Origin of the sequence: Flavobacterium sp., assembly GCF_036759525.1 — a bacterium.
GTDB lineage: Bacteria > Bacteroidota > Bacteroidia > Flavobacteriales > Flavobacteriaceae > Flavobacterium.
This window is the reverse complement of the sequence record NZ_DAIOUN010000006.1, coordinates 1-57,671: the sequence shown is the minus strand read 5'-3', so window position 1 is coordinate 57,671 and position 57,671 is coordinate 1. Positions and strand designations below refer to the sequence as shown.

The following is a 57,671-nucleotide window of genomic DNA, read 5'->3' as shown; positions in this document are numbered from 1 at the left end:
ATCCTTCATTTACTTTGTGCGTGGTCATAATACCAAAAGAAGTATCTTTTCGCTTGTTGATTTCGGCTAAGCCAAAGTGTTTACAAGCCATTTGAAAAGAATGACAAATGAACAAAACATGTTTCTTCATTTCATTTTCTTGATTCCATTTCCATAAGGCATCAATCAATTCATAATATTTTTTATCCCAAACACCATCACCTTCTAAAGGATTTCCGGGACCGCCGGTTGAAATATAGATATCAAATTTTGTGATATCCGGAAATTCATTTTTCCCTCTAATATCAAAGATTTGAAACGAAACCATTTGATTAAAACGGTTGATGATATCGATGATACACCGCATTCCCTGGTTGGGTTCGCCATTGTACATGTCTAACACCGCTATTCTGATATGTGAATTCATAAGGTCACAATTAATTGATGCAAATATACCAATTTTGAATTAGTTGACTTCTAAGCTTTTATTAATCTTTATTCAATAGAAATTAACATTATTTATTGTATACTAATTTTATAAATTTTTGCAAAACTTATTTTGAAGCTTATCTCAAGATTTAAATGTATAAACATTTTTGATCGTCTGGACGGGAGATTCCTCTATGGACTTCGTCAAGATACGGAATGACAAAAATGCTTTTAAATTCCTTTAGTAAACTCACTCGTAATAAAATCAACCACTTTGGTTAAATCTTTCGTTTCTTCATATACGGCTAATTGTTTCGCAGCTCCGGTACCCTCTCTCAGGATATTGTGGACGTAATTGATTTCTTCTCGGCTTCCAAGTTCATCTACGACATCATCAATAAAATCAAGTAATTCTAAAATTAACTCTTTGGTTGGTACCTCTTTTTGTAAACCAAAATCTATCATATTTCCTTGTACACCATAACGAGCAGCACGGAATTTATTTTCTTTGATTAAAGCCAATCGATAAATATTGAAACTCGTATTGGCTTGTGTCAATTTATACAACTTGGCCACAATAGCTTGAATAATGGCCACAATACAAATCGTTTCATCAACCGTTAAACTCATGTCACAAATGCGGAATTCAATTGTATTGTAGAACGGATGCAAACGTAAATCCCACCAAATTTTCTTGGGATTATCGATACAATTTGTTTTCACTAATGTTTCCAAGAAATTGTCATACGATTGCACAGAATCAAAATATTCCGGTAAACCGGTGCGTGGAAACTTGTCAAATACTTTGGTTCTAAACGATTTATAGCCCGTATTTCTTCCTTCCCAAAAAGGAGAATTAGTTGAAAGCGAAAAAATATGGGGTAAGAAATAACACGCTTGGTTCATCAATTGCAGTCCGATTTCGCGACTTTCGATACCCACATGGCAATGCATCCCAAAAATCAAATTGGAACGAGCCGCATCTTGTAATTCATTCACAATATTATGGTAACGTGGGTCATCCGTAATAGGTTGATCTTGCCATTTAGAAAATGGATGCGTTCCGGCGGCACCTACTACTAATCCTTGTTTAGCAGCCAATTCCACAATCTTTTTTCGAAGAAAAGTGATTTCCTCTCGAGCCTCTTTAACATTTTTACAAATATTGGTTCCAACCTCTACCACTGATTGGTGCATTTCGGCTTTTACTTGCTCTTGTAAAATAATTTTGGCTCCATCCACGATTTTAGACATATGTGAGCGAAGGTCACGGGTTTCGGGGTCGATGATTAAATATTCCTCTTCTACACCTAATGTAAAAACAGGTAAAGGTTTCTTTATACTCATTACAACGCGGTTTGAAGGTGATTAAAATCGTTTGGCTACATTGACAGAATCTTTCATAAATGTGCCCCAAGTAAGATTCATCTGTCCATCTTTGTGTTTTTTAGCATATTCGATGGCCATTTTAGCTGCTTCTTCAACAACCCATTCAAAATTTTCTTTACCTACCGAAGTAATTTCAGCATCGGGAGCCGGATTTCCAAAGTCGATAGCATAGGGGATACCGTCACGCACCGCAAATTCAACTGTATTGAAATCATATCCTAATCCTTTGCAAAGTCGAATCGTGTAGTCTTTAATTGTGGCCAACAATTTTTTATCTGCTGGAGAGCCATCCACTACATAACGCAAATGATGCGGATTTCTGGGTTCATAAGGCATAATTCGAACCGACTTACCTCCTAAACAATACACTCTAAAATAGGATTCGAACACAATTTCTTCCTGTAAAAGCATTACTAATTGTCCGGTTTCTCTATGAATATCCCAAAACATATCTCTGTTTTCTAGACGATATACATTTTTCCAACCGCCACCGGCATAGGGCTTCATGTAAGCCGGAAACTTGACATAATCAAATATGGCTTCCCAGTCGAGTGGATATTTTAAGTTTCGAAAAGATTTACTGGTGGTATCAGTAGGATGTTCTGCAGAAGGTAAAATTACTGTATTGGGTAGCGGAACGCCTAATACATCTGCTAAACAGTTATTAAAAAATTTATCATCTGCACTCCACCAAAAAGGATTATTGATTACGGCAGTACCGGTTAGAGCGGCATTTTTTAAATAGGCTCTATAAAAAGGTACATCTTGAGAAATACGGTCTATAATTACAGCATATTCTGTGGCTTTATTTTGAACCACTTTATCAATGGATACGGCTTCTGCTAGGATTCCTTTTACATTTTTTGAGTTTACGCGGTCTATAAAAGCCTGTGGGAAGGTATCTTCCATTCCGAATAAGATTCCAATTTTTTTCATATGATTTTGTTTTAATGCTTTTAAAAATATTTAATTCTGGATAAATAATGGGGAAACATTTCACGCCAAACCGGCCAATCATGCTGTTTATCTTTTCTAACATCCAACCAATGTGGGATTTCTCTTTGGGCTAAAACTCTACTCAACTTCAAATTGGCATCGTAGCAAATATCCCAATTAGAAGTACCCAGAATAATATCCATATTCCATAATTCTCTATCGTTTAGGCCATGCAAAAAATCTTCCGGACTGTTGTAAAATACATGGTCGTCGTGATAACCATCCATAAAGCTCTTAATACTAAAAGCACCACTCATGGCAAACATATGACTTACATAACCCGGATGACGAAAAGCAAAATTGGCTGCGTGATAGCCTCCAAAGCTACATCCGGCTACAGCTACCTTTCCGGAATAAGTGTTGTTTTTGACTTTTTCAACTATCTCGTGACAAATCATTTTGTCGTACCAAACATGATTTTGAATGCGGTGGTAAGGATGAATATTTTTATTGTAAAAACTGTCTTTATCAATACTTTCAGGACAAAAAATTTGAATTAAACCTTGTTCTATATACCATCTGGCAGATTCTATCAAACCTTGATCTTTATTTTCATGAAAACTACCCATAGAAGTAGGAAATACAATTACCGGATAACCGGCATGTCCAAAAACCAACATTTGAACTTCTCTATTGAGATTTGGTGAATACCAATTGTAATAAGCTTCTTTCATACATCCTACTTTTTGAATTTCGATTGATATTGATTTATATATGAAAAGTCAATAACCTATTTAACAATAATACTGAATTTTAAGCATTAAAATTCATAAAAATCAAGCCATAGTAGATAATTATGATTAAATGTAAAAAGCGAAACTTTGAATAAAAAAAAATCAAAAAAGGAGGGTAATTTTCCTAACAATTTTTAAAATCATCAATTTTTCAAGAGTCAAAAACAAACTAAAAATTTGTTATTCCTTGAAAAACAACAAGAATAGCAATCAAAAAAGGGAAAAATCAGGAAGTATACAAATAAAAAGTTATCAAAAATGATCAAACAATTGAACTTGACTTTTTAAACGTTCTATAAGCATATTCATCATTCTTTTGTTTAAATTAGATGAATTGGTAATGTAAAGAGCGTATTCTTCCAAAGTAAAAAGCCCAATGACGATACCTTTTAATGAATTTCTAAACTTTATATCTTTTTGTATGGAGTTTTCAATAAACTGTAATTTTTTTTCTACAGAAAAACTGTAAAAATCAGATTTGTGTTTACTGATGTAATTTTTAAAGACTTCTATAAATAAGTCATTCTGAAGCTTTAATATAGGTCGTAATGTCAAATTTTGAAAACGCTCCTCAGACGAAGATTGTTCGGTTACTACACCTAAAGACGCTCCACGATTTTCGGTAATAAAATTATCTCTTGGTATCATTTTTTTTATTTTAAAGTTAAAAAAAAGCCTCTGTAGTTTTACAGAGGCTTTAATTTAGTTATTAAGGTTTGATTGTTAATTATTTTACTTTAAAAGTAACACGTCTAACTAATCGTCTGGCTCCAACTGAATCTTTGTCTACAGACGTATCTTCACCTGCAGAGATTACATTCAATCTGTTTTCTGCAATACCGGCTTTCATTAAAATGTTTTTAACATTGGTAGCACGGGTATTGGCTAATTTATCATTGTATGGCGTTTTACCAATTTCATCTGCATGTCCAATAATATCAACCGTTGCAGTTGGGTTGTTTCTTAAATAAGTTAAGATGAAATCAATACCTTCTGTTGAAACATTGGTAGGTTGAGTTTTATTAAAGTCAAAATACGTAGCTACATATCCATCATTAATAAATTGTTTAATGGTTTCTTTTTGAGATTCAATTAATGTCTCTTTAGAAGTATACGTATTATTTAAATATCGCTCTAATTCATCTGGAACACCATTTTTATTTAAATCAATCATTCTACCTTTGGTGTCAACTGCTACTCCGGCAATTGAATTAGGCTCTGCATCTAGGTAATCAGGAACACCATCTTGATCTGAATCATTCATGTTGTTTTCTATTTCACCAACACGTTTTTCTAATGCCTTGATCTCTTCTAATTGTTTATTTCTAATAACAGCCCAATCTCCATGAACTTTTTCAGAACCGAAAGAGTAGGATATACCTAAAGAAGTAGTATACATACTTCCGGCCAAATTGTTATTATCTGCAGAGTATTCCATTCCGTCCCAATTAAAGTGTTGACGAACATTTGATAAAATGGTCAAATCAAAATTGACTGCCAGATTTTTACTAACACGAAATTCGGGTGTTAATCCAAACATCAAACCACCATTCCATTCATCTCTTCCTTTTAAGGGTCCCATTTGGGGTATCATTTGAGCGACTTGAAATCCTCCATGAAACAAGAAACTAAATCTTCCTAATTTTTCTTGAATATCAAATAAACGAGCACCATTGATTACCCCTTGAATACCAAAACGTATTTGTTGCAATTCGAAATCTAAACTTTTATCACTTAAGTTTTCCAAACGATCATAAGCCAGATCTGCTTTTAAACCAAACTTTGGGCTAAACATATAACGGGCACCTCCACTAAAATGGTTGAGTGTTACCCCTCCAAAAAATTTACCGGGATGACTGGCAAAATAACCTTCAGAGTAAGGCTTAATCCCTTTGCTTTGGCCAAAATTAAATTCGAAAGACCATTTGTTATACACGTCATTAATTTCTGACTCTGTGTTGTCTTGAGCTATTGAAGCCCAAAAAGATAAAGTCAATAATAAGGAGAAAAAATTCTTCATTTTAAAATTGTATTTGGGTGTTTGTTTTAACAATTAGTGCAAATATAAACGAATTGTTTTAACATTACATTATATTTTACAGAAAATGAAATGTGTAGTATCTATTGATTTTTTAATACAACTTTTTGAAAACATCGCATTTTAAGCCCGAAAACCTTTTCGGTTAAGAATGTATTAAAAAACAATCCTTATAATTTAAAAAAAGTAATTTTACAATAAAATATCAACTTATGAGATTTCATACTAGAAAATGGGTAAAACCTGAAGATTTAAATCCAAATGGAACTTTATTTGGGGGGAGATTGTTAGCTTGGATTGATGAAGAAGTGGCTTTGTATACCATAATTCAATTGGAAAATACAAAAGTTGTTACCAAACACATGTCGGAAATCAATTTTAAAAGTTCTGCAAAACCGGGTGATATAGTGGAGATAGGTATTGATGTAGTTCGATTTGGAAAAACCTCATTAACATTAACTTGTGAAGTAAGAAACATAATGACTCGTGAAACCATAATAACAGTAGACACTATAACCATGGTTAATTTGGACCCCAACGGAAAACCACTAGCTCACGGAAAAACTCAAATTGAATTTATTTCGGACCGCCTTTCTAAGTAGTTTGCTCTGAAAAATATTTTTTATCTACATAAAAAGTCCCAAACGGTATCAATGATGCCACTAAAATGAGAAATGTTTTTGTATAACCCCACTTCCGGTTGAAACTTAAGTATAGAGCAAAAACAACATACAAAACAAACAAAAGTCCGTGAGCCATGCCTACTATTTTCACCATTAATGGTTGACCTAACAAGTGTTTTAGAGGCATCGCAACAAAAAGTAGCATTAGCAATGAAATGCCTTCCCAAAAAGCTGTTTTCTTGAAAATTGAATCCATGTTATAGCATTTGATAAATGGCAAATCCGTAAATAATAAATCTTAAAAATCGCAAAAGTGAAAAAAGAAGAAAGTTTTTAAAACTAAATTTAATCATACCCGCAGCCATAGCTGCAATAGCAAAAGGCAAGGGGAGAAGAGCTCCTACGGCAATCAATAATCCACCCCATTTTCGCATGTTTGCAATATGTTTGCTCATTTTTTCATACATAAAGTTATGAACCGCCGGTATTAAAAGCATGGCTTTTCCTAATAAGTAGGATACTACACCGCCTGTATAGGATAATAAAGCCAGCAAACTTAAATAGAGTAGAGGAAAATCAGTGTTTTTGGTCCAGGCTATAAAAATGTCGGGAGGTAGTAATCCCAAAATAGATTCAGAAATAAAGAATACCGAAAAAATTGTAAAATCGCTATATCTTTGAGTTAAAATAACCAATGCATCATTGATATTAATGACTTCATAATGTACATAAACTATAGCTCCAACAAACAAAACTGTGGGCAAGAATGCACTTTTTAAGCCATCCAGGATAAATTTATAAAATCCGGTGTAACTATAATATAAATGGAGTTGCTTCCATCTGTTTTTTTTGATTTTTTCGCGAGACATAGGTTAGTGTAGATTGGTGTTTTTTATTAAAACTTTAGATTGCGACTTGTCTTTATTGAAATATAAAAATAAAAATCCTAGAGTTCCTCCAATTAGAGAAGCAACTAAAATTCCAATTTTTGCTTGTTGAATATACTCAGGGTTTTTAAAAGCCAGATTCGCAATAAACAATGACATAGTAAAACCAATAGAAGCCAGTAGACCAACTCCCATAAGATGTTTGAAGTTCATTCCTTCAGGTAAATTGGCAATTTTTAGTTTAACCAATAGAGAAGATACTCCAACAATTCCAATAAATTTTCCCAAAAGTAAACCGGATATTACCCCAATAGCTACATAACTTGTTGTGGTAGATGCCGTATCTGAGCTTAAGGTTACACCAGCATTCGCTAAGGCAAAAATCGGCATAACTACATAGGTTACAAAAGGATGCATAGCGTGTTCCAAACGTTGTAAGGGTGTCATTGCTTGCTTGGTTAAGGTTCGCATATCTTCCAAAATGTGAAGTTGTTCCGGAGTAACTGTTGGAACATCATTAGGATCGGCATTTTTAAAATCGTGTAAATATTCTTTCATTTTGGCAACAAAACCAACCTCGTCAACTTTTACATTTGCTGGAATAGTAAAAGCCGCCAAAACTCCGGCTATAGTGGCGTGTACACCCGAAACCAAAAACGCCAACCAGAGTCCACCAACACCTAATATGCCGTAGTAAAAAGTATTTCGAATCCCTATAACATTGGATACAATAAGCAGTATTAAAAAAGCCGAACCTACAATCAAACTGGTAAAAGAGATGTCTGAAGTGTAAAAAAAGGCAATAACCAAAACCGCTCCAAGGTCATCTGCAATAGCTAGTGCTGTTAGAAAGACTTTTAGTGAAGTAGGTACTTTATCACCCAAAAGAAACAATACACCCAAAGCAAAAGCAATATCAGTTGCCATTGGAATTCCCCAGCCACTATGTGCATCTCCGGTTGGATTGAAAAATAAATAGATTACGGCAGGGAAAAGCATACCGCCAATTCCAGCTGCAACGGGTAGCAAAGCTTTTTTAGGATTGGATAATTCACCTCCAATAATTTCTCTTTTGAGTTCTAAACCTACTACAAAAAAGAATACCGCCATCAATCCATCGTTAATCCAATGATGTAAGGTTTTATCCAACATGAATTTATCATCAATTCCAAAAGCAATTTTGTGTTCCCAAATATGATGATAGGCATCTTTCCATGGAGAATTGGCTAAAATTAATGCAACAATAGCTGACAAAAACAATACAATACCACCGGTTGTAGACTTTCCAATAAATCGGTTTACCGGATTGATTACCCAACGGTCTATTGGCGTAATTTTAATTCTATACTTCATATTTTTATGGCTTTTATAAGGCCGTAAAATTAATAATATAGTTTGATTTGTGGTGAAAATATGTGAAATCAAATGTTTAATTTATGTTTAATTTAACCTTTGTAACGCTTTAGGTATTTAGAATTAATAAAAAAAATAGCAGATAGCGTTTTTAAGTGTGTATTTTTGCAAAATTCAATTTTGCAAAGCATGTCAAAAAAAGATATATTACTAGAATACGAAGAGAAAAAAAAACTCTATGGGTATCAGTTGGGTGATATTGATTCTATTTTTGAAAAAATTGAAAAGTCTCCAAGCAATTATCATTTATTGTATCAGCTACCAACAGGAGGGGGAAAGACGGTAATTTTTTCTGAAATCACCCGAAAATATCTTGAAAAATACAATAAAAAAGTGGTGGTTTTAACGCATCGAATTGAGTTATGTAAACAAACCTCAAAAATGCTCAAAGGATTTGATGTTAAAAATAAAATCATCAACAGTAACATTAAAGAATTGCCGGATCAGGATGAATATTCTTGTTTTGTGGCCATGGTTGAGACACTCAAAAACCGACTTAATGATGAAAAACTTCATATAGACAATGTAGGTTTACTTATTATTGATGAAGCTCATTTTAATTCGTTTCGCAAATTATTTCATGCCTTCAAAAATACTTTTTTCTTAGGTGTAACAGCCACACCACTGAGTTCAAATATAAAGCTTCCCATGAAAGAAAACTATCAGGAATTGCTAGTTGGAAGTTCTATTGCTACATTAATAGACAAAGGGTATCTTGCTAAAGCTAAAACAATTAGCTATGACGTAGGGTTGACAAGTTTAAAAGTGGGGATTAATGGAGATTATACCGTAAAATCATCAGACGAACTGTATTCGAATATGTTAATGCAAGAAAAATTAATTCAAGCTTACAGTACGCATTCTTTCGGAAAAAAGACATTAATCTTTAACAACGGTATTCAAACCTCACTCCATGTTTTAGATACATTTAAAGAAGCAGGTTATGAAAACATTAAACATTTAGACAATACCAATACGAACGAAGAACGAAAAGAAATCTTAAAATGGTTTAAGGAAACTCCTGATGCCATTCTAACTTCAGTAGGCATATTAACTACCGGATTTGATGAACCAACTGTTGAAACCGTTATCTTAAACCGAGCAACCAAATCCCTCACATTGTATTTCCAAATGATTGGTAGAGGTTCAAGAAAACTACCTCATAAAGAGGAGTTTACTATAATTGATCTCGGAAATAATGCCGCTCGTTTTGGTTTATGGACTGATAAAATTGATTGGCAACATATATTTAAATATCCGGATCAATACATTCATAATTTAAAAGGTGATGTTGAAATTGAAATGCATTTTTCGTATAAAATGCCTCCAGAAATCAGAGCCAAATTTAACCAAACTTTGGAAATTGATTTTGATGTTGAAAGTGAATACAAATTAGCATTATCAAAAAATTTAAGACCCAAAGTAGTTTTAGATAAATCTTTAGATCAACATGCTACAATGTGTGTAGAAAATTCAAATTCGTTATATGAAGCTAAAATTCTTTCTAAACTTTTAGTTGATGATATCGAAAGCCGAATTAGACATTATACCAATTGTTTAAGTAATACAACAAAAAATTACAGAGACTGGTTAATAGAAGATTACAAAACCAAACTTTTGATTGGTATTGGTAGAAAGTTCAGGGAATTATTGGATTAGAACACCATTTCTTGTTATTTAAAAACGAACTATAATTTATATTATGTAAAATAGAAAATTTCAGAATTTTGTTAATTACTCTACTCATTCGATTACTGAGAATTCTATTTACAAGTAAATCAGTCAATATATTTTAGAGAGTATTTATTTACTTAAAACAAATAATAAAAATAAAATATTCGAATTCACATTTGGGTTGATTTTTGTATATTTAATTCATAAATAGCTCATTTATGAAAAATTCAATTGCTGAAAGAATTGCAGATTTCTTAAAAAATTATCCGCCTTTTAATCATTTAACATTCAATGATTTAGTTAGTATTTCTCAAGAAATACATGTTGTTCATATTGAAAAAAACAAAGTTTTATTTAAAGTTGGTGATGCTACACACGCCTATTTTTATGTTGTACGTGAAGGTGCAATTGGACTTTCTGTAACATCAGATGCTGAAGAAGCTCTAATCGATAAATGTGATGAAGGTGATATTTTAGGATTACGTCCTTTCTTTGCCAAAGACAATTATTTAATGACTGCCAAAGCTCGTGAGGAAAGCTTATTGTATGCTATACCTATTGAGGTTTTCAAACCATTTGTGAGTCAAAATCAAGAAGTTTTACAGTTTTTATTGCAAAGTTTTGCTTCAAACACTCGAAATCCCTATGATAAAGAAAACAAAGGAAAATTAATTTCTGAAAATGTTATCTACAATGAACAAAATTCTGAAATACAGTATTATAAACCCATTTCGTACACCAAAAATCCTATTTCTGCTTCAAGTAAAGATACAATTGAGCAAATAGCTAAGGTAATGACACAAAATAAGATTGGAAGTATTATTATTCAAGAAAAAAAATTGCCTATTGGAATTATAACTGATAAAGATTTACGTTCTAAAATTGCCACAGGTTTGTTTCCTATCACTACAACAGCCCAGCAAATTATGTCATCTCCTGTAATAACTGTACCCGAAAACATATCAGTGGCCGAAACTCAAATAATGATGCTCAAACACAATATTGGTCATTTGTGTGTAACTGTAGACGGTACCCCCAATACCCTACTTACCGGTATCATTTCGGAACATGATGTGGTTGTAGCCCAAGCCAATAATCCCGGAGTTTTGCTTAAACAAACCCGAAGAGCACAACGTACTAAGGAATTAAAAAGCATACGTGATAAATTAACCGATTTAATTGAAAACTCTCTCGAAAAAGGAATACCTATCCAACATATAAGTAATTTAACCGGTGAAATTAATTTAGCTTTAACTCAAAGAGCTATCGAATTGGCTTTAGCAAAAATGGATTCACCTCCTCCTGCTAAATTTTGTTGGTTTTCCATTGGAAGTCAAGGAAGAAAAGAGCAACTTTTACTTACAGATCAAGATAATGCTTTAATTTTTGAAGATGTTCCGGAGCATGAATATCAAAATGTTAAGCAATATTTCATGGAATTGGCTGATAAAGTCACTAAAACATTGCATAAAATGGGCTACGAATATTGTCCTGCCGATATGATGGCCAGTAATCCTCAATGGTGTAAATCTGTAACCGATTGGGTAAAACAATACAACCATTGGATAAATACTCCCGGTGAGAAAGGAATTTTAATGTGTTCTATATTTTTTGATTACGATTTTGTGTATGGCGATGAAAACCTTCTAAATGCTATAACGCAAACCATTACTCAAAACACCACAAAAAATAGTGTTTTCCTTGCTTATTTAGGTTCAGATGCTTTAAAAAATCCACCTCCACTTGGGTTTTTCAGACAATTTTTAGTTGAAAATGATGGTGAGCATAAAGATACCTTTGATATTAAAAGTAGAGCTTTAATGCCTTTAATAGATGCAGCAAGATTAATTGCTCTAAGTTTACATGTGAAAGGAATTTCAAATACCTATGCCCGATTTAAAAAATTAGCTGAAATAGAACCTCAAAATGCCGAATTGTTTGAAAATTGTGCCGAAGCTTTTTTATTACTTCTTCGTTTTCGAACTGTTGAAGGATTAAAAAATAATTCAAGCGGTAGATATCTGAATTTAAATGAGTTATCTAAATCAGATAAAGTAAAACTTAAAAATGCTTTTGCCCCCATTCACGACATTCAAGATAGTATTAAAAATCGTTTTCAACTTACCTATTTTACCTAAATCAAATGTTGCATTGGTTCAAAAAAATTACAAAAGAAACTCCAAAATTTTGGGATATTTATCTCAGTTATTTTTCGGAAACACAAACCGATTTAAAATCGTCAAAGCGGTATGTGATTTTTGATTGTGAAACTACCGGATTAGATCCAAAGAAAGATGTAATTCTGTCTATTGGAGCCGTTGCTGTTCTCAATGATGCTATTATTGTTTCTGATTATTTTGAAGTATTTGTTCAACAAGAAACTTTTAATGTAAATACGGTGCCCATTCATGGTATCCTAAAAGAAGGAAAAGAAGAAAAAATAGTTGAAGCCGAAGCGGTTATTCAATTTTTACATTATATAAAAAATGCTACCCTTGTTGGACATAATGTACGTTTTGATATCGAAATGATTAATCAATCCTTGAAACGATTGAACTTGGGTAAACTCAAAAACGATAGCATGGATACTGACGCTATGTATCAAAAATTCAAAGGTTTACAGGAAGACCAGCACAGTAGTTTGGATGAATTGTGCTCTCTTTTTAAAATTCAAAAAAGTGATCGTCACACCGCTTCAGGTGATGCGTATATTACCGCTCTACTTTTTTTAAAGTTGAAAAAAAGATTGCAAATTCCCTAAAAAATTAAAAGAAAAGCCGCTCGAAAATAATTCAAGCGGCTTTTTTATTAAAAATCAATATATTAAAGTTTACCTTCCTTAATTTCTTCAACAACCTCCGGATTTAATAAAGTGGTTATATCTCCAAAGTTAGAATAATCTCCTTCCGCGATTTTTCTCAAAATACGACGCATGATTTTTCCACTACGGGTCTTTGGTAATCCGGAAACAAATTGAATCTTATCTAGTTTAGCAATGGGCCCAATTTGATCAGAAATTTGTTGATTGATTTCATTACGTAAGTTTTCTTTATCACGGGTTTCTCCGCTTTCTTTCAAAATAACAAAGCCGTATAACGCATTTCCTTTGATATCATGAGGGAAACCTACAATGGCACTCTCTGCCACAGCCGGATGCTCGTTGATAGAATCTTCAATAGGAGCCGTTCCTAAATTATGACCTGAAACAATGATTACATCATCTACTCTACCCGTAATTCGATAGTAACCTACTTCATCACGTAAAGCTCCATCTCCAGTGAAATATTTTCCTGGAAATGCTGAAAAATACGTTTCTTTATACCGTTGATGATCGCCCCAAATCGTTCGAGCCATCGATGGCCATGGGAATTTAATGCACAAACTACCGGTTACTTGATTACCTTCTATTTCATTTCGCAATTCATCCATCAAAACGGGTTGAATTCCCGGTAACGGTAACGATGCATAGGTAGGTTTAGTTGGCGTAACAAACGGAATGGGCGAAATCATAATTCCACCTGTTTCGGTTTGCCACCACGTATCTACTAATGGGCATCGCTTCCCTCCTACATGGTCATTATACCAGTGCCAAGCTTCTTCATTAATAGGTTCTCCAACAGAACCAATTACTTTTAACGATTTTAAAGGATACGATTGAACATAGTCAATACTTTCCTTTGCCAAAGCTCGTATGGCTGTTGGAGCGGTGTAAAATTGAGTAACTTTATGCTTTTCTATCACTTCCCAAAAACGACTAAAATCCGGATAAGAGGGAACTCCCTCAAAAATAACCGTTGTGGCTCCATTCAATAAAGGACCATATAAAATATAGGAATGCCCGGTTATCCAACCAATATCGGCTGTACACCAATACACATCATTTTCTTCATAGTTGAAAACATTTTTAAACGTATAAGCGGTATAAACCATATAACCGGCTGTAGTATGTAACATTCCTTTGGGTTTACCGGTTGAACCGGATGTATAAAGAATAAATAAAGGATCTTCTGCATCCATAATTTCGGCAACATTATTGGGAATGGCATCATCTAAAAGCGGTTGCAACCAAATGTCACGACCTTCTTTCATATTTACCTTTTCATGGGTTCTTTTTACTACCAAAACTTTTTCTACACAAGGCGATTTTTCTAAGGCTTCATCTATAATACCTTTTAAATCAATGGTTTTGTTACCACGATAACCACCGTCTGACGTAATGACCATTTTACATTCACTATCGTTTATTCTGGCAGAAACCGCCGATGCCGAAAAACCTGCAAAAACCACTGAATGAATGGCTCCTATTCGGGCACATGCCAAAACAGCAACTGCCAGTTCAGGAATCATGGGCAAATAAATACAAACCCTATCCCCTTTTTTAATGCCTTGATCACGTAATACATTCGCCATTTTGGCCACTCTGGCATATAAATCATTGTAAGTAATGTGTTGTGCTTCTTCATCCGGATTATTGGGTTCAAAAATAATAGCTGTTTTATCACCTCTTCGGGCTAAGTGACGGTCAATACAATTTTTTGTTATATTCACTTTGGCATCAACAAACCATTTGAATTGAGCTTCTTGCATATCAAACTCAAATACCTTATCCCATTTTTGATACCAAGTAAAATTTTCATCGGCAATTCGATCCCAAAATTTTCGGGGCTCTCGAACCGATTTTTTATACATTTTAAAATAATTCTCCAGGTCATGTATTTTGTAGTAACTCATGATATTTTTTTTTTATACTTATAATTATGTAAAAATAAAGATTTTAACGGTTTATAACAATGTATCTTTGCTAAAATAGTATAGTTTTATAAAGGACTTTACTATTTCTTAGTTAGTTGATAATTCTCTGTAACTTCTTGAATTTCTGAAATGATTGCTTCATCATCTATAGTTGACGGAATTTGAAAATCGGTTTTATCAACAATACTTCGCAATAATTTTCTTAAAATTTTACCGGAACGTGTTTTAGGTAATCGTTGTACAACCATAACATTTCGTAAACAAGCTACTGCACCAATTTTTTCACGAATCAAATGAACTATTTCATATTCCAATTGAAAATGTTCTATTGCATTTCCGGTTTTTACCACAACCATAGCTAGCGGAATTTGACCTCGGAGATCGTCATTCACACCAATCACAGCACATTCAGCCACAGCCGGATGTGAGGCTACAATTTCTTCCATTTCGGCAGTTGATAGACGATGACCTGCCACATTGATTACATCATCTACCCTTCCGGTAATGAAAATATATCCGTCTTCATCTTTAAATCCGCCATCACCTGAAAAATAATAACCTGGAAACTTTTGTAAATAACCTAAATGAAATCTTTGACTATCGTTCCATAAATCCAACATGGTTCCGGGTGGTAGGGGCAATTTAATAGCTACATATCCTTCTTCATTGGGATTCAATTCTTGTCCGTTTTCACCCAAAATTTGAATATTGTAACCGGTTACCGCTTTTCCGGCAGAGCCCGGTTTGATAGGAAGATACTCCACTCCCATCATATTGGCAATCATGGGCCAACCTGATTCCGTTTGCCACCAATGGTCAATTGCCGGTACCGGAATGTGCTCATTATACCATTCCAAAGTAGCTACATCACAACGCTCTCCGGCTAAAAATTGGGTGCGTAAACACGACAAATCGTACTGCTTGATAAATTCTCCATTGGGATCCTCTTTCTTGATAGCTCGAATAGCCGTAGGTGCCGTAAACATCACTTTGACCTGATGTTCTGAAATGACTCGCCAAAAAGTTGAAGCATCAGGCGTTTTAATTGGTTTTCCTTCAAATAAAACCGTTGTATTTCTATTGATAAGTGGACCATAAACAATATAACTATGTCCTACCACCCAACCCACATCGGAAGCGGCCCAAAAAACTTCACCAGGTTGAGCTCCGTAAATGTATTGCATTGAAAATTTAAGTGCGGTTGCATAACCGCCTGTATCTCTTACAATTCCTTTTGGTTTTCCGGTTGTTCCTGAGGTGTACAAAACATATAGCGGATGCGTCGATTCCACCGAAACACAATCAACTTCTTCTGAACCATACACCAACGCATCGTAATCTACATCGTATTTTTTGAAAGGGACCCTTGCCCCTAATTTTCGGTTTAAAACCACTACTTTTTTGGGTTTATGATGGGCTAATTCAATAGCTTCATCAACCAAAGGTTTATAGGCAATTAATCGATCTACTTCAATTCCTGATGAAGCGGTTAAAATGATTCTAGGTTTGCAATCATCAATACGAATAGCCAGTTCGTGTGGAGCAAATCCACCAAACACAACGGAATGAGTGACTCCAATTCGGGCACAAGCCAACATCGCAAAAGCCGCTTGCGGAATCATGGGCATATAAATAACCGCTGTTTCTCCTTTCTTGATTCCTAACGAGAGTAAACCACCGGCAAGCTTTGCCACTTCAGATTTCACATCGTTATACGTGTATTTTTTTACGGTTTGTGTAACTGGAGAATCGTATATAATGGCTACTTGTTCACCATATCCGTCTTCAATATGTTTGTCTAATGCCAAGTAACACGCATTTAATTCACCATCGGAATACCATAGCGGATAATTGTTTTTGTCTTTAGATAAAATGGTTTCGGGTTTTTTAAACCAATGTATAGATTCAGCTTGATCGCTCCAAAATTGTTCCGGATTGTCAAGACTTTTTTGATATAATGCAAAATATTTCATTTTTGTGTGTTGTTTCTAATTTTGTAATTCATTCTTCACTACTGACTAAAGACTAATCACCAGTAGCAAGTAGTTCATTCACTTGATCCACTAATTTTTTAATTGAAAAAGGTTTCGTCATATAGGCATTAGCTCCTAATTGCATCCCTTTTTCAATATCACTTTCTTTGTTTTTGGCAGAAAGAAAAATGACTTTACAATGGGTTAATTTTTCATTTTTTTTAATCGATTCAATAGTAGCATAACCATCAACATTGGGCATCATGATGTCGAGAATAATTACATCCGGTTGTTCTGTTTTTAAAATATCCAGAGCTTCCTGACCGTCTCGAGCAATAAATACTTCAAAATTTTGTTTTTTGAATGTATATTCCAACGACATGATAATGTTGGGTTCGTCATCTACTAATAAAATCTTTTTCATCTTTAATGTATTTTTTTGGGAAGTGTAAATGAAAAGGTTACGCCATTTTGAACATTTTCGGCCCAAATATTGCCTTTATGAGCTTCTATAATTTGTTTACAAATAGCTAAACCCAAACCACTTCCGATTGGTTTTTTAATATTTTGATTGCTGGATTGATAAAACTTGTCGAAAATAGATTCCAAATCGTCCGGATTTACTCCTCTTCCGTTATTAAAAACATTCACTTTTACATATTCATCTTCTTTCTCAGAAAGGGTTATGATTATAATTCCATCCTTTTCATCAGCAAATTTAATAGCATTGGAAACCAAGTTGGTAATCACTTGAATGATTCGTTCTTCATCAAAAGAAATAATAGTGGTATTCTGATTTTCATCAAATTCAACGTGTAATTTTTTATTGGTAATCAATTGTTGTAGCGGCGAAAGCGATTTTGAAATGGTCTGAATTATATTTCCTTGTGTAGGATATATTTTCTGTTTTCCGGTTTCAAATTTTTCCAAATCCAAAATTTTATCAATCAAACGATTCAATCGATCCGATTCGGTAATAATATTTTGAAGAAATTGCTTTTTCAAATCTTCCGGAATTTCATCATCGTCATGCAAAATTTCGCTTGCGGCACGAATGGCGGTAATTGGTGTTCTCAATTCATGGGTTACGGTATCCAAAAATTCATCTTTTTGTTTGTCTTTCAAAACCAAGTTCTCATTAGCTTTTTTCAGTTGAGAAGAAAGTTCTTTTAACTCATTAGATGTTTCCGTTAATTTTTTGTTTAAGGTAATATTTTCTTTTGATTCTTCTAAAATTTGAAGTACTTCTGGCAAACTGATTTTATCTTCTTTTGTCACTCCTTCAATAATTATTTTGGCCGAAGCGGTACCGATATGTCCGGTAAGTAAATTTTCGGCAAACTTGATTAAACGAGAATCAGCCATCAGATTATCCGGTTCAACCTGATATTTCATTTTGAAAAGCGATAATGCTCTTTTAGTTCGTTCTTCACCTAAAAATCGTTTTAAAACTTTTTCAATATCAGACACATAAGCAGTTCCTTTCCATACGAAGGCATTTTCGTGATTGGTAATGTATTTATCGATATCTACATACATTTCAGCATAATTTCGTTCGCGATAGTTTCCTTTAAAACTTACCGATAAAGCCATGTAAATCATCAAATTAAAAAACAAACTCCAAAATAAAGCATGTGGCACCGGATCTAAATAATCCAAACCGAATAATTGAAAAGGCTGTAAGGATTCAAATCCCCAAAATCCGTATTTAAAAAATAGGCTTTCCGGATTAAGTGAACTCAAGAAAAAAGGCAATAATAGTGTGTAAAAACAGATTAAAAAACCAACGAGTATTCCGGAGATAGCACCTATAAGAGAACCTCTTTTCCAGAATAAAGCTCCAAAAAAGGCAGGAGCCAATTGAGCCACAATTACAAAAGAAATCAAACCTACAGATACCAGAGAAAAATCCATGATAAAGAAGCGATAATACAAAAAAGATAGTATAATCAAGCTGAAAATACCAATTCGACGAATCGTCACAATTCGGCTTGTGTTACGTTCTGGATTGTCTTTTTGTAACGAACCTAAAAATCCGTACGGAATCAATAAATTGTTACTCAACATATTGGACAAACTTATGGAGGAAACCACAATCATAGAAATAGCAGCCGAAAATCCGCCTAAAAAAACCAAAACAGTCATAAAATCGTTTCCTCTGGATTGCGGAATCAGAAGGGAATACAAATCTGAATTCATAGTTTGCCCCTCAAAAAGAATATTTCCTCCCCATGCAATTGGGTAAACAAAAAGATTAAATAGTAACAAATAAAGCGGGAAAAGCCATATGGCTGTGTTTACATGTGATTCTCTATTGTTTTCAACAATACTCATGTGAAATTGTCGAGGTAATAAAAAAATGGCAAAAAAGGAAAGTACAATTAACATCATCCAATTTACAGCTCCTTCTAAACCTCCAATGGTGTTTCGTTCTTCAAAATGAGGAAGAGTAACAGCTTGGTTGTAAATATCTTCAAAACCATCAAAAACAAAAAAAGTAACATAAAGACCTAATAAAATAAAGAAAAAGAGTTTTAGTAAAGATTCAAAAGCGACCGCAGTAACCATCCCTTTTCTTTTTTCGGAAGCATCTACATAACGCGTTCCGTAATAGGAAGCAAATAAGGCTAAAATTAAAGCCACATAAGTAGAGGTATCCCAAAAAATATTAGAACTTTCTTGAGATTTTGAAACTACGTGAAAGGTTTCAGAAATAGCTTTTAGTTGCAAACCAATATACGGAATGATAGCCAAAAGTGCAATTACGGTAACCATGGCTCCTAAAAAGCGACTGTTTCCATATCGCAATGAGATAAAATCGGCAATACTGGCTATCTTATTTACTCTGGAAATGCGAATGATTTTCTTTAAAATGACAATCCAAAACGGAAAAGCAATTACAGGTCCAATGTAAATAGGCAAGTAATTTAAACCTGAATCAGCAGCAACACCTATACTTCCGTAATAGGTCCAAGCAGTGCAATATACAGCAAGAGACAACGAATAAACATACGGATTATTGGTCCATTTGGAATTTCGGTTTTTTTCGGCCCACTGAGCGATTAAAAACAAGAATCCCAAATAGATTAAAACAATAATTAATAATCCGATACTATTCATTGTATTTGGTTATAATAAAATAACTGATTAAAATTCCTAAAATCCATACTGAAAATAAGTACACATAAAAAATGGGAATTCCTAAGAATGAAGTGGCTTCATTATTAAGCAGAATAAACGGTACATTGAACAAGAGCCACAATCCGATTCCCAAAACCACAAACTTTTGAATATGTCTTTTTTTCATTTGAATTAATTTGTAAATTAAAAGTACAAACTCTGTTCTCGAAATCCAAGAACAGAGTAAGTTTTTAAAATTTACTTTTATTAATGTCCGGTTGCTTCGCCGGCACCTGATGGGATTCTAATATTTTCTACTATTTCTTGAACGTCATGAGGCGGTTCAGGCGTAAATTTATTTACTACTAGAGCAACTACAAAGTTCACTATCATGGCTACAGTACCAAATCCTTCCGGTGAAATACCAAACCACCAATCAGGTTTTAGGGAATCAACCATTTCTTTCCCACCATCAAAAATTCCAAATTTGAATTTCAACATGTAGAATAACATTAGCAACAATCCAACGACCATTCCGCTAACAGCTCCCTCTTTATTCATTTTCTTATAGAAAATTCCTAAAATAATAGCCGGAAAAAAAGATGCTGCAGCTAATCCAAACGCTAAAGCAACAACAGCTGCTACAAATCCCGGTGGATTGATTCCAAAATATCCGGCAATACAAACGGCAACTGCGGCAGACAAACGAGCAGCCCAAAGTTCTCCTTTTTCAGAAATACCCGGGTTTATCATTTTTTTAATCAAATCATGTGATACCGATGAAGAAATAACCAATAACAATCCGGCAGCCGTTGATAAGGCAGCAGCAAGAGCACCCGCCGCTACCAAAGCAATTACCCAATTGGGTAAATTGGCAATTTCCGGATTGGCCAATACCATAATGTCATTGTCTATTTTTAATTCGTTTGCTTCTTTATCGGCTACATATTGAATTTTTCCATCTGCATTTTTATCTTCAAATGTCAACAATCCGGTTTTTTCCCAATTCACAAACCATTGGGGCATTGCAGAATAGTCTTTGTTGCTAACGGTTTCTATCAAATTAGCTTTTGCAAAAACAGCTACAGCCGGAGCAGTAGTATAAAGAATAGCGATCAATAACAGTGCCCAACCGGCAGATTTACGAGCGTCACGTACTTTTTTAACGGTGAAAAAACGAACAATTACGTGAGGTAATCCGGCAGTTCCAACCATTAAAGCTAATGTTATAGCAAAAACATCAATCATCGATTTTGAACCATTGGTATATTCATCAAAACCCAATTCTGCTTGCAAACCATTTAATTTGTCTAACAAATACGTTCCGGAACCATCGGCCACAGTTCCACCCATACCCAATTGAGGAATTGGATTTCCGGTCATTTGAATGGAAATAAAAATAGCAGGAACCATGAAAGCAAAAATCAATACACAATACTGAGCTACTTGTGTATAGGTAATACCTTTCATTCCACCTAAAACCGCGTAGAATAATACGATTACCATACCAATGATTACACCGGTATTAATATCTACCTCTAAGAATCTGGAGAAAACCACTCCTACTCCACGCATTTGACCCATTACATAAGTAAACGAAACAATTAAAGCACACACAACAGCTACAAATCGAGCAGTTTTGGAATAATAACGATCCCCAACAAAATCCGGCACTGTAAATTTCCCGAATTTTCTTAGATAAGGAGCCAATAATAAAGCTAATAAAACATAACCACCGGTCCAACCCATTAGGTAAACTGCACCATCGTATCCGGCAAAAGAAATAATTCCCGCCATGGAAATAAAAGAAGCAGCCGACATCCAATCTGCGGCAGTAGCCATTCCGTTAGCCAAAGGAGAAACACCTCCACCGGCTACATAAAATTCTTTGGTTGATCCGGCACGAGACCAGATTGCAATTCCGATGTAGAGAGCAAATGTGATCCCTACGATAATATATGTCCAAATTTGTACATCCATTTTGTTTATTTTTTAGAGCTGCTTAGTACTAAGATACTGAGCAGCTGAGTTAGTTAAATATTTAATATTTTACAGTAAACTGATAACTGACATCCGAAAACTACTCTTCGTCGTATCCGTATTTTTTATCCAATTTGTTCATTAGTCGAACATATACAAAAATCAAAACCACAAAAACATAAATTGATCCTTGCTGTGCAAACCAAAATCCGAGTGGAAAACCACCTATTTTGATTGCATCTAATGCGTCTTTAAATAAAATTCCGGCTCCGTAGGACACCAAAAACCAAATTGATAACAGAATGAGAAGATACTTTAAATTCTCTTTCCAATAGGCTGTAGCATTTGCTTGATTGCTCATAATTAGTTCGTTTAAGTTTATAAATAAATTTGTAATTGTAATAAGAATTCACCTTTATAGGAGTCAATTTTATCAACAGCAGTGTAAACCGGTCTGTTTGAATATTGTGCTGTAATTTTAGCATGATGCCCATCTAAGAAAAAATTGGTTCCCAAATCAAATTGATTACTAGGTTTTTCTAAAGCTTCAAAATTTTTGTAAGTGTAAGCTGCAAAAGGTTGTATTCTCACTTTAGGTTTTTCATTTTTATTGGGTAACAAAACTCCGGCTTGAGTATACCAAATCGACCCCGTTCCTATCATAGGCTGCATATTTCCGGGTCCGGCCAAAGCTCTTCCACCGGTAAAAGTGGGGTCGGCTACACCTTCATTCATAATTCCGATATTTCTCAAGTAATTCGGACCAAAATCATACGAGTAGAAAACACTATAACCTGTTACAGCCATTTTTTTCTCCTTATTGCCTATGGGTAAATCTAAAAAAACATCACCGGCAAATAAGTTTGTAGCATGTCTTTCTGTAACTCCGTTTACTGAACTTTTAGTTGAACTGGGTGCTGTGTAAAAACCGGCTCCCAAATTGAACATTTTTTTGGTTCCCAAATAACTTCCAACTTTGAAGGGTAGAAAATTAGATTCTTTATCAAAAAATTGGTATTCAAAATACCCCGCCTTAGACCACTTGGCATTGTGATTGTTATCAACCGCACGAGCCAAATCAGCATCTGTAACATCTGTTGGAACTTGATTGGTAGCAAAAGGCTTGTTTAGACTTAATCGATACTCCAAACGGTTGTATTTTCCTTTGGCAAAAATTCCAATTTGTCTGGCAAATTGATCGGAGTTTTCAATCAATGGCCAATTGAAAATTGGAGCATCAATTGTCATGTAGTTCAAAGTAGACGACATCGTCATACGTGATAATCCCATATAATAATGCAATCCGCCACCTACACTCAAACTAAAGGGTTTGTCTTCTTTGGGTAATACCACTGCATATTCATTCCATGCATCATGAAAAAAGAGACCCGGTTTTTTTCCATTGCCATATCCGCCGGTTCCACTTGATCCGGATGCACCGCCGTTAATAAAAGTTTGATTGTTAATACCAATATGAGTTACAATCATGTAACGTGGCGAAATTTGGGCATATGCCAATAAACGCAATCGTCGAAGACCGATATCTTCTTGTTTTGAAATGCTTTCGTCTCCAATCAATGTCCCGGGATTCATCTCGGAAGAACGCAACCAAATTTGATTCCATGCAATAAAACGCATGTATTTGGTTCCTTCGGGATTTAAATTAAATTTTAAACCCCCACCATAATCTGTAGACCCTTGGGTAAAACCCAGAAAGGAAGTCAACAGTAAAGTGCATGTTAAAATACTTTTTTTCATAAATAGAATTTTGGTTTAAATGGTTTTGTTAGTCTGTTTTTGACCGTACCAAATTCTATTTTTATGAGGAAGAAAAAAATTTTGTTATATATTTTTGTAAAATACTATAGCTAATCTTTGAAACGCTCCCATTTTATCAACATAAATTTATCACCTAATTCAGTTATAATCATACCGGCACCTTTCAATTGATCTTTATTTTTTAGGAATTCTACCAATTCTAAATGATTGTAAATCTTATAAGTAGGATGGTAATCGGTATGAGCCGGTTTTTTAATTTTGAACTCTTTAACCCAATTGCTTACCGTAACATGAGAAACCCCAATAATACGTTCAATTTCACGATAACTCAAGCCCTCCAAATACAATTGTAATGCTTTGGTAACATAGTAATCATCGATCTTTTTACCCAATTTATTTACGGTAAAAAAATAGTTGCATTTTTTGCACAAATACCTTTGTCTATCTTTAATAATGCCACTTTTTACTATAGTACTGCATTGGCATTTCGGACAAGCTAAAATCTCCATATATAAAAAATTTGCATAAATATATTAAATTAGCAATAATACAAAAACATTTTTTATATTTTTTTTAATCAAAATTTACAGACTATATAATTTTAACGCCTTAAAATTGTAAACTGTATAAATTTAAACGGTTTCTTCAAAAACAACGTTTTGCTGATAATTACAACTGCGATTCTAATTTTTCTAACATTTTTGACTTTAAAAAAGGGAAAATATTCGTGCTATTTTCTTTAATTTGTAGAAACTACAAACAAACTATGCAATTTGAAACTCAAAAAACAGACCCTTCTGTTTTATATAAACTACTAACCGGCATCATCATTCCGAGACCTATTGGATGGATTTCTACAATTGACAGAAACGGGATTAACAACTTGGCTCCATTTTCTTATTTTAATATGGTTTCTCATGATCCACCTTGTATCATGTTTTCAACTGCCAGAGACAACAACAAGAACAAAGACACCTTGAACAATGTATTAAGTAACGGCGAATTTGTTGTGAATTTAGCAACTCTAGATACCGTTGAATCCATGAATGCCACCTCTGCAGCTGTTCCAGCCGATGTAGATGAATTTGAATTAACCAATCTTACTCCGATGGATTCTGTTTTCATAAAACCCAAACGCGTCAAAGAAAGTCCGATTCATTTGGAATGTGAAATGATTCATCACTATTTTATGGATAATAATAACGGTGGCGGAGCTTGTATTGTTATTGGAAAAATAAAAACCATTCATATTGATGATGCTATTTTAATGGAAAACAATCGAATCAATTTAGAGGTTTATAAACCCATAGCTCGTTTAGCAGGTTCAAATTATAGTACGTTGGGAGAACTTTTTTCGATTAAAAGGGCGTAATTTAAAGTTTAAAAAATCAGTGTAAATCGGTGAAATCCGTGTCAAAATAAAAATGAAAAAAATAACAGTTATAGGTGGTGGTCCGGGCGGACTCTACTTTTCCATATTAACCAAAAAAGCAATGCCTCATTGCCAAATCGATGTGTACGAACGCAACAAACCTGACGACAGTTTTGGTTTTGGTGTGGTATTCTCCGATGAAACCTTAGGTGAATTCTTGATGCGAGATGTGCAATCATACGAACTTATTCGTAGTCAATTTGCCTATTGGGATGATATTATCATTGCTCGTGACGGTCAAAACGTAAACATTTCCGGTAACGGATTTTGTGGTTGTTCCCGTAAAACCTTATTAAAATTACTCCATCAACGTTGCCGTGAGGAAGGTGTCAACTTGCATTTTGAACAAAATGTAGACGATTTAAGTCAGTTTGCTGATTCTGATATTATTGTGGCTTGTGACGGAATTGGGAGTGCTATTCGAACGCAATTGGCTTCTGAATTCGGCACTAAAATCGAACTCAAAAAGAACCGTTTCGTTTGGCTAGGTTCCACCAAACCCTTAGATGCGTTTACCTATTTTTTCAGAACAACACCATTCGGAACCATCGTAGCTCATACGTACCAATACGAAGAAGGAATGAGCACCTGGATTTTTGAATGTAGTGATGAAACTTGGCAAAAATTTGGTTTTGAAGTCACAAATGAGGAAGATACCATTCAAAAAATAGCCGAAATCTTCAAAGATGAATTAGACGGTCATCCACTCATTTCCAACAAATCACATTGGCGACAATTTCCGCACGTAACCAATGAAAAGTGGTTTCACAAAACTATTGTTTTATTGGGTGATGCCAAAGCAACCGCCCACTACTCTATTGGTTCCGGAACCAAATTAGCTATGGATTCGGCAATTGGTTTATCAGATGCTGTGATTGCCAATCCCAATAATGTACAAGCCGCTTTTGAACAATATGACAAATCCCGGAGAAATACGGTAGAAATGATTCAATATGCCGCACTGGTTTCGTTGGATTGGTTTGAAAATATGGATCGGCACATACAACATCCTTTTTATCAATTTGCTTTTGGATGCATGACGCGTTCCAAAAAAGTGACGTTTGAAAATCTTCAAATTCGAGATAAATCATTTACGGATAAAGTTTTAAAGGAATTTAATGACAATTGCAATGTCAATGATAAAAATCAATCAGCGGCATTTTCAAAATTTAAACTTCGGGATGTAGAACTTTTCAACCGAATTGTATTGACTCCAATGGGACAATATTCTGCCGAAAACGGTTTGGTGAACCATTGGCATTTGGTGCATTACGGTAGTCGTGCAACCGGAGGTGTAGGATTGATTTTAACCGAAATGACAGCAGTTTCACCAACCGGACGTATCACTTTAGGTTGTGCCGGTATTTACAATGAAAATCAAGTGGTTGAATGGAAAAAAATTACAGATTTTATTCATCAACATACACAAACTAAAATCGGAATCCAACTCGGACATTCCGGTCGAAAAGGAGCCCTCAAAAAACCGTGGGAAGGTCAAAACGAACCGATTGATGAGGCTTGGGAATTACTTTCAGCCTCTCCTATTCCTTTCCATTCTAACCTGGCAACTCCGAAGGAAATGAATTTTGAAGATATGGACAAAATTACAGCAGAATTTGTTCAAGCCACTAAAAATGCCGAAAAAGCGGGATTTGATATGATTGAATTACAAGCTCATCACGGATTTTTATTAGCTTCTTTTTTATCACCCTTAACCAATATTCGCAGTGATGAATTTGGTGGAAGTATCGAAAACCGAATCAAATTTCCGATACGCGTTTTTATTGAAATGCGAAACGTTTTTCCGCAACACAAACCCATGTCAGTTAGAATTTCTGCTTCCGATTGGGCTGAAAATGGTATTTCAGAGGAAGAGGTGATTTACATTGCCAATGCTTTCAAATCAGCCGGAGCAGATGTCATCAATGTTTCCACCGGAAATACAGTTGCACATCAAAAGCCACAAATGGGCAGAATGTGGCAAACGCCTTTTTCGGATTTAGTTCGAAACACCGTTCATATTCCAACCATTACAGCAGGTTACATCCAAGACATTGATCAAATCAACACCATCATTTTAAACGGAAGAGCCGATTTAGTAGCGTTAGGCAGACCCTTATTAGCCGATGCCAACTTTGTTAGAAATGCTCAAGCGTATGAAAATGTGCAAACGAATGATATTCCGTTACCATATAAAATGGGAAGTTCGCATTTATATCCGTTGAAAGTAGCTGAACGAAAACAAATGGAAGGAATGAAGAAAGCGTTGAAGCCGAAGAGTAATAAGAAATAATTACGAATTATGAATTACGAATTATGAATTACGAACTATCAATTACGAATTATCAATTTCGAATTATCAATTATGAGAAATGATAACGTTGTACAAATAAAAAGTTATGCTTTTGCAGTACGTATTATAGAGATTTTCAAATATCTTTCTGAACAAAAGAAAGAATATGTATTAAGCAAACAGCTCTTGAGATGTGGTACATCTATTGGAGCAAATATTGAAGAGGCTATTGGTGGGCAGTCAAGTATAGATTTTTACGCTAAACTAACCATTTCATACAAGGAGGCCAGAGAAACTAATTATTGGATAAGATTATTAAAGGACACTAACTATTTACCGGAAGATGAAGCTGAAAGTTTATTAAAAGATGTTGATAAACTATTAAGAATAATTGGTTCTATCCAAAAAACCCTTCGGAATTCTACCAATTCATAATTCGTAATTCATAATTTGTAATTAAATGATCGACAATTTCGCACACAATTCCTTACCAAGCATCGACTTGCAGCCTACTTATTTACAAGGAAAGTATGAAACCGAAATGCTCAATTGTGTAGAACGTCTTTTAGATTTTCACATTCTAAATGGTCATGGTAACGCACCTTGCCTTCGTACTTTTGAAGAAACGTGGACGTATCAAGACTTATATGAAAAAGCGAATCAAATTGCACATGTTTTAATTGACGATTTGGGACTACAAACCGGAAATCGAGTTTTGTTGCGATCGGCCAATAATCCCATGATGGTGGCTTGCTGGTTTGCTGTTTTAAAGGCAGGTGGCATTGTAGTGGCGACTATGCCCCTACTGCGTTCGAAAGAATTGACAACTATTATCGATTGTGCGGAGATTTCTATTACCTTGTGCGATAAAGAATTGGAAGAAGAAATGCATTTGGTTAAATCAAATTTTATACAGAAAACCTGTTTCTACGGCAATGCAGAATTAGAACAATTAATGGCATCCAAAGCGAAAACATTTGATAACTTTCACTCTAAAGCAGACAGTGTGGCCTTAATCGGTTTTACCTCGGGAACAACCGGTTTACCTAAAATGACAGCACATTATCATAAAGATATTTTGAATATTTGCGAGGCTTTTCCAGTATATTCGCTACAACCAACTACCAACGATATATTTACCGGAAGTCCGCCAATCGGTTTTACGTTTGGTTTGGGTGGATTGGTTTTGTTCCCAATGTATTTTGGTGCTTCCACATTTTTAATTGAAAAACCATCGCCGGATATATTATTGCAAGCCATTCAAGACTATAAAATCACCATTTGTTTTACGGCTCCAACGGCTTGGCGAATCATCACTACAAAAGTAAAAGACTATGATATTTCCAGCTTACGCAAATGTGTCTCAGCCGGAGAAACGTTACCATTGAAAGTTTGGGAAGATTGGCACAACGCCACCGGATTAAAAATCATTGACGGTATTGGTGCGACAGAAATGCTACACATTTTTATTTCTTCAAACGAAGAAAACATGAAACCCGGTGCTACAGGTTTGGCAATTACAGGTTATGAAGCGAAAATTATTGATGCCAATGGCAATGAAGTTTCCAGAAACGAACCCGGCCGATTAGCCGTCAGAGGAATCACAGGTTGCAAATACCTAAATCGCATCGAAAAACAAAGAGAATACGTTCAAAACGGTTGGAACATTACCGGAGATATTTTCAAGCAAGACGAGGACGGTTACTTCTGGTTTGTGGCTCGGGGCGACGATATGATTATTTCTTCCGGCTATAATATTGCGGCAATTGAAGTAGAATCCGTACTTTTAACCCACGAAGAAATTTTGGAATGTGCCGTAGTTGGTTTACCCGATGAGGAACGTGGTATGTTGGTTTGTGCTCATATTGTTCTAAAAGATAAAGCTAAAGCAACAGACAATATGAAAAACCATATTCAACACTGGTTCAAAGAAGTAGCGGCTCCTTATAAATATCCAAGAGTGATTTATTTTGCGGAGGCTTTGCCGAAAACGGAGACAGGAAAAATACAGCGGTTTAAATTAAAGTAGGTATTATTAAGTATCAAGACAAAACAAGAAGTATGATTTTCACCAAACAAGAAAAAATAAAATTCAAACACATTGACTACGCAGGCATCGTGTTTTATCCACGATTTCTAGAAATGCTCAATGATTTAGTCGAAGATTGGTTTGAAGAAGCACTAGACCGACCGTTTTCCAAAATGCACGAAACGAACGGAATTCCCACAGTTGATTTAAAAATCCAATTCAAAAATCCCGCTCGATTAGGAGAAGTTCTGACTAAAAAATTATGGGTAAAAGACATTGGTTTTGCCTCTGTTTTGTGCGGATTTCAATTTGTGAATGAAAAAGAAGTAACCGTTTTAGAAGGTGAAGTAACCCTCGTTAATGTAAAAATTGCCGAAGATCGTGAGAAAATTAAAGCCGAAGGTTTTTCGGAAGAAATGAAAAATAAAATTATGAATTACAAATTATGAATTACGATTTAATTTCGTTTTCAATTCATAATTCGTAATTCCCAATTCGTAATTAATAACTATGAACTTTCCAAAATTCAAAGCCGCCGCCGTTCAAACCGCACCCGTTTTTTTAAACGTGGATAAAACCATTGAAAAAGCGATTTCTTTCATTAAAGAAGCCAGTTCAAATGGTGCTCATTTAATTGCCTTTCCGGAAGTTTTCATTGCCGGATATCCGTATTGGAACTGGATTATGACACCCGTACAAGGCAGCAAATGGTATGAACAATTATATAAAAATTCGGTCGCTGTAACGGATGAAGCAATGAAACCGTTATTCCAAGCCGCAAAAGATTTCAATATGCACATTGTTATCGGAATCAACGAACGTGGCGATAGTTATGGCGAAATTTACAATACCAATCTCATCATCGATAACCACGGAACGCTTATCGGAAAACATAGAAAGCTTGTTCCAACTTGGGCAGAAAAACTCACTTGGACAAGCGGTGACGGTTCTTCATTAAAAGTATATAAAACAGAAATCGGACCCATTGGTACTTTAGCTTGTGGTGAAAATACGAATACATTAGCTCGCTTTACCTTATTATCGCAAGGCGAATTGATTCACATTGCCAATTATATTTCGCTTCCCGTGGCTCCTCCCGATTACAACATGGCGGAAGCGATTAAAATTCGTGCTGCGGCACATTCGTTTGAAGGAAAATTATTTACCATTGTTTCGTGTTCTACCATTTCAAAAGAAATTAGGGACGTTTTGAAACCGGATGTTCCAAATATCGAAGACTTATTGACACGAAAAAGTTCGGCTTTCTCAGGAATTATAGGACCTAACGGAGCTGTTGTAGGCGAACCTTTGATTGATGATGAAGGAATTGTGTATGCCGATATCGATTTGGAAAAATGCATTCAACCGAAACAAATGCACGATATTTTGGGACATTACAACCGATTTGATATCTTTGATTTACGGGTAAATACCGCTCCAACCAGAAAGATTACGTTTATTGATAATCACGAGGAGTTTAATAAGAAATAAACATTTAAAGGTTCTAACACCTGACAGGTTTTTGAAACCTGTCAGGTGTAAACAAATTTTAAATAAACAATGGACGCAAAACATTCAGACGACGTTTACGGAAGAGCACGAGTACAAGATTCGGAAGAACTAAAAGCTTATTATAAAGAATTGGAAAACCTGGGTGCCGGTGCTTTATGGACGGTTGCTAACGATATTGAGCCCTGGGAACCACGGGCCAATTCCGTTCCAATGTTGTGGAAATATGACGATTTACGAGAATTGGTACTTAAATCATCCGAACTAGTTACACCGGAACAAGCCGGACGACGGGTGGTGTATTTGGTGAATGACAAAAGAAAAGATGTCGCCGCCGCTGTGGGATGGTTGTACACGGGAATCCAAGTGACTCGTCCGGGAGAATTTACGTCTGCTCATCGGCATCGAGCCTCTGCCCTACGTTTTATTATGGAAGGTGAAAAAGGATACACGGTGGTAGATGGTAATAAAATTATGTTGGAAGTGAACGATTTCGTCATCACACCCAACTCAACATGGCATGAACATGGTGTGGAAGAAGGTGGAAAAACGTGCATTTGGCAAGACGGACTCGATATTCCGCTTGTGAATGCTTTAGAAGCCAATGATTATGCGGTTTTGGATGGCAAACAAGAATTGGTTGCTCCATTGAATTATTCACCGATTACGTATGGTTGTGCCGGACTCCTTCCTGCTGATAAAACGTGGGACAAACCGTATTCTCCACTTTTTAAATATTCGTGGTCAAAAGTCTATCCGGCTTTGTTGGAAGCTCAAAAAGTGAATAAACCTAATCCTTTTGATGGAATTTTTATGAAGTATTCTAATCCGCTAACCGGAGGTCATGTCATGCAAACGATGGGAGCTTCGATGCAATTATTACCTGCCGGATTTAATGGAAAAGCTCATAAACATACCGGATCTTTTGTATACCAGTGTGCCAAAGGTAAAGGCTATTCAGTTATCAATGGGCAACGTTTTGATTGGAAGGAACGCGATATATTTTGTGTGCCTTCATGGGCTTGGCACGAACATCACAACCTTTCTGAAACAGAAGATGCGTGTTTGTTTGCTTTTAACGATTTACCTACTATTGAAACTTTAGGCTTGTATCAAGAAAAACAATTTGAACAAAACAATGGTTTTCAAAACTATAACTAAATCTATTTGAATGAATAAAATATATAGCTTATTGTTTTTTTTACTGGTATCTGAACTGCTTTTTTCACAAAAATTAGCTTTAGATAAAGGTAGTATTCAAGAAAAAAATTATTATCAGGAAATTGATTTTGAAATTGTAAATGATAAGATTATGATTCCGGTTACAATAAACAACAAAACCTATACATTTTTACTGGATACCGGAGCTCCTAACTTGATATCAAAACGAGTTTTAGAAGAATTAAATGTTGCCGATTCAAAAAAAATAAATGTTTCAGATGCCAACAATCAAACCAATCAAATGGAAATGGTTGCTGTAAAATCTATTAAACTAGGAAATCTGAATTTTGAAAATAATGTGGCACTGGTGAGTGATTTAGAAAACCATTTTATTTTAAAGTGTTTTAAAATGGATGGTTTTATTGGGAGCAATTTGTTTCATAAATCTATCCTTAAAATCAGTTTGAAAAACAAAAAAATAACAATTACAGACCATATTAAAAACTTAAATCCAAAATCAAAAGCTTCAAAATTACTTTTAATTGGTCAACAAAAATCTCCGTATATAAAAATTAATTATTCATTAAACGAAAAAAAAGAAGTTTCAGAACAAGTTTTGGTTGATACGGGTATGGATGGCTTTTTTGAAATGTCTAACAGAGCGTTTTCTATAATTTCAAACGAAAATGTTATTGAAGAACTTGCCAGAAGTACCGGTTCAAGTAGTATCGGCCTTTTTGGAGCTGCCCCTCAAAAGGAACAAGTTTTGCTAAGAGCTCCCAATTTTATAGTAAATGAAACTATTTTTGAAAATTTAATTGCCAATACCACAGAAGATAACAATTCCAGAATAGGATTAGATTTGTTAAAACATGGCGACATTATTATTGATTTCAAAAATAAAAAATTCTATTTTGAAGCAATCGATAAAATTACTTTAACCGAAAAACCGCCAGTTTACTCAGCTACTTTGATTGATAATAAATACGCAATTGGTTTTGTTTGGGATGCTGCTTATAAAGATATTTTGAAATATGGTGACGAAATCATTCGAGTAGATACTTTTATATTGGAAAATATGGTTTTTTGCGATATTGTTAAAATTAAAAAGTTTAGAAAAGATAATCAATCGTACGAAATAGAAGTAAAATCCATAAATAATTCATCCACTCAAATTGTGAAAATTGAACACTAAATTTTCGATTCTAAACATAACCTTAGTACCTTAGCAACCTAGAAACTCAGCACCTTTTTACATGAAATTACTTACCTACAAAACGAAAGACACAGAACCCCGATTGGGTTTTTTGCACAATAATTTAATCATTGACATGGAAGATTTTGGAGAAATATCCAATTTCCCATTACCCATTGATATGCTGGATTTAATCGATTTAGGATTTGAAATCATTGAAGAAATTACCGAAATGATAAAGGAAACCCGTGAAATCGACTTTGAACAAATTGGTTATTCGTTGGACGAAGTAGAGATTTTAGCCCCCATCCAACGTCCACGAAAAAACATTATCGGAATTGGTTTAAATTACACCGAACACGTTGCCGAAAGTGCAAGAACTCTTGACACTACCGGAAAGCTACCTCAAAAACCTATCATATTTTCAAAACCACCAACCGCTGTAACGGGTCCAAATACAGAAATTTTATTAAATCCAAAATTAACCCAACAATTAGACTGGGAAGTGGAATTGGCTGTAGTTATTGGTGAATATGGTAAGTATGTACCGAAAGAAAATGCTTTGGATTATGTTTTTGGCTATACAGTTATTAACGATATTTCGGCTAGAGATTGCCGCCGAGAAGGGCAATGGATTGTTTCCAAAGGGCAAGATACGTTTGCCCCAATGGGACCCTATTTGGTAACAAAAGATGAAATTCCGAATCCGCATAACTTAAATTTGTCATTGAAAGTGAACGGTGTGGAAAAACAAAATTCCAACACCCAATTCATGTTGTTTAATATCAATGATTTAATTGAGGATTTAAGTACCGTTTTCACACTTGAACCCGGCGACATCATCGCTACCGGAACACCAGCCGGAGTGGGTGCCGGCCGTAATCCTCAAGAATGGATGTGGGATGGCGATGTAGTAGAAGCAACTGTAGAAGGAATTGGAACGATTGTGAATACGGTGAAAGAAATCTAGTTGGCAACCTAAGTTTTCTATACTTAGCTTTTTTTAAATGAAAAATTTATTATTCATCTTATTCTTTTATACAAGTTTTGCTTATTCGCAAAAAACTTTTATCAATACTCGTGATAGTATATACATGAATAAGGAACTATTCTACACAACAAACAATAATACTTTATTTGATGGCTATTTTGATCGTGTAAAGAAAAATGGCGTAATCATTTCAAGAGAAGTTTATGAAAATGGTATTTTAAAAAAGATACTATTTTATTATAATAAGTCAGCAAAAGGTAAAGTTTATTTGGAAATTCAATATAGCTTAGAATCTTCAAATTATTACAAAAAGAAAGAAATATATTACCATTCAAATGGGGAAATTTATAAGGTTAAAGACTTTGATTTAGTCAATTTAGCTAATTTAGTTTTATATGAAAATGGAACAATAGTTTACAGCTGCGAATACAAAAATGGAAAAAAGCACGGTATTGAAATTTGTTATGATAAAAATAATAATCTGATTCAATTTCAATATGAAAATGGAAAAAAAATAATAAAGTAAACATGAAAAAATACAAAATAGGCCAAATCGTCCCCTCTTCCAACATCACTATGGAAACTGAAATACCTGCTATTTTTAGAGCAAGGGAAACGATTCTATCGGAACGATTCACCTTTCATTCCAGCCGCATGCGAATGAAAAAAGTCACTAAAGAAGAGTTGGAAGCCATGGATGCCATGAGTTTAAAATGTGCACAAGAATTATCGGATGCTCATGTGGATGTGATGGGATACGCCTGTTTAGTAGCTATTATGAGTATGGGGCGAGGCTATCATTGCGTTTCTGAAGTGAATTTGCATCAGGAAACCATTGCCAACGACTTCCCTACTCCAATTGTGACTTCTGCCGGAGCATTGATAAATGGTTTGAAGGTTTTAGGTGCTAAACAAATATCTATTATTACACCTTATATGCGTTCACTAACAGATAAGGTTGTAGATTATATCGAGCACCAAGGTATCAAAGTGAAAGAAAGTATTGCCTTGGAAATTCCTGATAATTTAGAAGTAGCCGCTCAAAACCCAATGAATTTATTGGAAATTTACAAGCAATTGGATTTAACGGATGTAGATGTTTTAGTGGTTTCGGCTTGTGTGCAAATGCCTTCGTTGGAAGCTATTGATTTGATTCAAGAAGAATGTGGCATTCCTGTGACATCAGCTGCGGTTTGTACGACGTATGAAATGATGAAAAAATTAGGAATAGATGCCAAATCTCCTATTGGTGGCGAATTGTTAAGTGGGAAATATTGATAAATTATTTGAAATATAGCATAGCTTTCATACTGTTCCTAGCCAGCGGGATTTTTATGTTGAACCTTTTGGGTTTATATTTCGTGATAAGCGTGCCTTTTTTATTTTTTTTGGGAGTACTTTTTGTTTTTTTAAGGCGAAATAGAAAATAATTCCATTTGACTTCCTTGTTCCAACCCCAACAATTTTTTCTTTGCAGATAATCCTCCTGCATATCCCACTAATTCTTGATTACTACCAATAATTCGATGGCACGGAATGATTATTGAAATCGCATTGGCACCATTTGCCGAAGCTACCGCCCGAATGGCTTTTGGGTTGTTAAGTTGTTTGGATAAACCTAGATACGTTTGTGTTTTACCATACTCTATTTGTTGAAGAGTTTTCCAAACGGTTTGCTGAAAATTGGTTCCCACTAACAAAAGAGGTAAATCAAACGTAGTTTGACTTTTTTCAAAATAAGCTTGCAATTGTTTTTGGGTTTCGACTAACAAAGGAGTACCTTTTTCAACAAATTCAGCTTGCAAACCTTTTAAAATTCGTGCATCAATCGCATTTCGCATTTTGCGATATCGCCAATCACACAAACACAATTGGTCATTATAATCGCCTAAAATAAGCTCTCCAACCGGGGATTGATAGTAGTGAATGTAAATGGTTTGAGATAGCATTATGCTCTATTTATGAAATAAAAGTACCTATTTCAGTTTGTTTTGGCAACTTTGACACAAGCTAAGTTGAGCATTATCAATCGTGGCGACACTTTCTACAGCATCAGTCATCACGCATTTTTTATCAGGACAATGTGGCAAACCAAAATTATGCCCGAATTCGTGAACTGTAACTTTCTTTAATCGCATAAAATGAACAGCTTTGTTCTTGTGTTGAATTCTGAAAGTAGAAACCACGCAACTTTTTCCCGGACAATACGCCAAACCCATAATTCCCCAATCTTCATATTTATACGTTGGTTCTTTTATTTTACCATTTTCTTTTTTGGAAGTTGAAATATCTTTTTCAGTTAAACCGATGATATAATCTAATGAATCAGGAAGTTCTTCCTTTTGAAGTTTTATAATTTTATCCGCTCGATATCGTGGCGATTTCACATTGATGAAGGTTGAAACATCATGCATCTTATTGGGCAAAATGATGGTTTTAACACCATAAAATTCATGAACAATTTTTGCAATGGTATCTGTTTTAGCTTTAGGGAAATCAACATACGGCAAGATGCCAACCTTTGTTTCTGAAGAAGTTTTTGGGCTACAACTCCAAAAAAAAGCTACCACTAAAACCAAGGAAATAAGCTTCATTTTTTTACGATTTAAAACACGAATATACCCCTAATCTGAAAACCTATAACCTATAACCTGTAACCGATAACAGACAACAGACAACCGATAACTAATACGCCACCAAATCCAATAATTCTCTCTCAAATCGTTCTTTAGGTAAATATTGATCTTCCAATGCTTTTACAAATGGGATAGGCGATTCTAAACTACCTACTCTTCGCACCGGACCATCCAAATACTCAAAGCAATTTTCCATAATCATTGACGAAATATCACTGGCAATTCCGCCAAACAAAGTATCTTCTTGAAGAATAATACATTTATTGGTTTTCTTAACGGATTTAAAGATAGCTTCAGTATCTAATGGCTGTAACGTACGTAAATCCAACACATCCGCACTAATTTCAGGATGTTTTGATAAGGTTTCCAAAGCCCAATGCACTCCGGCACCAAATGAAATAATAGTTACTTGCGTTCCTTCTTTTAACAAAGCTGCTTTTCCAAAAGGAATGGTATAATAATCGGTTGGAACATCTTGATAAATGCTGCGATACAATTGTTTGTGTTCAAAATACATCACCGGATTCGGGTCGTTAATCGCCGTATTTAATAAGCCTTTTGCATCATACGGAAAGGCAGGATAAACCACTTTTAAACCGGGTGTTTTGGTAAACCAGGCTTCGTTGGTTTGTGAGTGAAAAGGTCCGGCTTGTGTTCCACCACCACAGGGCATTCGAACAACCACATCGGCTTTTTCATTCCATCGGTAATGCTGCTTGGCTAATAAATTCACAATCGGATTAAATCCAGTTGAAACAAAATCGGCAAACTGCATCTCTACAATGGCTTTATGACCGTTAATTGATAATCCCATTCCGGCAGATACTACAGCACTTTCACATATCGGCGTATTACGAACACGATCTTTGCCAAAAAGGTTTATAAAACCATCGGTAACTTTAAATGCTCCGCCATATTCTGCAATATCTTGCCCCATAATAACCAAGTTGGGGTGGCGTTCCATGGATTGTTTTAAACTTTGTGTAATGGCATCAATTAAACGAATGTTTTCGGTAACAGATGAATGAGTAAATGCTTCAAATTCGTAGGGTTTATAAACATCATTTAACTCTTCTTCTAAATTTGCTACCAAGTCGGGTTCTTCAAAAACCAAACGAATATGTTCATCCATTTCTTGCTTGAATTCTTGACGTATGGATTCATCTTTTTCTGTAGTCAAAATGCCACGCTCTATCAAATAGGTTCTGTAGTTTTCAATTGGATCTTTCTTCGCCCATTCATCCATTAAGTCTTGCGGAACATATTTGGTACCACTCGCCTCTTCATGTCCCCGCATTCTAAAGGTCAAAAATTCCAACAACACCGGTCTTGGATTTTCACGCAATGAGGCTACCAATTCAGATACTTTAGAATATACCTCCAAAATATTGTTCCCATCAATGATGTGACTTTCCATTCCGTAACCAATCCCTTTATCGGCCAAATTTGCACAACGGTATTGTTCATTAGTTGGAGTTGATAGCCCATAGCCATTATTTTCAATAACAAACAAGACCGGTAAATCCCAAACCGAAGCAATATTTAAGGCTTCATGAAAATCACCTTCGCTGGTAGCTCCTTCTCCGGTAAATACCGCAGTGACTTTACCATTCTTTTTGAGTTTATTGGCTAAGGCAATTCCGTCTGCCACACCCAATTGCGGACCCAAGTGCGATATCATTCCAACAATCTTGTACTCTTGTGTGCCAAAGTGAAACGAACGATCTCTACCTTTAGTAAAACCACTTTTTTTACCTTGCCATTGGGCAAATAATCGTTTCAAAGGAATTTCTCTTGTTGTAAAAACACCTAAATTTCGGTGCATAGGTAAAATGTATTCATCTTTGTCCAGAGCCGAGGCAATACCAACTGAAATCGCTTCCTGACCAATACCGGAAAACCATTTGGAAATTTTTCCTTGTCGAAGCAGGATAAGCATTTTTTCTTCAATCAAACGGGGTTTAAGTAATGCGGTGTATAATTCCAGTAAAGTTGAATCAGAGAGGTTTTTTCTATCAAAAAGCATAGTTTGGGTGTTTTTAAAACGCCCTCAAAAGTACAAAAAATAACAAATTCAATCCTTTTTGTGATACTTTTTTATATAACGTTTTCGCATGTGTTAATAACTTTGAATTTTGAAGTTCCAAATATTTATTTACATTTGTATTTACAAGCATTCAACTCACTTAGAGTTATTAACAAATAACAATTTACTATGCAAAAAATTCCTAGTGTTGACTTGCGTGATTTCCTATCGGATGACCCGGTACGCAAACAAAAATTTGTAAATGAAATCGGAAAAGCTTATTCAGATATAGGGTTTGTAGCCCTTAAAGGTCATTTTTTAGATGACCGATTGGTGGATGAATTGTACTCAGAAGTACGTAACTTTTTTAACCTGCCATTAGAAACCAAATCCAAATATGAAATTCCGGGTATTGGTGGGCAACGCGGTTATGTTTCTTTTGGTAAAGAACATGCTAAAGGACGCTCTGCCGGTGATTTAAAAGAGTTTTGGCACTTTGGTCAATATGTAAGTGAAGGTTCAAAATATGCCGGAGAATATCCTGACAACGTTGAAGTTACGGAACTGCCAAAATTTAATGAGGTAGGTAAAGAAGCCTATCAAATGTTGGAGAAAACCGGAGTTTATGTTTTGAGAGCTTTAGCACTATATTTAGGTTTAGATGAATTCTATTTCGATAAATACATCAAAGACGGAAACAGTATTTTACGTCCGATTCATTATCCACCAATTACTGATGAACCTAAAGATGCCGTTCGTGCAGCGGCTCATGGTGATATCAACTTGATAACCTTATTGATGGGAGCACAAGGTAAAGGATTACAAGTGCAAAACCATAACGGCGATTGGATTGATGCCATGGCAGAACCGGATGAATTGATGATTAATGTAGGCGATATGTTATCACGTCACACCAATAATAAATTAAAATCGACTATACATCAAGTGGTGAATCCACCAAGAGAGTTATGGGGAACTTCACGTTATTCCATTCCTTTCTTTATGCATCCGGTAAGCGACATGCGTTTGGATGTATTGGAAGATTGTATTGATGAAAACAATCCAAAACTATACGAAGACATTTCTGCCGGAGAATTTTTGCATGAACGTTTGGTTGATTTGGGATTGATTAAGAAGTAAATTTTATTAACTCATAAAAGAAAGACATTGAGTTTTGGCTTGATGTCTTTTTTGATTTGTGAAGGTACTGAGGTACTTAGTAGCTAAGGCACTAAGGTCTAAAAGAAGACAATCAAAAACCTCAGTAGCTCAGTACCTTAGCAACATAGAACCTTTAAAATGAATGACCTAAACGAACAACTTAAAAAACTCTTCCCAGACCATCAACCCTCCAACGAACCGGAACAAGTTGAGGATACCCCACATGAATTATACGTTCAAAAAGAACCGATGATTTGCCAATACGAAAAGCGTAAAGGGAAACCCACTACTATTATTTCAGGTTATGAAGGAGCCGATGAAGACTTTAAAATCTTAGCCAAAGAAATAAAGAGTAAATTTGCCGTTGGTGGCAGTTTCAAAGACGGCGAAATCATCATTCAAGGGGATTACCGTGACAAAATAATGCAATTTTTAAAAGATAAAGGATTTAAAACCAAACGTGTAGGAGGTTAAAATTTTGTTTCAAGTTTATAGTTTCAAGTTAATCTTTACTCAGTTTAGAGTTTTATTTAAATTTTGAAGCACCCAACTTGAAACATGAAACCTGAAACCTGAAACCTGAAACAAAAAAACAATGATACAATCATCCGAATTAATACTAAACCCCAACGGTAGTGTTTATCACATCAATTTATTGCCGGAACAAATTGCTCACGATATTATTTTTGTGGGTGATCAAAATCGGGTAGAAAAAATCACCAAACATTTTGATTCCATTGAATTTACTACCCAAAAAAGAGAATTCAAAACGCAAACCGGAATCTATAAAGGCAAACGCATCACCGTAATGTCCACCGGAATTGGTCCGGATAACATTGATATTGTAATGAACGAACTCGATGCGTTAGTCAATATCGATTTAAAAACCAGAACCATTAAAGACAAATTAACTTCGTTAAACATAGTTCGAATTGGAACTTCCGGTTCGTTACAAGCCCATATTCCGGTAGATAGTTTTGTAATGAGTGCGTATGGTTTGGGATTAGACAATATGCTTCGCTCCTATTTAATCGATGCGTTTTCCGAAAAAGACATCGAAGATGCCTTTATCAATCAAACCCACTGGGATTTGAGAAAAGGTCGCCCTTATGTAATTAAAGGAAGTGATGTTTTAATCAAAAAATTTGAAAGTAAACAAATTCACAAAGGTTTCACCGGAACGGCAGGCGGTTTTTATGGTCCACAAGGTCGTGTTTTACGGTTGAATATTCAAGATGCTGAATTAAATTCAAAAATGGATTCTTTTAATTACAACGGCATTCAAATGACCAATTTAGAAATGGAAACCGGAGCGATTTATGGTTTAGGAAAACTGCTAGGACATGAATGTTTATCGTTGAATGCGATTATTGCTAACCGAGCAAATGGAACGTTTAGTGAAGACCCGTACAAAGCGGTGGATGCGTTGATTGAATATGCATTGGATAAATTGGCGGAGTGATAATATGCCAATGAGTCAATTTGTTAATTCTTTTAATTTCATCAATCTATTTTCAAAAATTAGAATATGAATGTAACCCTCGAAACCAAACGTCTCCTACTTCGACCCCTTGAACTTAGTGATGCCGAAGCGATGTTTGAAATGGATAATAATCCCAGCGTCCACAAATACCTTTGGCAAAAGCCAACACAAGAGATTAGTGAAACAATTAAGACTATTGAATACGTTCAACAGCAATATCGAGAAAACAAAATTGGTCGCTTTGCTACAATCCTAATAGAAACCGGCGAATTTATAGGTTGGACAGGGATAAAATTTGTAAATGACCATGTAGAAAACGGCAATACCAATTTCTATGATTACGGCTACCGTTTAAATGAAAAATTTTGGAACAAAGGTTATGCAACAGAAGCCTCCATCGCATGGTTAGACTATGGATTTAACCAAATGAATATAGAAAAAATGCACGCTTACACACATGGTGAAAACGGAGCATCCAATCACGTTTTACAAAAAGTTGGATTTAATTTTATGGAAAATTATCCGGATAAAGAAGGTGTGATTTGGAAGTGGTGGCAACTTGTAAACTCTTAAACCTTTAAACTTTTAAACTTAATAATGAAAACCATCAAAATAGCAGGCGTTCCCGAACATTTCAATTTGCCATGGCATTTGTGCATTGAAAACGGTGAATTTGAAGAAGCCGGAATCGATTTACAATGGACCGACGTTCCCGAAGGAACCGGAAAAATGTGCCAGATGTTAAGAGATGGTGAAACGGATATTGCCGTAATTTTAACGGAAGGAATTGTAAAAGACATTACTGCCGGAAATCCTTCTAAAATCGTTCAAGTATATGTGGAAAGCCCCCTTATTTGGGGAATTCACGTGGATGCTAAATCCAACTTTACATCACTTTCTGATTTAGAAAATGCAAAAGTGGCGATAAGTCGGATGGGATCGGGTTCGCACTTAATGGCGATTGTCAATGCTCAAAATCAAGGTTGGAAAACAGATGATTTGCAGTTTGAAATCGTCAACACCATTGAGGGTGCTGTTGAAGCCTTGTCCTATGGAAAAGCCGATTATTTTATGTGGGAAAAGTTCATGACAAAACCTTTGGTGGACAACGGTATATTTCGCAGAATTGCCGACTGCCCTACTCCCTGGCCCTGTTTTGTAATTGCGGTTCGCAATGAAATAGTGGAAAACCAACCACAAACCATCAGATTACTTTTAGATATTATCAATACAACAACTTCAGAATTTAAAGATATTCCAAGTATCAATCGCACATTAGCCCAAAGATACAACCAAAAAATTGACGATATCAATTTGTGGTTGAATCAAACCCGATGGACGCAACAATCCCTTAAACCCGAAACGTTAAACAAAGTTCAAAATCAGCTTTTTGAATTAAGTCTTATCAATAAAAAAAGTACTTTTGCTGAAATCGTGCATAACTTATAAAGTTTTGCCGTTTTAGTTGTATGAATATATTTGGAACTTTCAAACTAGAAGAATTAAAAACAAAATTTCAGGTCAAACGACCCTGGGATGATGTAATTATATTTGTTTTGAATGTACTGATAGCCATTCCGATATTCATTATTGCACACCAAAATTTAAAAGACCCGGATTGGGTATTTAATCTAGACCGTATTCTCCTTGGAATCGGTATTTTAGCTTTAATTCAACTCATTTTACGTTTAATTCGAACGCTCTTAATTATTGGTATAGTAGTGTATTTGATCACCTTAATTTACGGTTCTGTATTTGGAGGTTATGGCATTGTTACAGTCTTTCAAGACTATGGCTACATGATTTATTCAATGTCAGAAAATCCAAATCCTCAGGATTTAGTAATATCCAAATTGTTACCTTTTCCTAATAAATCTCAAATTGTTCGGGCTATTGACTTTACAAATCCAGAAGTTCGAAACTTTGCTTTAACGGCTACCACTTTGCATTTTAAAGATTACAAAGGCCAAAAAGAACATCGAAAAATGATTCAATGTTTTGCTGTTTTTAAAGAGATTCGTAACCGTTGGAATTATGTAAACGACCCCAAAGGACAAGAATATATTGCACATGCATCTGAGAGTTTGATTCATTTTTCAGGAGATTGCGACGATCATGCCATATTAATGGCCGCATGCATTCGTGCCGTTGGAGGCACACCCCGACTCATTCATACCGGAGGTCATATTTATCCCGAAATGTTGGTTGGTAAAAAAAGTGATTTAGAAGCGGCTGTTTTCTTAATCAAAGAAGTTTTGTTTGTGCAAGAAAGTAAAAACAAAGAAATTCACTACCATATAGACGAGAGAGGACAAATTTGGTTGAATCTGGATTACACGGCCCGATATCCCGGAGGTCCGTTTATGTCGGAAGAAATTCTGGGTGCTCTTACTTTACAATAAAATCACTTTTTATCGAGTTTCTAAGAATTCGTCTTTGATGCGTTTTACTTTTTTATATATTTACATACTTTAAAAGTTGAAAATGAAAAAAATAGCATTTCTCTTTTTGATTGGTAGCCAATGGTTTTGGGCTCAAGATCAAAATAAATTTGATTTAGGCAAAAACGAAATCAAGTTTGATGTAGTTTCACTGGTAGCATTAGGAAAAATTCATATTAGCTATGAACGTTTTCTTACAGACGATTTTTCAATTGGAATTAGTGGTAATTTTAATGAAAGTTCTTCTTTGAAAGACGACTTTAATCGCGGTAAAAGCAGAACCCTAGAAGATTATCAAATCATTCCCTTTGTACGGTACTCACTTTCTAAAAGTCAAATCAGATATTATTTTGTAGAAGTTTTTGTTTCGGCCAATCAAGGTACTTACAGAGAATTGAAGCGTTTTACTAATGAAAATAATCAAGGTTATTATCAATCGGTTGACCAATCTTATTCTGACTATGCCATTGGGGCTGCTGTGGGACATAAATTTTACATAAAAGAAAAAATCGGAATTGATATTTTCGTGGGTATGGGTAAAAATTTGTTCCAAAATGATCAAAGTCCCGAAATTGTTTCTCGTGTAGGGTTAAATGTAGGTTATCGTTTTTAAATTGTAAATATTATGAAATCACTCAAGATATTACTATTCAGTGTTTTAAGTTTTGTTTTTTTGGCAGCCGAATGTACTCGCGAAGATGATGAGTTTTTCAATGCAGTATACACTACTATTCCCAATTTGGTAGCGGTTGAAACTCAAACCAATTTTCAAGTAAATGATTTTATTTGGGTTAATTCAAATGCATTTTCAAGATGGGTTACCGAACCCAATCAAAGTACATTATTGGATGTTCTACAAACCACAAATGCTACAGAGTTTAACTTTTTATATACTTTAGAAAGAAACGACGGTTCCAATAATTGGGTTAATGTAACTCCTTCTAATGCCAATTTTAGTATAGAAAAAGGTAGTTTTAGTTTGGGCAATTACATAACGGCTAAACCACTATACAATCCTACCAATCATCTATATGAGTATAGAGGTGGGATTCGGTTAACCCAAACCGGACAATACCGTTTGCGATTCTTTGCGGGCTTTGATGGAACCAATTTTGATTTAATTTCCAAAAACACGCCAGGCTCTACCTTTCTAACCATAGGAACAACAGCAACTAACGCTTCGGGTGGTTTTTATAATTTTACAGTAAATTAAAACCATTTTTTTCGCTTGAAATAAAATACCATAGCCATAACCAATACAAACATAACTCCCAATGTGATAAAATATCCGTTAGGAGCTTTTAATTCCGGAATGTTTTCAAAGTTCATTCCATATACTCCAACAATAAAAGTTAACGGAATAAAAATAACCGATACAATAGTGAGTGTTTTCATGATTTCATTCATGCGATGCCCTTGAGCCGAAAAATAAAAACTTGAAGCACTTTCCAAAGAGCTTATATCATAATCTACTTGATCCAGTAACTCCAAACTTTTTTGATACAAACGAGAAAAAAAGGTATAATTTGATTTTTCAATACCATTGAAATCATTGTCATCCTTCATAGATTTTAGATTAAATAAGGAATCTTTCAAGGGTATAATTGACCGTCTGAGGTAATTCAAATCTTCACCACATTTCTCTATACGAATTAAAACATCTTGACTTTCATTGGTTTTAGCTTCAATTTGGAGTTGTTCTATTATATCTTCATATTTTTCAATAGTAATGTAAAAATTTTCCATAATGGCATCCAACATCAAATAGAGTAAAAAATCGCTTTTTTTCTTGCAAACTAAACCTGAGTTGGTTTTGATTCGCTCACGTATGTGGGCAAAAAAATCACCTTTCTTTTCCTGAAAGGAAATCAATAAATTACCCTTTAATAAAAAACTAATTTGCTCAACTCGTACATTCAAATCATCTTTTTCGGGCAATATAGATTTGATACTAAAAAACAACCAATCTTCATATTCTTCCATACGGGTTCGTTTGGCTACATTCAATATATCTCCGGCTATATATAAATCAATCCCCACGGTTTCTACAATTTTTTTGATTAAATCTACTTCATGCAAGCCGTGAACATTGAGCCATTTTACATCAGTTGAGTCCAATAATTGCTGAATTTGAACTTTATCCAAATTCAAGTTTGTCGTTTCCGTGTAGGATTCAGAATTGTATACAAATAGCTGCATTGCAACCGGATGTTCTTTGTGCTGTCCGGTATATTCAAAATAATTGGGTTGTACTTTTCTTCCCTTTTTGTATTTCAGTCGTTTCACGATTTTATTTTTTATAAAAATAAGGGATTTAATTTTTTCATTCTATTTTTACAAAAAATAATTTTCATGTACACCCTAATTATAAACATCAAAGAACTTCTTCAAATTAGAGAAGCCGAAAAACTTAAAGTTTCAGGAGAGGAAATGGCTCATTTACCTCTATTAAAAAATGCCTATTTAATTTTGAAAGACGATTTGATTTTTGATTTTGGTTTAATGAATGATTGTCCAAAATTACCCAATGCCCAAATCATTGATGCTCAAGACCGAATTGTGCTCCCTACTTGGTGCGATAGTCATACCCATTTGGTTTATGCCGGAAACCGGGTTCAGGAGTTTGTAGACCGGATTAATGGTTTAAGTTACGAGGAAATTGCCAGTCGTGGTGGTGGAATCCTTAATTCGGCTCAAAAATTAAACGAAACTTCTGAAGAAGAAATCTACAAGCAATCGAAATATCGATTAGAAGAAGTCATGAAACTGGGTACCGGTGCTATCGAAATCAAATCCGGTTACGGATTAACAGTAGAAGGTGAAATCAAAATGCTTCGCGTAATCAAAAAATTAGCCGAAAATTATCCGCTATCCATAAAAGCTACCTTTTTGGGTGCACATGCTTTTCCAAAAGAATACCAAGACAACCACTCGGGCTATATTGATTTGATTATTAATGAGATGTTACCCAAAATTGCCGCAGAAAATTTAGCTCATTTTATTGATGCATTCTTAGAAACAGGCTATTTTTCTATACAAGAAACAGAGCGTATTATGGAGGCCGGAAAAAAATACGGTTTAAGAGCCAAGATTCATGTCAATCAATTTACGGCAATAAACGGTATAGCAGCCTGTGTGAAACATAACGCTTTATCTGTAGATCATTTGGAAATTGTAACCGATGATGATATTGAAGCTCTTGTGAAAAGTGAAACTATGCCGGTAGCTCTGCCTTCTTGCAGTTACTTTATTAGCATTCCCTATACACCGGCTCGAAAATTAATGGCTGCCGGATTGCCTTTGGCACTCGCAACCGATTACAATCCCGGGACTACTCCATCCGGTAATATGAATTTTGTGGTAGCTACCGCTTGTATCAAAATGAAAATGACTCCGGAAGAAGCGATAAACGCGGCAACTCTTAATGGAGCCTATGCCATGGGAATCTCTGAAACGCATGGAAGTATTACCCGAGGAAAAAAAGCCAATATCATCATTACTAAACCTATCCACTCATTTTACCAACTCCCTTATGAGTTTGGTTCAAACCTTATCGAAAAAGTTTTCATAAACGGTAAAATGTTAGATTAAAATTAATTCAAAAAAAAAGAGCAATGTTTCATTGCTCTTTTTAATTTTCTTGACAAAATATTATTTTAACGTGAAACTGGTTTTGCTTACCAATTCGCCTTTGTCAAATATATTTACAAAATAAGTTCCTTTCTCGAATTTCTCACCAGGTAAATTCTCGGATACATTTACAGTTGAATTTTCATATTTTACTGTGGTAATAAAACTATAGGTTAATGATTTATCACCAAATTCAATAAGTTTTTTCTCGCCCAATACGTTGTTTTTGCTATCAATTACTTGAACGTAATAAGACTTATCACCGGATTTGGCAACCTTATTTTCAGCAATTGTAAAACTGATTTTCAAAATATCTGCTCGGCTTGCTTTATCAGTAGCCACTTCTTTACCGGAACTACGTACTTTAAAAGCCGCTGTTTTTAAGTTTAAAATAGATAATTTTGAAGCAATTTCAACTGTTTTGGATAACTCTTCATTTTGCCCAGCCAAAACTTGATTGTATTCCTTAGCTTCAATTAAAACAACCTTTGTACTGTCTATCTCGGCTGTTAATTGTTGATTCATTTTGGTTAAAGCTTCATTTTCACGAATCAATGCATTCATTTTACTTTGAAGCTCATCTATTTGTTTGCGGTATTTTTTCAGTGTAACAGCATCGGCTTCACCTTTTTTTACCTGTTCCATCAACTTGATAACTTTAGCTCTTTCTGCGATTAATTCTTCAGACATTGAGGTATTTTCAGCTATAGCCGCATCATACGTAGTCTTTAAAATATTTAGTTCGTCTAAAACTTTGGCTTTTTCATCTGTTAATTCTACAATTTGTTGATTGTCTTTTTTAGAATCAGAGCTCATTTTAAACATATAAGCCAAACTGGCTAATAACAATAAAGATAGGACTAAAATTATAGCCTTTAATTTGGAGTTGCTGTTTTGATTTTCCATAAGTAAAATAGTTGATTATGAGGCAAAGTTAATGCAAATAGAATTCCTTTTAACATAAATAACGATTTTTTAGCTAAAAATAGTATTTTTGAGTACAATTTTTTTTTATGGATAACTTAGTTACGTTTACTTCAATCAATCTGGGAAAAATTACCAATCACCGCAGTGGTGAAGTAAAGTTTGGAGAAAAAATGCAAACCATTCCCAAGGGTGTCTCCGTCACCGATTACATCAAAGAAAGCAAAGCCAAATTTGTTTTGTTTGGAATTCCGGAAGATATTGGAGTACGTGCCAATTCGGGCAGACCCGGTGCAGCCTCAGCTTGGGACAGTTGCATTCAAAGTATTGCCAATATTCAGCATAACCGATTTTGCAAAGGAAATCAGATTCTTGTCCTCGGCTCTTTGGATACTCAAGAGATAATGAAAGAAGCCGAAAATTTAAAGTTTTCCGAGGTTCATGATAGAAAAAAATTGTCCGAATTGGTGGAACGTATCGATAAAGAAGTTTCTCATATCATCTTTACAATTGTAAAATCCGGTAAGATTCCCATTATTATTGGTGGCGGTCACAACAATGCTTATGGAGCCATCAAAGGAACCGCATTGGCTAAAGGAAAACCCATAAATGCTGTAAATTTTGATGCTCATTCCGATTTTAGAATAATAGAAGGAAGACACAGTGGTAACGGATTTTCATATGCCTTTGATGAAGGTTTTCTTAAAAAATATTTCGTTTTTGGATTACATGAAAGCTACACTTCCAAAAATGTTCTGCTAAAACTAAAGGATTTGGAAGACCGAGTTCGTTTTAATACCTATGACGAAATTGCAATTCAAAAAATAAAACACTTCGATCAGGAACTCAATCAAGCATTGGCATTTATAAAATCGGATGGTTTTGGAATCGAGGTTGATTTGGATGCTATTCCCAACATTCCAAGTAGTGCCATGACCTGCAGTGGGTTTTCGGTAGAACAACTGCGACAATTTGTTTTCCATTTTGGCAAACATCCCCATGCATCTTATTTGCATATATGTGAAGGTGCTCCGGTTTTAGGTGATGAAAAAAACCCGCATCTTATAGGTAAACTTGTGGGTTACCTGATAACCGATTTTATCAAAGCTCAAAACAGTCTCCATATCGGTTAAATTAAGAATTTCGCTTACATCGGTCTTTTTCCTTTATTTAAGCTATCTTTGCCACAAATAAAGTACTATGACGTTTTCCGATTTAAATCTGTTAAAAAATATTCAACTTGCATTAACAGAAGAAGGCTACACCGCTCCTACTCCTATCCAACAACAAGCTATACCCATAATTTTAGATGGAAATGACTTAGTGGGTTGTGCCCAAACCGGAACCGGAAAAACAGCCGCTTTTGCCATACCCATACTCAATCAATTGCACCGAATTGTTGGTTCGTCACAAAAACGAAAATACATCAGAGCTTTAATAGTAACCCCTACTCGTGAATTGGCTATCCAAATTGGAGAAAGTTTTGATACGTATGGAAAGTATACAAACATGCGTCAAATCACTCTTTTTGGTGGTGTAAGCCAGGTTCCACAGGTAGATCAACTCAAGAGAGGTGTCGATATTCTCATTGCTACTCCGGGTAGACTTTTGGATCTTCACAAACAAGGATTTGTTGACTTAGACCATTTGCATACATTGGTTTTGGATGAAGCCGACCAAATGTTGGATATGGGTTTTATTAATGATGTAAAAAAAATTATTAAACTAACTCCAACCAATCGTCAAACTCTGCTCTTCTCTGCTACCATGCCCGTAGCCATTAGAGAACTCGCCGATAGTTTCTTAACTCAACCCAAATACGTATCGGTTACTCCTATTTCATCAACCGCTGAAACCGTAAAACAAAAAGTCTATTTTGTTGGTAAAGAAGACAAACGAAAATTATTGTATCATCTTATCCGAAATGAAAATTTATCGAATTTACTCGTATTTACCCGAACCAAACACGGTGCCGATAACGTAGTTAAGGCCTTGAAAAAAAATGGAGTTACTGCAGAAGCCATTCATGGAGATAAATCGCAATCGGCCAGACAAAGGGTTTTAGAAAGTTTCAAAAAAAATGAAATTGGGGTGTTGGTTGCTACCGATATTGCCGCTCGAGGTATAGATATCGAAAATCTACCTTATGTTTTAAATTTTGACCTCCCCAATGTACCTGAGACCTATGTACATCGTATCGGAAGAACCGGAAGGGCCGGTAATGGCGGAATATCCATATCGTTTTGTGGAAAAGATGAAGAAACCTATTGGAAAGATATTCAAAAACTAATTCGGGTTTCGGTAAAAGTGATTGAAGATCATCCCTATCCCTGGAAAAATGAAGAAAAAACACCAGAGGTTGAAGTTAAAAAGGATTACAGAAATACTTCAAAAAACAAAAACTCAAGAAAATCTGACGCTTCTAAGAAAAATAAAAAAAGGTGGTACTAAACCCCCTTTTTTTATAATTGAATTTTTTCTATGGCTTCCAAAACATAAGTATGTAAAACTTCGTTGTAATCCAAATGGGTTACCATGCGGAGTTTTCCTTTACCTAAAGAACTTATATATATATTCTTCTGTTTTAATTTTTCCATTACCCATTCGTCTTGGATGTGAGGTAAAACCGAAAAAATTACAATATTGGTCTCTACATTCTCTACCGATTGTACCCATTGGGTTTTAGACAAAACTTCTCCTAATTCCTTTGCTCTTCTATGGTCTTCAGCCAAACGTTCAATATGGTGTTCTAATGCATAAATGGCTGCTGCTGCCATGTAACCCACTTGACGCATTCCGCCACCCAAAACTTTTCGAATTCGCATTACTTTGGCATAATCAGATTCTGAAAGGAGCAATACGGAACCAATGGGTGTACCCATACCCTTAGAAAAACAAACCGATATCGTATCAAATAATTTTCCATATTGCATAGGATCCTGATTTTTGGCTACCAATGCATTCCATAATCTCGCTCCATCCAAATGGTATTTTAAGCCGTGTTTCTGACAAACTTTTTGTATGGCAATTAAATCTTCCATTTCATAACAAGCCCCACCTCCTTTGTTAGTCGTATTTTCCAAAGAAACTAATGTGGTTAACGGACTATGGTAAAAATCCGGTGGATTGATGGCGGCTTCTACTTGATCGGCCGTAATCATTCCTCTATTACCCTCTAATAATCGACACGAAACCCCACTATTAAAGGAAACCCCACCCCCTTCATAATTGTATATGTGTGCATACTTATCGGCAATCAACTGTTCTCCGGGTTGTGTATGCAATTTAATAGCCGCTTGGTTGGCCATTGTTCCTGAAGGAAAAAATAAAGCCCGCTCCATTCCAAAAAATGCCGCTACTTTTTCTTCTAATTCATTTACGGTTGGATCCTGTTTGAATACATCATCGCCCACTTTGGCATGAAACATGGTTCGCAACATTTCTGGTGTAGGCCTCGTAACTGTATCACTTATTAAATTTATTTCCATGCGTAAAACACTGTATTACTTTAATTTTTCTACTTATTTGTTCTTTATATTTACTTCATTATTACCTTTACAATCCTTATATGACTTATATGGTTTTAAAAAAAATCACCTTAAAATCCGAGTATTAGCCAATCATTAAATCAATTGCATTTCTATTTTTAGTTTGACAAAGCTCATTATTATTTAGGGTAATATATATCGTTTCTTTTTGATTAGGACAACTCACATCTTGTCCCTACCTTTGCAAAAAACAAAACTACAACAATTATGACAAATACCGAACAAATTAAAGGTATTGTAGAACGCCTTGGTGCGTTGAGGAGGTATCTTTGACATCGATAAGAAGTTAATTGAAATTACCAACGAAGAAGAAAAAACCTTTGACCCCAACTTTTGGAACAATCCGAAAGAAGCTGAAATCGTGGTTCGCGACTTGCGTTCCAAGAAAAAATGGGTAGAAGATTATCAAAAAGCAGTCAATTTAACAGAAGAACTCCAATTGGTTTTTGAATTTTACAAAGACGGTGATGCTACTGAATTAGAAGTAGATACCGTTTTTGAACAAACCAATACTTTAATTGAAAACTTAGAGTTCAAAAACATGCTTTCTGAGGAAGGCGACAACCTAAGTGCTGTACTGCAAATTACAGCCGGTGCCGGTGGTACGGAAAGTTGTGATTGGGCTTCGATGCTCATGCGAATGTACCTCATGTGGGCGGAAAAAGAAGGTTACAAAGTAAAAGAATTGAACTTTCAGGAGGGCGATGTGGCCGGAATTAAAACCGTAACTCTTGAAATTGAAGGCGATTATGCCTTTGGTTACCTCAAAGGGGAAAATGGGGTGCATCGATTGGTGCGTATTTCGCCGTTTGACAGTAATGCCAAACGCCATACCTCATTTGCTTCGGTTTATGTGTATCCATTAGTGGATGATACGATTGAAATTGAAATCAATCCGGCCGATTTAGAAATCATCACCTCGCGTTCGAGTGGTGCGGGTGGACAAAATGTGAACAAAGTAGAAACGAAAGTACAGTTGTTTCACAAACCCACCGGCATTCAAATTCAATGCTCTGAAACGCGTTCGCAACAAGACAACCGTCAACGGGCGATGCAAATGTTACGTTCACAATTGTATGAAATTGAATTGAACAAACGAATGGCTCAACGAGCCGATATTGAAGCCGGAAAAATGAAAATCGAATGGGGTTCGCAAATTCGAAACTATGTAATGCATCCTTATAAATTAGTCAAAGACGTTCGAACCGCTCACGAGACCAGTGATGTGGAAGGTGTAATGAACGGTGAAATTGATGCGTTTTTGAAATCGTATTTGATGATGATGGGACAAAAGGAAGAATAGTTAAGGGTTTTAATGGGTTTAAATGGAATTGATGTGAATTTTATTTTAAAACAGGAATCAATATTCCCACTTCTAAAACGTTTTCGTATTTTAGCATCAAAATAAAAAATTGTACCTCTATGGATTTAAACTTCAATAAAAACGAAGACCATAATAAACTCTTATTAGCCGAATTAAAACGCCGTTTTGCCCAAGTAAAATTAGGAGGTGGCGAAAAAAGAATCGAAAAACTTCATGCCGAAGGCAAAATGACCGCCCGAGAACGCATCGATTATTTGTTGGATGAAAAAGCCAAAAGCATTGAAATCGGAGCTTTTGCCGGCGATGGAATGTACAAGGAACACGGCGGTTGTCCGTCCGGTGGTGTGGTAGTGAAAATGGGGTACATTAAAGGAAAACAATGCATTGTAGTAGCTAATGATGCTACCGTTAAAGCGGGTGCCTGGTTTCCGATTACGGGAAAAAAGAATCTTCGTGCTCAGGAAATTGCCATTGAAAACCGTTTGCCTATCATTTATTTAGTGGACAGTGCCGGGGTGTATTTGCCCATGCAAGACGAAATCTTTCCTGATAAAGAACATTTCGGACGTATATTCCGAAACAACGCTATCATGAGTAGTATGGGCATTACCCAAATTGCCGCTGTCATGGGCAGTTGTGTGGCTGGTGGAGCCTATTTACCAATTATGAGTGACGAAGCGATGATTGTCGATAAAACCGGGAGCATTTTCTTAGCCGGAAGTTATTTGGTGAAAGCTGCGATTGGTGAAAACATAGATAATGAAACCTTGGGCGGAGCCACCACGCACTGCGAAATTTCAGGCGTAACGGATTATAAGGCCAAAGACGATAAAGATGCGTTAGACCGTATCAAAAGCATTGTAGGTAAAATTGGCGACTATGATAAAGCCGGATTCAACCGTGAGAAAGCGGCCAAACCTGCTTTGAAAGAAACAGATATTTATGGAATACTTCCGAAATCAAGAGCGGACCAATATGACATGATGGAAATCATCAAACGATTAGTCGATAATTCAGAAATGGACTTATATAAAGACGGTTATGGACAATCCATCATCACGTGTTATGCCCGTATTGACGGTTGGGCTGTGGGCATTGTGGCCAATCAACGCACGGTTTCCAAAACCAAAAAAGGCGAAATTCAGTTTGGGGGTGTGATTTATTCCGATTCGGCGGATAAGGCGACGCGTTTTATTGCAAATTGTAATCAGAAGAAAATTCCGTTGGTGTTTTTACAAGACGTGACCGGGTTTATGGTGGGCAGCAAATCAGAACACGGTGGCATCATTAAAGACGGAGCTAAGATGGTGAATGCCGTTTCCAATTCGGTGGTGCCTAAATTTACGATAGTGGTGGGTAATTCCTATGGTGCAGGTAACTATGCCATGTGTGGAAAAGCCTACGACCCCCGCTTAATTGTGGCATGGCCAAGTGCCGAATTAGCCGTAATGGGTGGCACACAAGCCGCCAAAGTTTTGATGCAAATAGAAGCTTCTTCTCTAAAAGCCAAAGGTGAAGTAGTAGATGAAGCCAAAGAAAAAGAGTTATTTGATAAAATCAAAGCTCGTTACGACGAACAAGTTTCGCCGTATTATGCCGCTTCACGTTTGTGGACCGATGCGATTATTGATCCTTTAGAAACCCGAACTTGGATATCCATGGGGATTGAAGCGGCGAACCACGCTCCTATTGAAAAGAAATTTAATTTGGGAGTGATTCAGGTATAATTGTATGGATTAAAACTTGTTCAGTAGAATTTCATTTTTATACTTTTTAACCACATTGATGCATAGATGTTCATAGATATTGAAAGACGTTTCACTTCATCTAGAATAGCATAGCTATGAGAGCCCAATCATTGGGCTATCGCTATCTTTTTTACTAGGTTTCTATGTGGTTAAATTGTTCTTTAACTAAATACTAGTTTTATTTAATGATACTTGTTCAGTTGAATACAATTTTTTTTTACCACTTAGATGCATAGATGTTCATAGATGTTGAAAGTCGTTTCACTTCATCTAGAATAGCATAGCTATGAGAGCCCAATAATTGGACTATCGCTATCTTTTTTACTAGGTTTCTATGTGGTTAAATTGTTCTTTAAGAAAGTTTTTTTTATTGAAAACTTAAAAATTTTAAAGAAGGAATAAATCCCAAAACCCACCAAATTCCAATTACGTTTTTTAGCTTTGCACCATGACGCAGCCTTCTCATTTTATTTCGTTTCAAAACGATGTATCCGCTATCGGTTTGCCGGAAAAATTCACCTTTCCGTTTTACTATGAACCGCATGAACTGAGTAAAATAGCCGCTTCCGAATTGCAAGACTACTTGAACACGCAAACCGACTGGGAACACAATTTCGGATTAAAAGAAGGGCAGCAAGGGTTAGTCATCGGAAAAATGTTTGGCGTATTGGTTGTGCAAAAACCTACCGGAGAAGTGGGTTATCTCGCCGCATTTTCCGGAAAGTTGGCCGATAGCAACGAGCACCGTCATTTTGTGCCACCTGTGTTTGATATGCTCCAACAAGACGGCTTTTTTAAACAAGAAGAAAAAATCCTGAATGCCTTCAACCGAGATATTGAAGCCTTAGAAAACGATGTGGAATACCTCGCTTGTCAACAAGCTTTGGCCACTACCCTTTTGCAAGCCGAACACGACAAAGCCGAAAAGAAAGAACAAAGTCGCGTGAATAAAATCCGTCGGGATGCCTTGCGGGTGAAAGCGGAACAGGAATTAGCTTTTGACGACTACAAAGCCCTGCAAAAAAGCTTGAGCAAAGAAAGCCAGCAGGAAAGCATACAGCTAAAACAAATGAACCATTATTGGAAAACGGAAATCGAGAAAGCTCAACAAAAAGTAGCGGTTTTTGAAGCCCGTTTGCAACAATTGAAAGACGAACGCAAAGCCAAATCGGCGGCGTTGCAACAAAAATTGTTTCAGCAGTATGCGTTTTTGAATCCGTTGGGAGAAACGAAGAGTTTAGGAGCCATTTTTGAAGACAATCCACCGGCGAGTGCGGGTGAATGTGCAGCACCGAAATTGTTGCAGTATGCTTATTTACACCACTTGCAACCCATTGCCTTGGCTGAATTTTGGTGGGGACAATCGCCAAAGTCGGAAATACGGAAACACGGGTATTTTTATCCGGCTTGCACGGGCAAATGCAAACCCATTTTGGCCCACATGTTGGTAGGTTTGAACGTGGACGACAATCCGTTGTTGCAGAATCCAGCAGAAGACAAGGAGTTGACGTTTTTATACGACGATGCCTATTTATCGGTGGTGCATAAACCGGCCGAGTTTTTATCGGTGCCCGGCAAAGCGATACAGGATTCGGTGTATTGGCGTTACAAAGAAAAATTTCCCGATGCCACCGGCCCGTTGATTGTGCATCGGTTGGACATGTCCACCTCCGGGATTTTGTTGCTGGCAAAAAGTACAGAAATCTATTTGCAGTTGCAGGCCCAATTCATGAAACGCACGGTGCAAAAACGCTATGTAGCCTTATTGAACGGCATGATTGAACACGACCGTGGCGAGATCAATTTACCTTTACGGGTAGATTTGGACAACCGCCCAAACCAGTTGGTGTGTTACCAGTACGGCAAACCCGCCAAAACGCAATGGGAAGTGGTAGAACGCCGAGAGCACACCACCTTGGTACACTTCTACCCCATCACGGGCCGCACGCACCAGTTGCGGGTACACGCCGCCCACCCCGAAGGCCTCAACGCCCCGATTGTAGGCGATGATTTATATGGCACCAAAGCCGACCGCCTCTATTTGCATGCGGAACGCTTACGGTTTTGGCACCCGGTGTTGGGGAAAGAGATGGAGGTGGTGGATGGGGTTGGGTTTTAGGGTAGATAGAAAAAAAATGTCTTTTAATTTTGATTAATAAAAATCTTATTTAAATTTATTGAAAGATTTTAAAGAAAAAAATGATTAGACTTAGAAAAAGTACACAATTACAAATTAAAAAACTATTTGAATTCATACCAATTCTAATATTTACCGCAATACCTTTCATAGTATATGACAATTCTGAAGTTTTTTTTGAACAACATTTTGTAATTATTTCATTTATCAATCTTTTATCAATAATTGCTATATTTC

Annotated in this window: 53 protein-coding genes (1 of these 53 running past the window's edge); 29 read left to right on the top strand and 24 right to left on the bottom strand. The window is 35.6% G+C overall.

The genetic code is table 11. From position 1 onward, the window contains the following. The 6 genes from V7M80_RS06455 to V7M80_RS06430 all read right to left on the bottom strand — a co-directional run. A protein-coding gene (locus V7M80_RS06455; RefSeq protein ID WP_333694869.1) for a type 1 glutamine amidotransferase crosses the window boundary here: on the bottom strand, positions 1-406 show its 5' portion. 422 nt of this gene lie to the left of the window's left edge; the window shows 406 of its 828 coding nt (coding positions 1-406); its start codon is at positions 404-406; its stop codon lies off the left edge, out of view. A 233-nt stretch (positions 407-639) separates the two neighbouring features. Beyond that, on the bottom strand, positions 640-1,755 hold the full coding sequence (locus tag V7M80_RS06450; RefSeq protein WP_333694867.1) for a carboxylate-amine ligase: 1,116 nt from the start codon (positions 1,753-1,755) through the stop codon (positions 640-642). A gap of 21 nt (positions 1,756-1,776) precedes the next feature. After that, on the bottom strand, positions 1,777-2,733 hold the full coding sequence (locus tag V7M80_RS06445; protein ID WP_333694866.1) for an ATP-grasp domain-containing protein: 957 nt from the start codon (positions 2,731-2,733) through the stop codon (positions 1,777-1,779). Between the two features lie 20 nt (positions 2,734-2,753). After that, the gene (locus V7M80_RS06440; RefSeq protein WP_333694865.1) at positions 2,754-3,467 is read right to left on the bottom strand and encodes an esterase family protein; all 714 of its coding nucleotides are present in this window, start codon (positions 3,465-3,467) and stop codon (positions 2,754-2,756) included. A gap of 312 nt (positions 3,468-3,779) precedes the next feature. Next, positions 3,780-4,175 carry a glyoxalase gene (locus V7M80_RS06435; RefSeq protein ID WP_333694864.1) on the bottom strand — a complete coding sequence of 132 codons (396 nt, stop codon included), beginning with the start codon at positions 4,173-4,175 and terminating at the stop codon, positions 3,780-3,782. A gap of 79 nt (positions 4,176-4,254) precedes the next feature. After that, complete coding sequence (locus V7M80_RS06430; RefSeq protein WP_333694863.1) at positions 4,255-5,547, bottom strand: OmpA family protein; 1,293 nt, start codon at positions 5,545-5,547, stop codon at positions 4,255-4,257. Between the two features lie 230 nt (positions 5,548-5,777). Between V7M80_RS06430 and V7M80_RS06425 the strand changes: the two genes are divergently transcribed. After that, a complete protein-coding gene (locus V7M80_RS06425; protein WP_333694861.1) occupies positions 5,778-6,167 on the top strand; it encodes an acyl-CoA thioesterase in 390 nt (129 codons plus the stop codon). On the opposite strand, the gene V7M80_RS06420 is transcribed toward V7M80_RS06425, so the two are convergent. The 3 genes from V7M80_RS06420 to nhaA are packed head-to-tail and all read right to left on the bottom strand — an operon-like array spanning position 6,160 to position 8,428. Continuing rightward, positions 6,160-6,444, bottom strand: coding sequence for a DUF3817 domain-containing protein (locus V7M80_RS06420; protein WP_333694860.1), 285 nt, complete (start codon positions 6,442-6,444; stop codon positions 6,160-6,162). The two genes, V7M80_RS06425 and V7M80_RS06420, sit on opposite strands and share 8 nt — an antisense overlap. A 1-nt stretch (position 6,445) precedes the next feature. Further along, entirely contained in the window at positions 6,446-7,057 is a 612-nt protein-coding gene (locus tag V7M80_RS06415; protein ID WP_333694859.1) for a short-chain dehydrogenase, read from the bottom strand. Positions 7,058-7,060: 3 nt separating this feature from the next. Next, positions 7,061-8,428, bottom strand: a complete 1,368-nt coding sequence (gene nhaA / locus V7M80_RS06410) for a Na+/H+ antiporter NhaA (protein ID WP_333694857.1) — start codon at positions 8,426-8,428, stop codon at positions 7,061-7,063. Between the two features lie 189 nt (positions 8,429-8,617). On the opposite strand from nhaA, the gene V7M80_RS06405 reads away from it, so the two are divergent. The 3 genes from V7M80_RS06405 (at position 8,618) to V7M80_RS06395 (ending at position 12,923) form a co-directional block, all read left to right on the top strand. Then, a complete protein-coding gene (locus V7M80_RS06405) occupies positions 8,618-10,147 on the top strand; it encodes a DEAD/DEAH box helicase (protein ID WP_333694855.1) in 1,530 nt (509 codons plus the stop codon). Between the two features lie 233 nt (positions 10,148-10,380). After that, positions 10,381-12,300: a DUF294 nucleotidyltransferase-like domain-containing protein gene (locus V7M80_RS06400; RefSeq protein ID WP_333694854.1), complete on the top strand. Its 1,920-nt coding sequence runs from the start codon at positions 10,381-10,383 to the stop codon at positions 12,298-12,300. A gap of 5 nt (positions 12,301-12,305) precedes the next feature. After that, positions 12,306-12,923: a 3'-5' exonuclease gene (locus V7M80_RS06395; RefSeq protein ID WP_333694852.1), complete on the top strand. Its 618-nt coding sequence runs from the start codon at positions 12,306-12,308 to the stop codon at positions 12,921-12,923. Positions 12,924-12,985: 62 nt separating this feature from the next. Here the strand turns inward: V7M80_RS06395 and acs are convergent, their stop codons facing one another. The 9 genes from acs to V7M80_RS06350 form a co-directional block, all read right to left on the bottom strand. Then, the gene (acs, locus tag V7M80_RS06390) at positions 12,986-14,893 is read right to left on the bottom strand and encodes an acetate--CoA ligase (protein WP_333694850.1); all 1,908 of its coding nucleotides are present in this window, start codon (positions 14,891-14,893) and stop codon (positions 12,986-12,988) included. A 101-nt stretch (positions 14,894-14,994) separates the two neighbouring features. Then, positions 14,995-16,887: an acetate--CoA ligase gene (locus V7M80_RS06385; protein ID WP_333694848.1), complete on the bottom strand. Its 1,893-nt coding sequence runs from the start codon at positions 16,885-16,887 to the stop codon at positions 14,995-14,997. 52 nt (positions 16,888-16,939) lie between these two features. Next, complete coding sequence (locus V7M80_RS06380; RefSeq protein ID WP_333694846.1) at positions 16,940-17,311, bottom strand: response regulator transcription factor; 372 nt, start codon at positions 17,309-17,311, stop codon at positions 16,940-16,942. Between the two features lie 2 nt (positions 17,312-17,313). Continuing rightward, positions 17,314-20,007, bottom strand: a complete 2,694-nt coding sequence (locus V7M80_RS06375) for a sensor histidine kinase (RefSeq protein WP_333694844.1) — start codon at positions 20,005-20,007, stop codon at positions 17,314-17,316. After that, positions 20,000-20,194 (bottom strand): hypothetical protein, encoded by a 195-nt coding sequence (locus tag V7M80_RS06370; protein ID WP_333694843.1) that lies wholly within the window; start codon positions 20,192-20,194, stop codon positions 20,000-20,002. The genes V7M80_RS06375 and V7M80_RS06370 overlap by 8 nt, the downstream gene beginning before the upstream one ends. Before the next feature lie 80 nt (positions 20,195-20,274). Continuing rightward, a complete protein-coding gene (locus tag V7M80_RS06365) occupies positions 20,275-21,987 on the bottom strand; it encodes a sodium:solute symporter family protein (protein WP_333694842.1) in 1,713 nt (570 codons plus the stop codon). 100 nt (positions 21,988-22,087) lie between these two features. Beyond that, positions 22,088-22,348, bottom strand: coding sequence for a DUF4212 domain-containing protein (locus V7M80_RS06360; protein ID WP_333694841.1), 261 nt, complete (start codon positions 22,346-22,348; stop codon positions 22,088-22,090). Between the two features lie 17 nt (positions 22,349-22,365). After that, on the bottom strand, positions 22,366-23,745 hold the full coding sequence (locus V7M80_RS06355; protein ID WP_333694839.1) for a porin: 1,380 nt from the start codon (positions 23,743-23,745) through the stop codon (positions 22,366-22,368). A 110-nt stretch (positions 23,746-23,855) separates the two neighbouring features. Continuing rightward, a complete protein-coding gene (locus tag V7M80_RS06350) occupies positions 23,856-24,275 on the bottom strand; it encodes a transposase-like zinc-binding domain-containing protein (RefSeq protein WP_333694837.1) in 420 nt (139 codons plus the stop codon). A gap of 257 nt (positions 24,276-24,532) precedes the next feature. On the opposite strand from V7M80_RS06350, the gene V7M80_RS06345 reads away from it, so the two are divergent. The 11 genes from V7M80_RS06345 (at position 24,533) to V7M80_RS06295 (ending at position 35,654) form a co-directional block, all read left to right on the top strand. Continuing rightward, on the top strand, positions 24,533-25,138 hold the full coding sequence (locus tag V7M80_RS06345) for a flavin reductase family protein (protein ID WP_333694836.1): 606 nt from the start codon (positions 24,533-24,535) through the stop codon (positions 25,136-25,138). A gap of 52 nt (positions 25,139-25,190) precedes the next feature. Beyond that, positions 25,191-27,491, top strand: coding sequence for an oxidoreductase (locus tag V7M80_RS06340; protein ID WP_333694835.1), 2,301 nt, complete (start codon positions 25,191-25,193; stop codon positions 27,489-27,491). Between the two features lie 72 nt (positions 27,492-27,563). Then, on the top strand, positions 27,564-27,926 hold the full coding sequence (locus V7M80_RS06335; protein WP_333694834.1) for a four helix bundle protein: 363 nt from the start codon (positions 27,564-27,566) through the stop codon (positions 27,924-27,926). 25 nt (positions 27,927-27,951) lie between these two features. Then, positions 27,952-29,520: an AMP-binding protein gene (locus tag V7M80_RS06330; RefSeq protein WP_333694832.1), complete on the top strand. Its 1,569-nt coding sequence runs from the start codon at positions 27,952-27,954 to the stop codon at positions 29,518-29,520. Between the two features lie 32 nt (positions 29,521-29,552). Further along, positions 29,553-29,969, top strand: coding sequence for an acyl-CoA thioesterase (locus V7M80_RS06325; protein WP_333694830.1), 417 nt, complete (start codon positions 29,553-29,555; stop codon positions 29,967-29,969). A 61-nt stretch (positions 29,970-30,030) separates the two neighbouring features. Beyond that, complete coding sequence (locus V7M80_RS06320) at positions 30,031-31,011, top strand: carbon-nitrogen hydrolase family protein (protein WP_333694829.1); 981 nt, start codon at positions 30,031-30,033, stop codon at positions 31,009-31,011. Positions 31,012-31,080: 69 nt separating this feature from the next. After that, positions 31,081-32,190 carry a cupin domain-containing protein gene (locus V7M80_RS06315; RefSeq protein ID WP_333694828.1) on the top strand — a complete coding sequence of 370 codons (1,110 nt, stop codon included), beginning with the start codon at positions 31,081-31,083 and terminating at the stop codon, positions 32,188-32,190. Between the two features lie 10 nt (positions 32,191-32,200). Beyond that, the gene (locus tag V7M80_RS06310; protein ID WP_333694827.1) at positions 32,201-33,385 is read left to right on the top strand and encodes a retropepsin-like aspartic protease; all 1,185 of its coding nucleotides are present in this window, start codon (positions 32,201-32,203) and stop codon (positions 33,383-33,385) included. 61 nt (positions 33,386-33,446) lie between these two features. Further along, positions 33,447-34,355 carry a fumarylacetoacetate hydrolase family protein gene (locus V7M80_RS06305; RefSeq protein ID WP_333694825.1) on the top strand — a complete coding sequence of 303 codons (909 nt, stop codon included), beginning with the start codon at positions 33,447-33,449 and terminating at the stop codon, positions 34,353-34,355. A 37-nt stretch (positions 34,356-34,392) separates the two neighbouring features. Further along, on the top strand, positions 34,393-34,902 hold the full coding sequence (locus V7M80_RS06300) for a hypothetical protein (RefSeq protein WP_333694823.1): 510 nt from the start codon (positions 34,393-34,395) through the stop codon (positions 34,900-34,902). A 2-nt stretch (positions 34,903-34,904) separates the two neighbouring features. Continuing rightward, complete coding sequence (locus tag V7M80_RS06295) at positions 34,905-35,654, top strand: maleate cis-trans isomerase family protein (RefSeq protein WP_333694822.1); 750 nt, start codon at positions 34,905-34,907, stop codon at positions 35,652-35,654. A 131-nt stretch (positions 35,655-35,785) separates the two neighbouring features. Here V7M80_RS06295 and V7M80_RS06290 read toward each other — a convergent pair whose 3' ends face one another. From V7M80_RS06290 to V7M80_RS06280, 3 genes are all read right to left on the bottom strand, one after another. Continuing rightward, positions 35,786-36,325, bottom strand: a complete 540-nt coding sequence (locus V7M80_RS06290; protein WP_333694820.1) for a methylated-DNA--[protein]-cysteine S-methyltransferase — start codon at positions 36,323-36,325, stop codon at positions 35,786-35,788. Between the two features lie 27 nt (positions 36,326-36,352). After that, a complete protein-coding gene (locus tag V7M80_RS06285; protein ID WP_333694819.1) occupies positions 36,353-36,970 on the bottom strand; it encodes a matrixin family metalloprotease in 618 nt (205 codons plus the stop codon). Between the two features lie 91 nt (positions 36,971-37,061). Then, positions 37,062-39,038, bottom strand: a complete 1,977-nt coding sequence (locus V7M80_RS06280) for an alpha-ketoacid dehydrogenase subunit alpha/beta (protein ID WP_333694818.1) — start codon at positions 39,036-39,038, stop codon at positions 37,062-37,064. Between the two features lie 189 nt (positions 39,039-39,227). Between V7M80_RS06280 and V7M80_RS06275 the strand changes: the two genes are divergently transcribed. The 8 genes from V7M80_RS06275 (at position 39,228) to V7M80_RS06240 (ending at position 45,336) form a co-directional block, all read left to right on the top strand. Continuing rightward, positions 39,228-40,178 carry an isopenicillin N synthase family dioxygenase gene (locus tag V7M80_RS06275; protein WP_333694817.1) on the top strand — a complete coding sequence of 317 codons (951 nt, stop codon included), beginning with the start codon at positions 39,228-39,230 and terminating at the stop codon, positions 40,176-40,178. A gap of 159 nt (positions 40,179-40,337) precedes the next feature. After that, positions 40,338-40,673, top strand: coding sequence for a translation initiation factor (locus V7M80_RS06270; RefSeq protein ID WP_333694815.1), 336 nt, complete (start codon positions 40,338-40,340; stop codon positions 40,671-40,673). A gap of 121 nt (positions 40,674-40,794) precedes the next feature. Then, positions 40,795-41,661: a nucleoside phosphorylase gene (locus tag V7M80_RS06265; RefSeq protein WP_333694813.1), complete on the top strand. Its 867-nt coding sequence runs from the start codon at positions 40,795-40,797 to the stop codon at positions 41,659-41,661. Positions 41,662-41,727: 66 nt separating this feature from the next. After that, positions 41,728-42,255, top strand: coding sequence for a GNAT family N-acetyltransferase (locus V7M80_RS06260; protein ID WP_333694811.1), 528 nt, complete (start codon positions 41,728-41,730; stop codon positions 42,253-42,255). 24 nt (positions 42,256-42,279) lie between these two features. Further along, positions 42,280-43,131 (top strand): substrate-binding domain-containing protein, encoded by an 852-nt coding sequence (locus V7M80_RS06255; RefSeq protein ID WP_333694809.1) that lies wholly within the window; start codon positions 42,280-42,282, stop codon positions 43,129-43,131. Between the two features lie 20 nt (positions 43,132-43,151). Beyond that, positions 43,152-44,084: a transglutaminase family protein gene (locus V7M80_RS06250; RefSeq protein ID WP_333694808.1), complete on the top strand. Its 933-nt coding sequence runs from the start codon at positions 43,152-43,154 to the stop codon at positions 44,082-44,084. Between the two features lie 82 nt (positions 44,085-44,166). Then, a complete protein-coding gene (locus tag V7M80_RS06245) occupies positions 44,167-44,736 on the top strand; it encodes a DUF3575 domain-containing protein (protein ID WP_333694807.1) in 570 nt (189 codons plus the stop codon). A gap of 12 nt (positions 44,737-44,748) precedes the next feature. Then, complete coding sequence (locus tag V7M80_RS06240) at positions 44,749-45,336, top strand: hypothetical protein (protein ID WP_333694806.1); 588 nt, start codon at positions 44,749-44,751, stop codon at positions 45,334-45,336. On the opposite strand, the gene corA is transcribed toward V7M80_RS06240, so the two are convergent. Next, positions 45,333-46,409, bottom strand: a complete 1,077-nt coding sequence (gene corA, locus V7M80_RS06235) for a magnesium/cobalt transporter CorA (protein WP_333694804.1) — start codon at positions 46,407-46,409, stop codon at positions 45,333-45,335. The genes V7M80_RS06240 and corA overlap by 4 nt on opposite strands. Positions 46,410-46,475: 66 nt before the next feature. On the opposite strand from corA, the gene hutI reads away from it, so the two are divergent. Next, entirely contained in the window at positions 46,476-47,714 is a 1,239-nt protein-coding gene (gene hutI / locus V7M80_RS06230) for an imidazolonepropionase (RefSeq protein ID WP_333694803.1), read from the top strand. Between the two features lie 60 nt (positions 47,715-47,774). On the opposite strand, the gene V7M80_RS06225 is transcribed toward hutI, so the two are convergent. Further along, on the bottom strand, positions 47,775-48,659 hold the full coding sequence (locus V7M80_RS06225; RefSeq protein ID WP_333694801.1) for a hypothetical protein: 885 nt from the start codon (positions 48,657-48,659) through the stop codon (positions 47,775-47,777). Between the two features lie 107 nt (positions 48,660-48,766). On the opposite strand from V7M80_RS06225, the gene V7M80_RS06220 reads away from it, so the two are divergent. Together V7M80_RS06220 and V7M80_RS06215 are read left to right on the top strand one after the other, a co-directional pair. After that, positions 48,767-49,810 (top strand): formimidoylglutamase, encoded by a 1,044-nt coding sequence (locus V7M80_RS06220; RefSeq protein ID WP_333694799.1) that lies wholly within the window; start codon positions 48,767-48,769, stop codon positions 49,808-49,810. Positions 49,811-49,877: 67 nt separating this feature from the next. After that, entirely contained in the window at positions 49,878-51,128 is a 1,251-nt protein-coding gene (locus V7M80_RS06215; RefSeq protein WP_333694797.1) for a DEAD/DEAH box helicase, read from the top strand. Between the two features lie 11 nt (positions 51,129-51,139). Here the strand turns inward: V7M80_RS06215 and V7M80_RS06210 are convergent, their stop codons facing one another. Beyond that, entirely contained in the window at positions 51,140-52,165 is a 1,026-nt protein-coding gene (locus tag V7M80_RS06210) for a threonine aldolase family protein (protein WP_333694796.1), read from the bottom strand. Positions 52,166-52,432: 267 nt separating this feature from the next. Between V7M80_RS06210 and prfB the strand changes: the two genes are divergently transcribed. From prfB to V7M80_RS06195, 3 genes are all read left to right on the top strand, one after another. Beyond that, a protein-coding gene (gene prfB, locus V7M80_RS06205; RefSeq protein ID WP_333694795.1) for a peptide chain release factor 2 occupies positions 52,433-53,528 on the top strand; the annotation gives its coding sequence in 2 pieces (ribosomal slippage) (positions 52,433-52,495 and positions 52,497-53,528; 1,095 coding nt in all). 119 nt (positions 53,529-53,647) lie between these two features. Further along, positions 53,648-55,276, top strand: a complete 1,629-nt coding sequence (locus tag V7M80_RS06200) for an acyl-CoA carboxylase subunit beta (RefSeq protein ID WP_333694794.1) — start codon at positions 53,648-53,650, stop codon at positions 55,274-55,276. Between the two features lie 469 nt (positions 55,277-55,745). Next, entirely contained in the window at positions 55,746-57,416 is a 1,671-nt protein-coding gene (locus V7M80_RS06195; protein WP_333694793.1) for a pseudouridine synthase, read from the top strand. Positions 57,417-57,671 lie beyond the last annotated feature (255 nt).

Bases quoted from the DNA above. Each gene is read 5' to 3' on its own strand.
- V7M80_RS06445 (WP_333694866.1), bottom strand. From the start codon at position 2,733: ATGAAAAAAATTGGAATCTTATTCGGAATGGAAGATACCTTCCCACAG.
- V7M80_RS06385 (WP_333694848.1), bottom strand. From the start codon at position 16,887: ATGAAATATTTTGCATTATATCAAAAAAGTCTTGACAATCCGGAACAA.
- hutI (WP_333694803.1), top strand. From the start codon at position 46,476: ATGTACACCCTAATTATAAACATCAAAGAACTTCTTCAAATTAGAGAA.
- V7M80_RS06250 (WP_333694808.1), top strand. From the start codon at position 43,152: ATGAATATATTTGGAACTTTCAAACTAGAAGAATTAAAAACAAAATTT.
- V7M80_RS06370 (WP_333694843.1), bottom strand. From the start codon at position 20,194: ATGAAAAAAAGACATATTCAAAAGTTTGTGGTTTTGGGAATCGGATTG.
- V7M80_RS06415 (WP_333694859.1), bottom strand. From the start codon at position 7,057: ATGTCTCGCGAAAAAATCAAAAAAAACAGATGGAAGCAACTCCATTTA.
- V7M80_RS06240 (WP_333694806.1), top strand. From the start codon at position 44,749: ATGAAATCACTCAAGATATTACTATTCAGTGTTTTAAGTTTTGTTTTT.
- V7M80_RS06425 (WP_333694861.1), top strand. From the start codon at position 5,778: ATGAGATTTCATACTAGAAAATGGGTAAAACCTGAAGATTTAAATCCA.
- V7M80_RS06325 (WP_333694830.1), top strand. From the start codon at position 29,553: ATGATTTTCACCAAACAAGAAAAAATAAAATTCAAACACATTGACTAC.
- V7M80_RS06365 (WP_333694842.1), bottom strand. From the start codon at position 21,987: ATGGATGTACAAATTTGGACATATATTATCGTAGGGATCACATTTGCT.
- V7M80_RS06350 (WP_333694837.1), bottom strand. From the start codon at position 24,275: ATGGAGATTTTAGCTTGTCCGAAATGCCAATGCAGTACTATAGTAAAA.
- V7M80_RS06450 (WP_333694867.1), bottom strand. From the start codon at position 1,755: ATGAGTATAAAGAAACCTTTACCTGTTTTTACATTAGGTGTAGAAGAG.
- V7M80_RS06320 (WP_333694829.1), top strand. From the start codon at position 30,031: ATGAACTTTCCAAAATTCAAAGCCGCCGCCGTTCAAACCGCACCCGTT.
- V7M80_RS06270 (WP_333694815.1), top strand. From the start codon at position 40,338: ATGAATGACCTAAACGAACAACTTAAAAAACTCTTCCCAGACCATCAA.
- V7M80_RS06345 (WP_333694836.1), top strand. From the start codon at position 24,533: ATGCAATTTGAAACTCAAAAAACAGACCCTTCTGTTTTATATAAACTA.
- V7M80_RS06360 (WP_333694841.1), bottom strand. From the start codon at position 22,348: ATGAGCAATCAAGCAAATGCTACAGCCTATTGGAAAGAGAATTTAAAG.
- acs (WP_333694850.1), bottom strand. From the start codon at position 14,893: ATGAGTTACTACAAAATACATGACCTGGAGAATTATTTTAAAATGTAT.
- V7M80_RS06430 (WP_333694863.1), bottom strand. From the start codon at position 5,547: ATGAAGAATTTTTTCTCCTTATTATTGACTTTATCTTTTTGGGCTTCA.
- V7M80_RS06395 (WP_333694852.1), top strand. From the start codon at position 12,306: ATGTTGCATTGGTTCAAAAAAATTACAAAAGAAACTCCAAAATTTTGG.
- V7M80_RS06375 (WP_333694844.1), bottom strand. From the start codon at position 20,007: ATGAATAGTATCGGATTATTAATTATTGTTTTAATCTATTTGGGATTC.
- V7M80_RS06255 (WP_333694809.1), top strand. From the start codon at position 42,280: ATGAAAACCATCAAAATAGCAGGCGTTCCCGAACATTTCAATTTGCCA.
- V7M80_RS06355 (WP_333694839.1), bottom strand. From the start codon at position 23,745: ATGAAAAAAAGTATTTTAACATGCACTTTACTGTTGACTTCCTTTCTG.
- V7M80_RS06200 (WP_333694794.1), top strand. From the start codon at position 53,648: ATGGATTTAAACTTCAATAAAAACGAAGACCATAATAAACTCTTATTA.
- V7M80_RS06380 (WP_333694846.1), bottom strand. From the start codon at position 17,311: ATGAAAAAGATTTTATTAGTAGATGACGAACCCAACATTATCATGTCG.
- V7M80_RS06195 (WP_333694793.1), top strand. From the start codon at position 55,746: ATGACGCAGCCTTCTCATTTTATTTCGTTTCAAAACGATGTATCCGCT.
- V7M80_RS06400 (WP_333694854.1), top strand. From the start codon at position 10,381: ATGAAAAATTCAATTGCTGAAAGAATTGCAGATTTCTTAAAAAATTAT.
- V7M80_RS06295 (WP_333694822.1), top strand. From the start codon at position 34,905: ATGAAAAAATACAAAATAGGCCAAATCGTCCCCTCTTCCAACATCACT.
- V7M80_RS06315 (WP_333694828.1), top strand. From the start codon at position 31,081: ATGGACGCAAAACATTCAGACGACGTTTACGGAAGAGCACGAGTACAA.
- V7M80_RS06440 (WP_333694865.1), bottom strand. From the start codon at position 3,467: ATGAAAGAAGCTTATTACAATTGGTATTCACCAAATCTCAATAGAGAA.
- V7M80_RS06310 (WP_333694827.1), top strand. From the start codon at position 32,201: ATGAATAAAATATATAGCTTATTGTTTTTTTTACTGGTATCTGAACTG.
- nhaA (WP_333694857.1), bottom strand. From the start codon at position 8,428: ATGAAGTATAGAATTAAAATTACGCCAATAGACCGTTGGGTAATCAAT.
- V7M80_RS06275 (WP_333694817.1), top strand. From the start codon at position 39,228: ATGCAAAAAATTCCTAGTGTTGACTTGCGTGATTTCCTATCGGATGAC.
- V7M80_RS06335 (WP_333694834.1), top strand. From the start codon at position 27,564: ATGAGAAATGATAACGTTGTACAAATAAAAAGTTATGCTTTTGCAGTA.
- V7M80_RS06405 (WP_333694855.1), top strand. From the start codon at position 8,618: ATGTCAAAAAAAGATATATTACTAGAATACGAAGAGAAAAAAAAACTC.
- V7M80_RS06280 (WP_333694818.1), bottom strand. From the start codon at position 39,038: ATGCTTTTTGATAGAAAAAACCTCTCTGATTCAACTTTACTGGAATTA.
- V7M80_RS06420 (WP_333694860.1), bottom strand. From the start codon at position 6,444: ATGGATTCAATTTTCAAGAAAACAGCTTTTTGGGAAGGCATTTCATTG.
- V7M80_RS06210 (WP_333694796.1), bottom strand. From the start codon at position 52,165: ATGGAAATAAATTTAATAAGTGATACAGTTACGAGGCCTACACCAGAA.
- V7M80_RS06265 (WP_333694813.1), top strand. From the start codon at position 40,795: ATGATACAATCATCCGAATTAATACTAAACCCCAACGGTAGTGTTTAT.
- V7M80_RS06300 (WP_333694823.1), top strand. From the start codon at position 34,393: ATGAAAAATTTATTATTCATCTTATTCTTTTATACAAGTTTTGCTTAT.
- V7M80_RS06305 (WP_333694825.1), top strand. From the start codon at position 33,447: ATGAAATTACTTACCTACAAAACGAAAGACACAGAACCCCGATTGGGT.
- V7M80_RS06260 (WP_333694811.1), top strand. From the start codon at position 41,728: ATGAATGTAACCCTCGAAACCAAACGTCTCCTACTTCGACCCCTTGAA.
- V7M80_RS06215 (WP_333694797.1), top strand. From the start codon at position 49,878: ATGACGTTTTCCGATTTAAATCTGTTAAAAAATATTCAACTTGCATTA.
- V7M80_RS06290 (WP_333694820.1), bottom strand. From the start codon at position 36,325: ATGCTATCTCAAACCATTTACATTCACTACTATCAATCCCCGGTTGGA.
- V7M80_RS06340 (WP_333694835.1), top strand. From the start codon at position 25,191: ATGAAAAAAATAACAGTTATAGGTGGTGGTCCGGGCGGACTCTACTTT.
- V7M80_RS06245 (WP_333694807.1), top strand. From the start codon at position 44,167: ATGAAAAAAATAGCATTTCTCTTTTTGATTGGTAGCCAATGGTTTTGG.
- V7M80_RS06435 (WP_333694864.1), bottom strand. From the start codon at position 4,175: ATGATACCAAGAGATAATTTTATTACCGAAAATCGTGGAGCGTCTTTA.
- V7M80_RS06220 (WP_333694799.1), top strand. From the start codon at position 48,767: ATGGATAACTTAGTTACGTTTACTTCAATCAATCTGGGAAAAATTACC.
- V7M80_RS06285 (WP_333694819.1), bottom strand. From the start codon at position 36,970: ATGAAGCTTATTTCCTTGGTTTTAGTGGTAGCTTTTTTTTGGAGTTGT.
- V7M80_RS06225 (WP_333694801.1), bottom strand. From the start codon at position 48,659: ATGGAAAATCAAAACAGCAACTCCAAATTAAAGGCTATAATTTTAGTC.
- V7M80_RS06330 (WP_333694832.1), top strand. From the start codon at position 27,952: ATGATCGACAATTTCGCACACAATTCCTTACCAAGCATCGACTTGCAG.